The following is a 57,671-nucleotide window of genomic DNA, read 5'->3' as shown; positions in this document are numbered from 1 at the left end:
TATATTGCTCGATATCCCAGATATCCTGATATTTTTTATATTTATTCAGGGCAATGTTTAAACTGCCATTTTGTACCCGCAATTGGGTGATTTCATAATTCAATTCATCGACTTGAGTTTCATAATCTGCCAATTTGCTGCGGGAATGATCCAGGTTTTCCTGTAAAAACTGGATATTGCTGCGTAATGAAGCCTGTACCTTTAAGCTCCATAGCAATGCACATATTAAAATACTCGCGAGAACGAAGAGAGCCATACTGAGCATCGTTCTTTCCTTTAACCCCGGGCAGCGCCCTAAACCATCAAATTAAAAATTTATTATAAAGTCATGATTAATTTTGCATCACTTTAGCCAGATAATCAAAGCCGTTGATCAATACTAAGTCATTCATTCATTTTATTTTTCTACAAAATTTTTATGTGCAAGTCATATATGACTGACTACTTTCCAGCTCAAGACAAATCCATTCTGAAACAGCTTACGATATTTTTTATATCAAAGGATATAATTTGAAAGTTTAAAAATAATGAAAGGAAGGTTAAAAAATCATAAAAATAAAGGCATCAGGCCTATAGCGGGAGATAAAAGAATAAAAAATCTCTAGGCTTATCGTCAAGAGATAAACCGAACATTAAAATTTATATTCTGCAGTAACAGCCGATCAGGCAATGGATCAGTAGAAAATTTCATTTGAACATGCTTATAAAGCCACTCATTTCCACGCTGTTATCGAAATAAATTCTCACACTTTTTTATTCAGATTGCCCAGTTTAAGAGCTTGATCCTGATCATATTTATGAGATTAAAAAGCATGTGTCCGGTTGAATCTAACTATTAAGCAGAATCAAATTAGAATGGTATGTCTGCCTTTATTTCGACCGGGACACCACTCAAAGGCTGGGTAAAAGCCAAATAACTGGCATGCAAGGCCATACGATTTAAAGGACTGCGCTGGGGTTCAGGATGATAAATTTTATCGCCAGTAATGGGATGACCGATATGCAGCATATGCACTCGTAGCTGATGGGAACGGCCGGTAATGGGGGTCAACAACACCCGACTAATGTCTTGCTGGGGTAGATATTCTAAGGCCTGATACAAGGTTTTGGCGGCCTTGCCCAGTTCAAAATGCACCATCTGACGCGGACGGTTTTCCCAGTCGGTAATCAAAGGTACTTCGACGCTGCCCTCACCCTCAAGTTTGCCTTGTACCAGTGCAACATAATTTTTATGTACCGTGCGTGCCTGAAACATTTTACTCACCGCCACTTCTGCATCGCGGTGTTTGGCAAACATCAAAATACCGGAGGTGGCCATATCCAGACGATGGGTAATTTTGGCCTGCTGATACTGGTTCAGAACCCGCAAATAGGCACTGTCATGATGTTCAGGTAAACGCCCCGGAACCGACAATAATCCGGCCGGCTTTTCAATTACCACCAGATCATCATCTTCATAAACGATATGCAGTGGTTCTTGCGGTGGACAATAGACAAAGTCATGGTTGATGGGCATTTTAAGGGTACAGCATCTGGAATAATGCGCGCAAAATAACAAGCGGCTTCTAGGCTGTCAATTACCGTGCTTGACCAGCTCAGCTTAATCTGCCAGATAATAATCGACCGTCGAGACCACGCGTACTTTTTTCAAATACGGCGTATTGCTGTCGCGATCTTCAATACTAAACAGCCCCTGATTGGCGGACTTGATTTTGCCCAGACTGCTTTTTGAATCTGCAGCAAATTTTTCCGCTACACTGCGCGCATTTTCGGTGGCCTGTTCAATCATCGCAGGCTTGATGTCATTCAGCTTAGTAAATAAATATTCCGTTCTTTGTCCGGAATCATCTCCGGCAAAGGCAATGCCTTTTCGACCCAAAGCCACCAGACGACTTTGTGCCGCACGCACTGCATCTATTTTATGGGTATAGACTGTAATGGTCTGGCTGGCGGTGTAACGTAGCGCGACATTGGCATCCCCGCCATATTGCTGCGCGTATTTATCGGTGATACTCGGTGAAGCACTGGTAATTTCTTCCGTGCTAAATCCTTCATTTTTTAAGAAGGTCTGAATTTCCTGGGTATTGGTTTGCATGGTATCGTACAATTCGGCCAAATCCTGACTGCCGGCATTAAAGCGGATTGGCCATACCGCCACATCGGCTTTGACTTCGCGTTCCGACAAGCCTTTGACCGAAACTATACGTTCATACTGTTTAATTTTCAGCGCGCTATTGCCGAGAATCCATCCTGCAATAATCATTCCCAAGCCGATCAAGGCGCCTAAAATCAGGGCCGGTTTGAATTGATTCATCCTTCAACTCCTTTGAAATCTTTTTTCGTTCTTATTGATCCTGCCACGCTATCAAGTAGCGATAAAATGATACTAATTCAATCTTATTTTTATCACTCGAAGATTCAATCACAACATCGTACTTAACCTTGATTTATCAGATAGATTGCAATTAACGGCGTCAGGTTAAACAGCAGAATGCCAATTTTATACACAGCCATTCCTGAATAATGAATCACATCAAAACTGGCATCTGACAGCCGAAACCATTTTCCATGCACCTGCTTCATCCAGTTTCGAGCAAAAATAAAGACCATGAACCAGATCATGAGAATGACATAATTAATGAGTGTGCAAAACAGTAAAAAACGGCACCAGATATCGAGATTCATGAGGATTCCCCTAAGGGGCAACTGATGTTTTTAAAATAACAGATCATGCTGATAAATGAAGGATGGATTTGTATCCTGCTTGGATAAATAGTTTTCTTAAATTTATGATTTATATTTATTTTAATTTTTAATTCTACGTATATTGCTGGAGAATTTTTTAGGGTGTTGGGAAAACTCGCAATGGTTTACTTCAACTATCATTCTTTGTAAGACCTGATCTTATAGCCTATAAACTTTTGGTCTATAGCGTCCTAAGCCGAATCGAGACCTTTTGGGTTCGTACTGCACTCGCGTTTTGCGCCGCTCACAGCATGCTACTCTTTCCGATCCCATCACACCCTTGAAAGCTATATTAGGTAAAGATGGACGGGATTAATTTCCTATGTTTTTTTAATTTGCATTAAATCTGAAAATTTATTTCATTATTAACCCACATATAGAGAAATAAATTCCATTTCCAATTTTTTATGCTTTTTTATTCGCCAAAATGAGACTTTATTGCAATTTATATTCAGGACAGGATTGCTGTTTTATTGAAAGAATGTTCCCTGAATCCATTGCGCACTAAACCACCAGGCACTAATCGCGGACATCCCGCACAGAAGATTAGCCAGTACCTTATTAATTCTAGTCAACTCAGAACTATAAATTTTCAAATTAAGCAAATAAGCGATCACAGCGTAAACCGAGCCAATCGCGCCCCAAAAAGAATCAGGATCAGTGGCCATGCAGAATAGAAATGGGCTTTTTTATCTAAATTTCCTGACTCCGGTGCGTGCTGTTGAATATCCATAGGTGATAGCCCTCTTTTTAATATATGCACTTGCACTATTTCTAGGCAGATATTTATCCTTTAGAAAAATATTTGCCTTCTAGAACTTTCACTGAAGCAAGAAGCAGACCAGTTTTATCGTACAAAGAGCTGTCGGGTATGATGATTGATATAGGCATTCAGACCATCGCCATATTGAGCGAGCTGTTTCATGTTTTCGACATGCTGATAACCGGAACTGCTATAGCTATAAGTATAAACTTTCGAGTTTTTCTTAAATTGAACCCGAATAAACTCGTTACCAATCTCGTAATTGGCAACACCTGAGTCATGATTAAGATCAAGATAATGTTGCAATTGAGCTGCCCTAAACATTGTGAATCTAGAGTTTTATATGGGGTTTTATTGGTTAATTTTCAAACAATAATATTTTAAGAAAATAAAATCTATAAAAAAAATATCCCATTATTTAATGGGATATTTTTTAAATCGGAGTGAACTATTTAACAATTAGGATCCACTACAAAACTTGTCTGGCTGAATTTTTGCCATGCACCAGTAGCAGCACCATCCACAACGAGAATAGAGATAATTCCCCAATCCAAGAAAACACCTAATAAGGTTGTTGGATCAAAAGTTTTTTGTGGAATAACGATGTTGGTTTGGCAGCCTTGCTTCTCTGCTTTAATTACATAATTTTCTTTCTTTTTGAAAGTATAAACAGTATTACGCTGACCCATATATTCTTCATTGACATATAACTTAGCCAATTCATCGTTACTACGGATATTCACAGTTTGTGTTGAACCATTAAACATCGTGGCACAACCTGAAGTAAATAGGATTGCACTGCCTAATATTAAAGCTGTAAATTTTTTCATTGTTTCCCCCCCCCCGGAAATATCTAACCTTAATTTTAAGTGGTTAGCTAATTTTTAAAACAGACAACCTATACCTTTTATACTAAGAGTTCAAATAATTTTTTGAATTTATTATAATTTTTTGCTTTAAACTAAGATTCCTCCCAACATAAAACTGTTTTCTCATAATAATCTTTTATTTCTATGTATGAGATTTGGATACCACAGCAAAAAGCCCTATCGAGTAATAGGGCTTTCATTCAAAACAGAGGGTAACTGTTTGAGTTGTTTTGCTTAGGCATTCTTATTGTTAAATTGATTGCCTTGGCATTTGGTACACGGTGGTAAACGATCAGTACCAATTTCTAAGTAGGTGCGGTGTCCGCATTGAACACAAAAATAGAAGCCTGTTCCGGGTTTTTCGCCAGCAGTAACCATCTTTGTTCTCCATGGTTTTAGAAATGGTCTGACTAGTATAACCCTCTGGTGATGAATGTCTATTGTCCATTTTTGTAAATGATAGTGTCGTTTGGGCAAAGTAGTATTTCTAATTATTATTTAGTAACTCATTAATTAAGTGATAATTTATTATTTTTTTCAAGTTAACTAGTTTAATAACATTGAGATAAGTGATGCATAAGGCCAAGTATAGCGCAGTGCGTTAATACAAAATTATCACCATAGCCATATGAAATTTTATATTCCCTTAAAGTTATAGACGTCTTTAATCATTGAGGAAGCTCAATTGCTTAAGTATAAAAAGAAAAGTACCTGTTTGTATTTTCTTGATAAAGACATTAATGCTCTAAATAAAAATCCCACTTCACAGTAGGGGTCTTTTTAAACAACTTCAATAATTTTAACTTCACCCTTGCGAAGCAATGCTTCTTATCTTTCAAAAAGATGAGAACTCCCTCCTTTTAAAAAGGAGGGTTGGGGTGGATTAAAAAGAAGTAACTTAAATCAAGCCACATTCCCTTCCAAGAAATCCTGTGCAAAGCGCTGCAATACCCCACCCGCTTCATACACATGCACTTCTTCTTCAGTGTCTAAACGGCAAGTGACTGGCACTTCAATAATCTGGTTCTTACCATCATCGGTTGAACGCTCAACCACCAAAGTCAACGTCGAACGTGGCGCAATATTACCAATCACGCTATACAGCTCTGTACCATCAAGACCTAAAGTCTTACGATCTGTACCCAGCTTAAACTCAAGTGGCAATACCCCCATACCGACCAAATTGGTACGGTGAATACGCTCAAAACCTTCAGCGACAATTGCTTCTACACCTGCCAGACGTACACCTTTTGCCGCCCAGTCACGACTCGAACCCTGACCATAATCCTTACCGGCAATAATGATCAACGGCTGTTTACGGTTCATGTAGATTTCAATCGCTTCCCACATCCGCATCACTTCGCCTTCAGGTTCCACACGTGCTTTCGAACCCTGTTTGATGGTGCCGTCAGAACGCACCACCATTTCATTAAACAGTTTCGGGTTAGCAAAAGTCGCACGTTGCGTGGTCAGGTGATCACCGCGATGCGTTGCATAGGAGTTGAAATCTTCCTCAGGCACACCCATTTTTTTCAGGTATTCACCTGAAGCACTGTCGAGCACAATGGCATTCGATGGTGATAAATGATCAGTGGTGATGTTATCGCCCAAGATCGCCAGCGGACGCATATTTGACAAGGTACGCGGTGCAGCCAAAGCCCCTTCCCAATACGGCGGACGGCGAATATACGTACTTTGCGGACGCCAGTCATACAACGGACTTGTTGCTTTTTCATTCACACCCAAGTCGAACATCGGAATATAGATTTTTTTGAATTGTTCTGGTTTTACAGCAACTTTCACCAGCGCATCAATTTCTTCATCCGATGGCCAGATATCTTTTAGATAAATCGGATTGCCGTCTTTATCGTTTCCTAAAGCATCTTTTTCGATATCAAAACGAATCGTACCGGCAATCGCATACGCTACCACTAAAGGCGGTGAAGCCAAGAATGCCTGTTTCGCATAAGGATGAATACGCCCATCGAAGTTACGGTTGCCCGAAAGCACCGCTGTTGCATACAGGTCACGGTCGATGATTTCCTGCTGAATCTTTGGATCTAATGCGCCCGACATGCCGTTACAAGTCGTGCATGCATAGGCCACGATACCAAAGCCCAGTTTTTCTAAATCTTTAAGTACGCCTGCTTCTTCCAAATACAAAGCAGCCGCTTTAGAACCCGGTGCAAAAGAAGATTTCACCCAAGGTTTACGCACCAAGCCCAATTCATTGGCCTTACGTGCTAGCAAACCTGCCGCCACCGTATTACGTGGGTTAGAGGTATTGGTACAAGAGGTAATCGCCGCGATAATCACCGCGCCATCTGGCATTAAGCCTTCTGCTTCTTGCGCGCGAGCTGCTTCTAAATTACCGGCAATGCCTTTTTCTTTCAGGTCAGCAGTTGATACGCGTGCATGCGGATTTGATGGGCCAGCGATATTACGTGTCACAGTCGATAAATCGAAACGCAGCACACGTGGATATTCCGCTTGAGTCATATCCGATGCCCAAAGACCAATTTCTTTGGCATAGGTTTCCACCAGTTTGACTTGCTCAGGCTCACGACCGGTCAAAGTCAGATAATCAATCGTATTCTGGTCGATATAGAACATCGCAGCGGTAGCGCCATATTCCGGGGTCATGTTGGAAATCGTGGCACGATCCCCCACCGACATGCTGTCAGCACCTTCACCAAAAAATTCTAAATATGCACCAACCACACGTTCTTTACGCAGGAATTCGGTTAATGCCAAGACGATATCCGTTGCGGTAATGCCCGGCTTGCGCTGACCGACCAATTCCACACCGATAATATCTGGCAGACGCATCCAAGACGCACGACCAAGCATCACATTTTCAGCTTCCAAGCCACCCACACCAATCGAGATCACACCCAATGCATCTGTATGTGGCGTATGCGAATCTGTACCAACACAGGTGTCCGGGAATGCCAGACCATCACGGTTTTGAATCACCGGTGACATTTTCTCCAGATTGATCTGGTGCATGATACCGTTACCCGCAGGAATCACATCAACATTTTCAAACGCGGTTTTGGTCCATTCAATAAAATGAAAACGGTCTTCATTACGACGGTCTTCAATGGCACGGTTTTTCTCAAAGGCATCCGGATCAAAACCACCAAACTCAACCGCCAGTGAATGGTCGACGATTAACTGGGTTGGAACTACCGGATTGACTTTAGACGGGTCACCGCCCTGTTCTGCAATCGCATCACGTAAACCGGCAAGATCAACCAGTGCCGTTTGTCCCAAGATGTCATGACATACTACACGTGCCGGATACCACGGGAAATCATGTTCCTGTTTACGCTCAATCAGCTGGCGTAAAGACTGTTCCAGAATGGCAGGTTCACAACGACGCACCAACTGCTCTGCCAGGACTTTGGAAGTATAAGGAAGTTTGGCATATGCGCCTGGCTGAATATCTTCTACGGCCTGTCGCACGTCATAATATTCCAGCTGGGTGGATTGCAGCGATTTACGGTAGTTGTTGTTCATAAGCTTGCCTGCCCTCGTTTATCTCTATTTTTATTCATCAATAGATATTGATGAGTTACTTTTGTAATAGCAGCATTGTACGCTGCACAAATAGCATTTCCCAAATTTTATATTTTTCAAATACTTAATTATAAAAATCGGTATTTTCGCAAAAATTTGTTACATAGACTTTAGAATTTTTGCTTTAAAGCGGTCTTTTGCTAAAAAAATCTGAATAATTCGCCTTATTCTTTAGTCTTATGTTGCAAAATATTTCTCTATATTTTTATTTGATTATTACCCTAAACCACTAATATCATTAATAAATAATTAATTTTATTTGCATTTTTCTAAAGATAAAAAAATATAGTCTCACTGGTTTTCATAGGCCTGTCCTGCCGCCGCATTTAGCAAAATTTCAATCCCCTAATTTGGGATAGCAGATTTTCCAAAACTATCAGAAGCTCAGTGTGACGCATGTCACATTATTCGCAAACCTCACATTAAAACAATAACCATAACAGGCAGAACTGAAATGTTGAAAATCGCAATATTCGGAGCTATAGCCGCCATTTTGACGCTCTTAGCTCGCGGTTGGGATGGAACAAAAAATCCATCACCACCGTCCAATCCATCACCACCGTCCCAACCCTCTCATCCCTCACACCCAACACCTCCACCCAAACCCTCACATCCCGTTCCGACCACATCAGACAGCTTGATTAGCAACCCACCTCTGTTACCGAAAAGTGCCAAGGGCAAATATGAGCTGATCGTGGCCTATAAAACCAGCAAGCTCTATAACCCCAGAAATGGCTTATGGGATCAGGTACTGCTGAGAGGCTATTTAACCAAACCCAGTTTATTTGATAAGAAAAAAACTGGTGAATATGTTGAGGATCAATTGGTCGGGCCACAGATTCGGGTCAAACAGGGTGAAACCTTGGCACTTAACCTGAATAACCAGCTTCCACCCGAGTCAGAAACAACTTGTCCAACTCATGTTGAGAATGTAAATGAACCTCACTGCTTTAATACTACCAACCTGCATACCCATGGCTTCTGGGTCAGTCCTCAAGGCAATAGCGATAATGTTTTCCTGAAATTCAAACCTCAGGAAAAATTTGATTATCAGTTCAAAATGGAACCGAATCATCCCGCAGGGACTTACTGGTATCACGCCCATCTGCACGGTTCAACTGCTCTTCAGGTGTCGAATGGCATGGCCGGCCCATTGATTGTTGAAGGCTCAAGAACGCCAAAAGTCAAAAATGGTAAAGTCACCTCAACTGGAGATATGGATATTCTATGGAAAGAAAAAAACAGTTACCCGAACGAAAACATCCTGTTGTTCCAGCAAATCCAATATCGCTGTAGTAATCCCGATCCTAATATCACATTCGCTGTTCCCAATAACTGTGAAGGTGTAGGTATAGGCATGCTGGAAAATTATAATGACCTGTCTATTAGTGGCTTCTGGACCAACCAGAATTACTACACGTCTATCAACGGTAAAATTGTGGGAGAGATGAAGGTTGAACAGAATGTATTTAACCGCTGGCGCATGATTCATGGCGGTGTACGCGATACCATTGGTTTAATCATAAAGGAAATTCCTGACTCCAGTAAGTTTAGCGCAGAGCAAACCATTAAAGCCTGTTCAGCCTATCAGGAGGCAGACAAGAAAGCTGAATTTGAGAAGCTGAATAGCCTGAATGTGCATACCATCGCGCAAGATGGCTTAACCATGAATCATATACAGACCAGAACCCTGTCCGTGTTCCATCCTGGTTATCGTCATGATGCAATGGTTGCCTTTCCGACCACCAATAGATACTGCATTTTTGACACCAAATTGAATATCGATGATGAAATTAACGCGCCATTACCGAATGTAGGCCCTCAAATTGCTCCAAATCATCGGTTCAATGCCCAACTGCTGGGATGGGTCAATGTAAAAGCAGCCAAGACCAAGGCTCAGACTGCTGCACAGTTCCTGAAAGATCGGGCACAAAAAATTGGTTTAAGCAAAGACATCCAGACCCAGTTATCTCAGCTTAATCTTTCTGCGTTTAGTGATCATCCATCATTGATGACACCCGAAATTGATAAAGTAGTTGCTGCCCGACCAAAACAATATAGTGCTTTTTCGCTCGGCCCCGACCCTAGAACTGGCGTATTCAAATTTGGCTTCCGACATAAAAAAGATGGAGATACACTGAGTTTTGGAGATTTCTTTGATGGAGATGGTTCAGTGGATGGCGAATATGTCCGTCAGTTACAAGTTGGACAGACTGATGAATGGGAACTGACCAGCGCTGGTTTTGGTGGTCATCCGTTCCATATTCATGTTAACCCGTTCCAGATTGTTAAAATTTTGAATCCTCAAGGTAAGGATGTCAGTGAGGCAGTAGCCCCAGAAGATCCGGTGAATCCAGTTCTGGATGATGTGCAATACCGTGGCATGAAAGGACAGTTTAAGGACACGCTTTTTGTAAAACAAAACTATACCTATATTGTCCGCAGCCATTACAAGAAATTTGAAGGTGACTTTGTACAACATTGTCATATCCTCGACCATGAAGATCAGGGCATGATGGAAACCGTACGGGTCTGTGGAGGAAAATTCCCTTGTGATTCGCCATTACCGGCTAGCCATCACCACTAAAGATCTGCTCGCTAAAAGCCAATGATTTCGATTGTTGGCTTTTTTGTTTGCCTCTATTTGATGCTTGCTGCACAATAACTGCATTGATTTATAGTATTCAAAACGGGGCTTATTATGGCAGCGTCTCCTGCTTTTACATTGTTTAGTCTGAATGGTGTAGATGCACAAAAATTCCTTCAAGGTCAGGTGACTTTGAATACTGAAACTTTGGCGGAAAACCAGACACGCTATACTGCAATCTGCAGTCTGAAAGGACGCATTCAATTTGGCTTATGGCTTAAAAAAATCAGTCCGGAAAGCTTTGAAATCGTCAGCACTGAAGATCAGTCCACGGAACTGGCCAATCATATTAAAAAATTTGGCGCTTTCTCAAAAATGAAACTGGAATTGGTCGGTCCGGTTTATCCAGTCATTAATGGCATTCATACTGACTTCGTTACGACTGAAACCGATGCCACCCTTTGGGAGCAGCAAGCCATTGAATCAGGTCAGGCCTGGATCCAGGCGGCTACCGCCAATCTGTTTCAACCTCAGGAATTGCGTTTGCATCAACGCGAAGGCATTCACTATGACAAAGGCTGCTATCTGGGTCAGGAAGTGATTGCGCGCTTATGGTTTAAAGCCAAGCCAAAACACTGGTTACATCTGGTTCAAGGCACAGGTGCCGCGCCTGATATTGCGACCAAATTGAGTAATGATGTTGAAATCGTCAATAGCATCACAATTGCAGATAGTTATAAAGCACTGGTGGTGGCAAAACCTGGGGCATTGACCGAGTTAGGCCTAGAAGTGCTGGAACTTCCTGAAGCGTTGAGCGGTGATGTGGCGCGTCCGCAATAATCACTGCGTAGCCCATAAAAAAGCCAAGATGAAATTCTTGGCTTTTTTATTTTAGAAGCCATGAAACAGCTTGTTCATGTCTTTTACCACATAATCTTTGAAATGATAGGCCCGCGCATGTTTGGCATCAAACTTTGCCGTGAGTTCACCTTTTTGAAAGACATATACCCGGTCTTCCTGACTCATCAAAAACTCTGCACCAAGTTTCATCAGCAGCGCATCAATCTTGTCTTCATCGGCAATCGATTCATCGGCATTGATTCTGTCATAGTGACGTTTAATGGTTTTGACAAACATGGTGAAATCCTGGGAGTCTGATTCAAACCGAGATTTAATCAGAGAAGTCGGCTGAAGCAAAGTAATCCTTTTGATATCTGCAGGATTAATCAGAAATCTGTCGAATCATGCATCGATATAATCGGTGTATTGTGCTTCGATGATTTGTATTTAGTGACAAATTGTATATTTACAAAGCACAAAATCCTTTTATGATGTAAGTGAAAATGATTAAAACCGCACCAAGGAATAAGGTGCCAGCAATAATAAGGTTATAGGAACCATGAAAAAATTAGTACTCGCTGCAGTTCTTGCCCTTTCTGCGCAATTCGCTCTGGCAAATACCGTAAAAGATCAAGTCGATCCCCAATTCCAAAAAATTGAAGCCATGGTCAAAGCCAATAATTTTAAAGGTGCCTATGACGCTTTGAATCAATTGGCCAGTCAGGGAAATGCCCAAGCTTTATATAACTTAGGCTATTTGACCCAAACCGGCCAAGGTACAACCAAGGACGAGAAAAAAGCCATTCAGCTTTACGAGCAGGCAGCCAGCAAAGGCTATCCGGTGGCCAATTATGTACTGGGTAAAAACTATGCAGCCGGCACACTCGGCCTCAAACAGGATTTGGCCAAAGCCAAACAGCATCTGGAACGCGCTTCAGCAGCCAAATTTGATGATGCCAGCATTGATCTGGCCATATTGCTATTTTCTGAAAATACGGCAGCGTCAAATAAAGCCGGACTACAAAAGCTGCAACCGCTGATCAGCAAAGGCAATATGCAGGCCATTCATGCCAAAGCCTTATATGACATCAGCAGCGGTTTCAAAAACAAAGATGAAAAACCGATTCAGCAAGGCCTAAGCAGCATTCAGGAACTGGCAAAAAAAGGTTATATTCCAGCGCTGATGGCAGTAGGTAATATGTTTGCCAATGGCAGTATTGTTCCGCAAAACCTGCCAGAAGCGAAGAAAATCTTTGCTGCATTGGCGCAGCAAAATGTTCCGCAGGCCAAGGAATCTTTGGCAGCAGTAGATAAAATGCTGGCTGAGCAGAAAAAAGTACCTGCGAAGAAAAGTTAAGTTAATTCCACAAAATTAAAATATAAAAAGCCCCATGCAATTTGGGGCTTTTTAATAGCAGAGCATTCATCTTCTAAAAGATTATCCCCACCACAAGGCAATTAAGCCACTGGTCACGATAAAACCAACAATGGTACTCATCAACAGTGGCGTTAAGGTTCGATCATTCAGACCATATGCCTGTCCCAACATGCCAAAAATCGTCGGCATCGGCAAAGCAGCAATGAGCGTACCGGCATGGACCATTTCCTGACTTAAATCAGTTAACTGGCTCAGTCCCAGATACATCAATAACGGCATCATGATATTGCTGGAAAATACCAGATAGAAACTTTGCAGATTGACATATTTCAGACTCATTCCCACGATCCCACCGCCAATGGCAAACAGGGCCAATGGTGAGGCTGTCTGACCAATCAAGGCAAAGACCTGATCGAGATAGACTGGAATTTTAATCTGGAAAACCGCACAGCCCATGCCGAGCATTACTCCCATAAATAAGGGATTCTTCAGCAAGGTCAGCAGTACACTTTTCAGAATAGCGCCGAGATTTGCCTGATGTTGAGTACCCAGCGCCGCCATGACCAGTACCAGCGGAATCAACAGTACGCTTTCGATGATTACCACCAGAGAGGTATAGGTCATCGCCTGTTGCCCGATCAATAAACTGAGCACAGCCGTACCAATCAGGCCAGTATTCGACATTGCAGCGCCCAGCGACAGCACTGCACTTTGCGAATGAGTATTTTTAAAATGACGGCGCATGATCCAGAAACCGCTGCCATAAAGCAGTAAGGTCACGCTGCTATACACGGCAAAGTATTCAAAATACCAGATTTCATGCAGGTCTTTGGAGGCAAGGGACTGAAAGAACAGCAAGGGCAAGGCTACTTTAATCACAAAAGCACCGACCGTCCCCACCTGCTCTTTGCTTAACACTTGACTCTTTACAGTCAGATAACCCAGTGCCAACAATAAAAATATGGGCACAATGACCGCAAAAATCATAATGCAGTCTCCTCTTGCCAGTGATATTCCATTATAAGAATTTCTGAGACTAAAGCAGTGTTAAAAAGGCTCAAACAGGTGATTCAAACCATGCGGTGCACAGCGCAGATATTGTGGTGAAATCTTGATTTTTTCCTCAAGTGCTGCCGCTGCATGCCAAGGCCAATGTGGATCATAAAGAATGGCACGAGCCAGTGCGATAGCGTCGGCTTGGCCCTTTTGTAAAATATCTTCTGCCTGCTTAGCTTCAGTAATCAATCCCACGGCAATCACGGGAATATTCACGACTTTCTTGATCGCATCTGCAAAAGGTACCTGATAATTCGGCTTCACATCAATGTTCTGTTTGACATGCAGCCCGGCACTGGAGATATGAATATAGGCAGCACCCGCAGCTTCTAGTGCTTTAGACAATTCAACTGAAGAATCAATGGTCCAGCTGTCTGGCTGATCCATCCAGTCGCTGGCTGAAATACGCACTCCAATTGGATAACCTTCTGGAACCGCCGCTTTCATGGCTTGTAATACTTCCAGAGTCAGGCGCATCCGGTTCTCCAGTGAACCGCCATACTGATCATCACGTTTATTGGAAAGTGGTGACATGAACTGATGCAGTAAATAACCATGCGCTGCATGCAGCTCAATCAGGTCAAAACCAGCCTCAACTGCACGTTTGGCACTTTCTGCAAAGTCAGCAATGACCTGCTCAATTTCCAACTGGCTTAATGCCTTAGGTGGATGTTCATCGGCCTGAAAAGGAATATCACTGGCAGAAACAGTTTGCCAGCCATGTGCTTCATTCGGCTTAAACTGACCTTTACCTGCCCATGGTTTATCTGTGGAAGCTTTACGTCCGGCATGTGCGAGCTGAATGGCAAAAGGCATCGGGGAGATGGATTTGACTTTTTCTAGTAAAGTCTTGATCTGCTTTGCCTGTTCGTCATTCCATAAACCCAGATCGGCATAACTGATCCGGCCTTCTGGCTGTACCGCAGTCGCTTCGACAATACATAAACCTGCACCCGATAAGGCATAGTTAGCCCATTGCTGCTCGTGCCAATAGGTAATTTCCCCCTGCTCTGTTGCAGAGTACTGACACATCGGCGCAATTACGATTTTATTTTGAAGTTGCAGTGATCCAAATTGAATAGGTTGAAATAGTAATGCCACGCTGTATTTCCTCTTTTTATTGCACAGTTTCACTCTAGAAATAAAAACAGGCTCCCAAGAGCCTGTTTAGTTATAACGTGAACGATCAAACTTTAGAAGATGATTCGTGTAGTCAAACCGAGTACCAGTGCATCATCCACATTGTTGCTTGAACCTGGATTAATGACATATTGCAGGTTTGGACGCAGCATCAGCCACTTTGTTGTGTTATAGCTATAGTTCAGTTCAATATTGTATTCTGCATCAGCATTGAAAGCTGGCCGTGAATCAGCAAAGCGATCATTCACATGCACACGGTTGACCGCCAGACCTAAAATGTCGTTCGGTTGACTGTCCGCAAGACCGATATATTTCACACCAATTTGTTGTGAATTATCCACTTTATTGGTATCGCGGTCATGCCAGGTAAAGTTGGCAAATGAATGCAAACCCTGACGGCCCTGACCTGTAGACGTTAACTGTTGTTCTACAGCTAACCAGCCTGCAAAGGTACGGTTTTTGGCATCAGTAGGATTGGCAATATCTTTTTGGTTGGCAACATCATCGGCCGTATTGTACATCCCGCCAACCCGGTAGCTGCCTGGCAGGCCATTCACTAATGATTTCGGTGTCCAGATTACTTCTGCTGGAATTGTCACGCCATCTGCATGGTCGGTATCCAGACTCCAGCCTTGACCTTCTTTAGCGCCATTACCACTATCCGGATTAAACTCATACACACCGACTTGTACGGCAAGTTCAGGATTGAGTTGCTGCTTCACGCGCGCACCCCATTGTGCTACAGGCGTATTCATCCAGATATTGCCCTGCCATTTACCCATCTGTGCAGCACAAAATGCCGTACTGGCAAAATCACAAGCCATGACATTAAAGTCCATGCCCAGACCAAGACGACCCGCCTTAATACTGAGCCCTTGGTCTTTATAATTCTTTTCAATAGACAGCTCGCTCAGACGGCTATCCTGATTACCACGCCCAAAAGTGCCTTGTACATTGGCCAGCTGTGGTGCATTAGGATCCTGCAAGTCACGAACAGAGGTACTTTGACCCTGGCGTGCACTCATCACGGCACGTACAGTGACACCATTCCATCCCGCCAGCTTTTCCATATCCAGTTGAGTACCCAGCCATAATTGGGCAGAAGTTAATGGATCTGCGCCGTCATTACGACCACCATCAGCAAGATAAGCAGTATCGGTTAATAGATTGGCTTCAAATTTAATTCCCTGTTGGGCCAGTTCTGTACGTTGACCATTCCAGTCCCCCAGTAAATACTGACCTTGTGGATCAAATGCAGATTCCGCCTGAGCGGTTGTCATGGCAGCCATTAAAGGCAATAGAGCTAGACCTAAATATTTCATGTAAAACCTAAACATTCGGAGAGAAAAACAAGCAAGGTTTTTAAATTGCTATTAGGTGCATGAATTTACATAACTTTTCATATAAATTCCCAGCATTTTTTTTATTACTCATTAAACTTTTAGTTATGTCTTAAACGTAAAAATATAATTTTTATTTTAATAAGCTTAAATTATTTATATATTTTTCATTAGTTTATAATTGTATTGATAATTTCCATTCGATTTCCTTCTAAGAAAATTCGCTATAAAAACATAGAAACCCAGTTTATTCTTTAAACAATTCCAGCTTAAATAAATATGAAATACCCAGTCATTTTCCAGCGATTTCACCCAGATTAACGCTTGCAATCCCAGCCAATTCACCCAATATTAGCTGCATCTCCCTCGCCACTGATGTGTTATGCCTGAATTACCAGAAGTTGAAACCACCAAAACCAGTTTATTGCCTTTATTAGAGCAACGCGTAAAACGTGTTGAAGTACGTCAGTCAAGTTTGCGCTGGCCTATTCCGGAGAATATAGAAAAGCTGGTGGGGCAAAAATTACTGAAGCTCACTCGCCGTTCTAAATATATTCTGGCGGAGTTTGAACACGACACCATGCTCTGGCATTTAGGCATGTCGGGGAGTTTCCGTCTATGCGAGAGCAATGAAGAATTACGCAAACATGACCATCTAATCATTCAGTTTGAAGATATCGAACTGCGTTATCATGATCCTCGCCGTTTTGGCTGCATTCTTTGGCTGGATGCACAATCACAAAGCAAATTGATCGATACGCTGGGGCCAGAGCCCTTAAGCGAGAACTTTAATGCCAAGTATTTATTTGAAAAATTGAAGAATAAAAATGTTGGCACCAAAGTTGCAATTATGGATAACCATGTAGTGGTGGGCGTAGGCAATATTTATGCGACTGAAAGTCTGTTTAATCTGGGGATTCATCCGGCACAACCGGCCTCGACGTTAAGCTTGGTGCAGATTGAAAAGCTAGTGCTGGAAATCAAGCGTATCTTGAAACAGGCAATTGATCTGGGTGGTTCAACCTTAAGAGACTACACCAATGCCATGGGCGAAAATGGCTATTTTCAGCAAACCCTGCTGGCTTATGGCCGTGCCGGTGAAATGTGTGTGAACTGCGAGACCACACTTGAAAATATTAAATTGGGACAACGGGCTTCAGTTTTTTGTCCTGAGTGCCAACCTTTGAAAAAGATTCAGCTCCCTGTCAAAAAAGTGGCAACTGTACGAGGGAAAAAGTCATGAAAACAGCCATTGTGCGTCATATTCTGGTTAAAGATAAAGAAACCGCTGAGCAGCTTAAAAAGAAGATTTTAAGTGGTGCCGACTTTAATAAAATCGCAAAACAGTATTCAACCTGTAATTCTGCCAAACGTGGCGGTGAGCTAGGTGAAGTAAAGAAAGGCCAGCTGGTTCCAGTGATTGATAAACTGGTTTTTACTGCCGCTGAACGTGTATTACATGGCCCGGTCAAAAGCCAGTTTGGTTTTCATTTGGTCGAAATCAAGTTTCGGATGGATTTTTAATATTTATAAATCCCTCCTTACCTCCCTTTGACAAAGGGAGGAGTTCCCCCTTTATAAAAGGGGGATTTAGGAGGATTAGAAAAATTAGACTTGAGGTGGACGCTTTTTCAATTCATCACGAATTTCACGCAGCAATTCAATATCGGCTGGAGTAGTCGGAGTTTCCTCGACTGGGCCTTCTTGTTTACGTAAACGGTTCATGAATTTCACCAATAAAAATACGACCCAAGCCAAAATTAAGAAGTTAATTAAAATCGTTAAAAAGTTACCATAAGTCAGTACATTCACACCCGCCTTAGTCAAGGCATCCAAAGATTGTAAATTGTCTGGGTTTCTTCCTAAGATAAAGAATTTTTGCGTAAAATCGACGCCACCACCGGTGATCACGGTAATTAAAGGCATAATGATGTCTTTCACCAATGAATCGATGATCTTGCTAAAAGCACCACCGATGATGACACCAATCGCCAGATCCATCATATTGCCTTTGATCGCAAACTCTTTAAATTCTTGAATAATACTCATAACTGCTCCCATATTTTATTTTCAAGTTTTGGGTCAAATTATACCTGAGTAAATACTTTTAATTTTGACTTAATTTAATGCGTTTTAGTAAATTGCAATGTGAGCATCGCTTAAATATAAAAAAAACCGTAATCTTCGAAAAGATTACGGTTTTTGAAAACCCGAAATAATCTAGCGATTATTTACCTGAACGGTTACGTTTACGTTCGTTTTCAGTCAAGAAACGCTTACGGATACGGATTGACTTAGGTGTTACTTCTACTAGTTCATCATCTTCAATAAACTCAAGCGCTTGCTCAAGCGTATATTCAATCGCAGGAACCAGCGTTAACGCATCATCAGTACCAGAAGCACGTACGTTGGTTAACTGTTTTGCTTTAGTCGGGTTAACTGTCATGTCGTCTGAACGAGAGTTAATACCGATGATCATACCTTCATAAACTTCTAACTGTGGTTTCGCGAATAGACGACCACGGTCTTGAAGTGTGAACAGTGCATAGCCCAGGCAAGTACCTTGAACCATAGAAATCAGTACACCGTTTTGACGTTTCGCAACAGTACCTTGCTTCATTGGACCGTAGTGCGAGAAGCTAGACGTCATGATCCCTGTACCAGAAGTCATGGTCAGGAATTCAGAACGGAAACCAATCAGACCGCGTGAAGGAACAGTGGCTTCAATACGGATACGGCCTTTACCGTCAACTTCCATATTGGTCATTTCGCCTTTCCGGTGACCCATTTGTTCCATTACAGCGCCTTGGTGCTGTTCTTCAACGTCAAAAGTAACGTTTTCGTATGGCTCTTGTTTTTCACCATCAATTTCTTTGATGATTACTTGCGGACGCGATACGCCCATTTCGAAGCCTTCACGACGCATGTTTTCAATAAGAACTGAAAGATGAAGTTCACCACGACCAGATACTTTGAAACGGTCTGGGCTGTCAGTATCTTCAACACGTAATGCTACGTTGTGAATCAATTCACGATCTAGACGTTCACGGATATTACGTGAAGTTACGAACTTACCTTCTTTACCAGCAAACGGTGAGTTGTTTACCTGGAATGTCATCGATACTGTAGGTTCATCTACAGATAATGGAGGTAAAGCTTCAACATTTTTCGGATCACAGATGGTGTCAGAAATATTGAGTGCATCGATACCCGTTACACAAACGATATCGCCTGCAGAAGCTTCTTCAACGTCAACGCGATCTAGACCATGATAACCCATGATTTTTAAGATACGGCCGTTACGTGTTTTGCCATCTTTATCGATTACAGTTACTTGTGTGTTTAATTTCACTGAACCGCGCTGGATACGACCAATACCGATAACGCCTACGAAGCTGTTATAGTCAAGTGAAGATACTTGCATTTGGAATGGGCCATCAACATCAACTGCTGGTGGTTCAACGATGTCTACGATCGTTTGGAACAACGGAGTCATGTCTTCAGCAAGTTCTTCTGGAGAAGGACCAGCAACACCACGAAGGCCTGAAGCATAAACAACTGGGAAGTCTAACTGTTCGTCAGAAGCACCTAAGTTATCGAACAGATCGAATACTTGGTCAATTACCCAGTCTGGACGCGCGCTTGGCTTGTCGACTTTGTTAATAATCACGATTGGTTTTAAACCACGTGCGAACGCTTTTTGCGTTACGAAACGAGTTTGTGGCATCGGGCCTTCTTGTGAGTCTACAAGAAGAAGTACGCAGTCAACCATCGACATTACACGTTCAACTTCACCACCGAAGTCGGCGTGTCCCGGGGTGTCCACGATGTTAATACGGTATTCAGTATTGGTACGTTCATCTAACCATTTGATTGCAGTGTTTTTTGCAAGAATGGTAATACCACGTTCGCTTTCAATAGCGCCAGAATCCATGACACGCTCGATCTCACCCGCGCGATCACCGAGAGCACCTGATTGTTGCAAAAGTTTGTCTACAAGAGTGGTTTTACCATGATCGACGTGCGCAATAATGGCGATGTTACGGAGAGTTTTAATATCTGACATGTAAATTCAATGCGTATGTAATTTGAGGGCAAATTATACAGAAAAATACAAAACTTTTATAGTCACTGTAACCACACTCCTCAACTTTTTTTGCTCCGTTGGGGCTTTTTTGATTTTGTAAAGACGTGTAACTCGATTAGAATAGCGCCACCCAGCCTTAATTTGCATTGACACATGTCTGATTTTAATCAATCTCCTCCTTCTAAAGATCAACTCGACCTGGTATATGGTCTGGAAGATCGACCAAAACCATTAATTGCTTTTTTAGCTGCATTCCAGCACTTACTGGCGATTATTGTCCCGATTGTGACCCCTGGCCTGCTGATTTGTTTGGCACTCGGTGTTTCCAAAGAAGACACCAACATGATTTTATCCATGTCCTTGGTGATCTCGGGCATCGCGACTTTTTTACAGTCTAAAAAAGTCGGACCTTTTGGTGCCGGTCTGCTGATTGTCCAAGGAACCAGCTTTAACTTTATCGGTCCAATTATTGGTATTGGTTCAGCCATGGTGGCTGCAGGTACACCTGTAGAAGCAGTCATGGCTTCTATTTTTGGTGTGGTGATTGCAGGTGCATTTATTGAAATGGGCGTGTCACAAATTCTGCCTTGGATCAAAAAACTGATTACACCGCTGGTGACCGGGATTGTCGTGCTGCTGATTGGTTTGACCTTAATTAAAGAAGGTTTAATCAGTATGGGCGGTGGTTATCAGGCCATGAGCGATAAAACTTTTGCCAATGCTGACAACCTGATCATGTCTTGTACCGTCTTGGCGTTGATTATTATTCTGAACCGTATCCGGATTACCTGGGTAAAAAGTTCTGCCATTTTGATCGCCCTAATCTGTGGTTATGTTCTGGCGGGCTTTATGGGACATCTGGATTTCTCTGGTCTAAAAGATGCACCGTTGGTACAGATTCCAACCCCAATGCATTTCGGTTTAAGCTTCTCCTGGAGCCTGTTTATTCCGATGGCATTCATCTATCTGGTGACCTCTTTAGAAGCGATTGGTGATATCACTGCGACTTCAAAGCTTTCCAACCAGCCAGTTGATGGTCCAAAATGGATGCAGCGCATTAAAGGCGGTGTACTGGTAAATGGCGCGAATTCATTCCTTGCCGGTATTTTTAACACCTTCCCGAGTTCCGTATTTGCACAAAATAATGGCGTAATCCAGTTAACGGGCGTAGCAAGTCGTTATGTCGGTATCTGGATTGCTGCTTTGCTGGTTATTCTTGGTTTGCTGCCTGCAGTTGCTGGTATTATTCAGGCCGTTCCGCAAGCGGTACTGGGTGGTGCAGTGATGGTGATGTTTGGTGCAGTCGCAGCATCTGGTATTAACATTCTGTCTGGTGTCCATCTGGACCGTCGTGCCCTGCTGATTATTGCGATTTCACTGGCGCTGGGTTTAGGTGTTGCACAAGTTCCACAAATTCTTGAGCATCTTCCTGAGTTATTCCGTAATATCTTTAGCTCAGGCGTTGCTACTGGTGGTATCGCTGCCCTTATTCTGAATGTAGTACTTCCTGAAACAAAGAAGTAATTTCATGTCCAAAGAACACTGTCTAGGTCAGACTTAGGCAGTGTTCTTTATATTGGAGAGATACCTATGGATCCTAAAAGCGAAGTTTTATTAAGACAATATGATTTTTTGTCGGGTCGCATCCTACTGATTAATGCACCGACAGATGATCTACTCGCTGAATTCGATGCCTCTATCAATCCCGCTGTCTGGACATGGAATTTTAACGATTTTCAATATTTCCAGTCACAACAAGCAGATGTGCATTTTGGTGCAGAGATGCCTGAGGGTGAGTTTGATCAGGCGGTTATTTTTGTACCTAAGTCTAAAGAACTCTTAAATTACTTACTGCATAATGTGGCAGCGCAGCTTAAACCGGGTAGCAGTGTTTTCTTGGTCGGTGAAAAGAAAGGTGGGATAGAACGTGCAGCCAAACAGTTGCAGCCTTTTGGTAAGACACTCAAACTTGACAGCGCACGTCATTGCCAGCTGTGGCAATTGGTTCTAGACCATACGGTCGAGAAAAAAGCACTTGCAGACTGGGCGCAGCACTATACCGTATCTACACCAAATGGTGATCTGAATATTTGTGCACTTCCGGGCGTTTTTAGTCAAAACCGTTTGGATGTCGGTACTGCCACACTATTACCTTATTTGTCACAAGTCACTTCAGGTAAAATTGCTGACTTTGGCTGTGGCGCAGGCGTCATTAGTGCGTATCTGGCAAAATTAAATCCGAAAAACCGGATTTTTGCCATGGATGTCGATGCCTTTGCACTGGCTTCTACGCAAATGACCTTTGCAGAAAACCAGCTTACTCCTGAACAGATTGAAATCAAAGCGGTCACTGGCATTGAGGATACACCCTTGTTCCTACATGCTATTGTCAGTAATCCGCCTTTTCATATGGGAATCGAAACTGATTACACGGCAAGCGAAACCTTGTGTAAAACCTCACGTCGTCATTTAAAATCGGGCGGCGAGCTTTGGATCGTGGCCAACCGTTTCTTGAACTACCCGACCCTGATTGAACAAAACTTTGGTCGCTGCACAGTGAAAGCGGATCAACAAGGCTTTAAAGTGCTCTTCGCCAGCACTCAAAAAAATGTTAAGGAATCATGATGAGCGAAACGCAAAACACGATGCAGCTGCAGCGTAAGCTGGGTGCTCGTCATCTGAATATGATCGCCATTGGCGGATCAATTGGTACAGGTCTATTCCTGGCCTCAGGGGCGACCATTGCCAACGCTGGACCAGGCGGTGCACTACTTGCATATGTACTGATTGGGATCATGATTTATTTCTTGATGACCAGTCTAGGCGAGCTTGCCACACATAACCCGACCTCAGGTGCATTCTTCACTTACGGCACTAAATATGTCGAGGGTGGTTTTGGTTTCGCTCTGGGCTGGAACTACTGGTACAACTGGGCCATTACCGTAGCTTTTGAGCTGGTTGCCGTTCAGTTCATTATGAAATTCTGGTTTCCCGATATACCGGGTGTGTACTGGAGCGCCATTTTCCTTGCGATTATTTTCGGGATTAATGCCCTGACGGTAAAAGGCTTTGGCGAATCTGAATTTTTCTTTTCTCTGGTGAAAGTTCTCGCGATCATTGCCTTTATCATCATCGGAATCTGGATGATCGTGAAGATCATGCTCACCCCGGGTGCGGAAGCATTTGCCAACTGGAGCATTGGTGATGCACCCTTTGTCGGTGGTTTCCAGGCATTAATTGGCGTGGCGATGATTGCCGGATTCTCCTTCCAGGGTACCGAAATGGTCGGTGTGGCGGCAGGTGAATCGAAAGATCCAAAGAAAACCATTCCGGTAGCTATTAAACAGATTTTCTGGCGTATCCTGTTGTTTTATATTGTGTGTATTTTCATTATCGGCACCTTGATTGCCTATAATGATCCACGTTTATTACAGGCCGCTGCAACAGATAATATTGCGCTTTCGCCATTCACCTTATTGTATGAAAAAGCCGGTTTTGCCTTTGCCGCCAGTATCATGAATGCAGTGATCCTGACCGCTATTCTATCTGCGGGTAATTCTGGCATGTATTCATCTACCCGTATGCTGTTTGATATGTCGCGTAAAGGCAGTGCACCTAAAATGTTTGCGCGTCTGGACCCGCGTGGTGTGCCAATGAATGCACTCTATGCCACTACGGCGATCGCAGCTCTATGCTTCCTGACTACTTTCTTTGGTGAACAGGAAGTCTTTAACTGGCTGCTAAACATGTCAGGGATGTGTGGCTTTATTGTCTGGCTCGGGATTGCAATTTCGCATTACCGCTTCCGCAAAGGTTATTTGGCTCAAGGTTATAAACTGGAAGATCTGGCTTATCGCGCTAAATTCTTTCCTTTCGCCCCTTGGTTTGCGTTTATCCTGTGTGCGATTGTCGTCCTTGGACAGAACTATCAGGATGTTTTGGCCGGTCAATGGATGGGTGTGCTATCGACCTATATCAGTATTCCGCTATTCCTGGCCATCTGGTTCGGATACAAATGGAAGAAAAAAACCAAACTGGTCTCTTATCAAGAGATGGATGTGCAGCCGATGAAACTTGATCAGGAATAACCCAGCCAATAATGAAAAAGCAGTCTCAGGACTGCTTTTTTAATCTCTTTATTTTAGCTATTTCGCATTACAAAGTTACGGTCATCAATCACAATCGCTTGCTGGCAAATTCCGTCTACTCGACGTTGCTGCTCAAACACATGCGCCGGCATTGCCTCAAAGCTATCAAAGAAGCTGATTTCATTTTCATCGATTGCATAAACTAATGAATGATTACCCACACCTTCTAGGGTATCGTAAAATACAATCACAAAACAGCCTGCTTCTACATTTTCCTGAATTTCTGCATACGACAATGGCTGCTCTGTAACAGGAATATTTAAGCGATGAGCTTGTTGATAGAAATCGACTTCAATTGGCTGTTTATCTGCATCATGTTCAGTATAAAAATCGACATCCAGACCAAGTGTTTTTAAAGCAACCGCAAGTGCGATGCTGGAGCTTCCCATTTCAGGGTCATGTTGACAGAGCTGAGTTAAATCAGGAATATTCAAATCAATTCCATAATGATGAAAAATCATCCATATTGCAAAAACTCCACCATTGGCTTCCAGATTTTGCAAGTCTTCAGGAATTTCGACACTCATATTTTTACTCAACGACATCTTAACGAGCTAAGTGTAGTCAAAGTACAGACATAAAAAAAGCGACTCCGAAGAGCCGCTTTTTTTAACTAGCATTCAATAACGAATTATTGAGCTGGTTGTTCTACAACTGGTTGTTCAGCTAAAACAGTACGGCTACCAGTAATCGTCGCGAATACACGACGGTTCATAGCACGACCTTCTTTAGTGTTGTTGTCAGCAATCGGTTGATCCCAAGCGAAACCTTGAGTAGACAAACGAGATGCATCTACGTTGTATTCGTTCACAAGTGAAGATTTAACAGAGTTAGCACGCGCTAGAGATAAACGTTCGTTCAATGCACGTGGACCAGTGTTATCAGTGTGACCTTCGATGCGAGCAGTAGCGTTTGGATATTCAACTAACTTCTCAGCAACTTTCGCGATTTCTGGTTTGTATTGATCTTTGATGTTTGATTTGTTGGTATCAAAGAACACACGAAGTTCCATGTTCAGGTCTTCAGTCAACTCTTGTGGAGCTGGAGCAACCGGAGTTACTGGCTCAACTGGAGCAACTTCTACCACTGGAGCAGCTGGCTTCAAACGACCGCCTAGAACTACGTTAAGACCAGCAAGTGCTGTATAGTTCCAGAATTTTTCGTCAAAGTGGTAAGTACCACGTGCTTCTGTACGTAGCGCCAATGCATCGTTGATATGCCAGAATGCACCAACACCTGCGTTACCTAGAGTACCTTCTTCTTCAAGACCACGACCTGCACGACCAATAGCAGTATCTGCAGCACCATCAAATTCATATTTGTAGTGACCCGCACCCAAAAGCATGTATGGCTTCACTTTGCTGTCATAGTTACCAGTGAATACATCAGAAGTTGCATAGAAGTTACCCGCAATATTCTGACCTTTGTATTCAGCACCAGGTAGATCAGTCATATCGCCTTTAACCTGGCTATATTCAGCTTCAAAACCTAGCCATGGCGTTAATTCAACACCAATCGCCGCACCTACAAATAAATCATCTTCCATTTGACCAAAGGTGGTTAACTCTCCATCGTCACCGCCATTGTTGTGCTGAGTGTCTTGGAAGGTATAACCTAACATCAACGGAGTAACAGTTACGCCTGCATTGGCAGCAGCAAAAGGTGCAGCTACAAGCATAGCTAAAGCAATACGACTCATTTTCATGGATTTATCCTCCAGAGATAACAATTGTTGTTCAAGCTCAAGCCCGTAATAGGCCATCCTGAGATAGGCTTTTTATTACCCCAGTATTATTCTTAAGCTATTCACATGGCATCATACAAACACTTTTTTATTTTTCCAAGTGCTTGATTAATCTAATCAAGTAAATTATTGACAAAATTACTTACAATTTCCGTTGTAATTCAGTAATTTTTTACTCAATTTTTTATTCTGAATGACCTATTGTGATTGCCAATTATTTTTAACAGCTTTCTTGAAACTTAAGTAAGTACTGATTTACACGCTCAATAAAGCATAAAAAACGTATAATTAATAACATCTTTATCATAAAAATAATATATAAATCAGGTAACTCTATGTATAAAAAAATAACAAGAGCGTTCACTATTGTTGAGTTAATTATCTGTATTGCATTAATTGCAATTGTCGCCAGTATCGCCCTACCGTACTTCCATGAATATCGATCCAAACAGGAAGCCAAAAATATTCCGATCAAATTATCTCAAATTAATCGCTATGCACGCAGCCAGGCTGCAGTGTTTCATCAAAATATTGTGATTTGCCCGAGCCAAGATTCTCTCAGTTGCCAAGCCAATCAATGGAACAAGAACATGCTGGTTTTTATCGATAAAAATAAAAATAGGCAAGTGGATGTAGACGAACAAATTTTACATATTGATGTACTTAACCTCAAATACGGCAACCTGAGTTGGCGAGGAACTTTGAGTTTACCGAGTGTCACTTATCAAGCGCACACTGCCTTGCCGATTGGTTCAAATGGTAGTTTCTATTATTGTTCTACCCATCTTTCTAGCCAACAGCGTATTGTACTCAGCAAAATGGGCCATATCCGGATCGAAAGTCTCTCGTCTTGCTAACAGAACTATCCAGTTTATGCTTCGCTGCGATTAACGCTTCAATCCTGAGTTTTTTTCAATATACTGCTTAAGTTTGAAAAAATTGATTAAAACTCATACGGAGAGAGAACAATGACTGACATCCTAATTGTCAATGGTGCACGTACAGCCATGGGTGGCTTTCAGGGGAGTCTTGCCAGTGTAACTGCGCCAGAACTCGGTGCGGTCACCATTAAAGAAGCAATTGCCCGTGCGGGTCTGCAACCAGAAGATATTGAAGAAGTCATTATGGGTTGTGTCCTTCCGGCAGGTTTAAAGCAAGGCCCTGCACGTCAAGCCATGCGTCAAGCTGGTCTTCCAGATTCTACTGGCGCTGTAACCATTAATAAATTATGTGGTTCAGGCATGAAAGCCGTCATGCAAGCTGCAGATATGATTAAAGCCGGTTCTGCAAATATCGTGGTTGCAGGTGGCATGGAATCCATGACCAATGCTCCTTATGTATTGCCAAAAGCACGTGGCGGTTTCCGTATGGGTCACGGTGAAATCAAGGACCATATGTTTCTGGATGGCTTGGAAGATGCTGAAACAGGTCGCTTGATGGGTTCATTTGCCCAAGATATGGCAAATACCAAAGGTTATACCCGCGAGCAGATGGATGATTTTGCGATTCGCTCATTAAAGCGTGCGCAAACTGCGGTCAATGAAGGCTACTTTGCTGATGAAATCGTGCCTGTAACAGTTAAAACCCGTAAAGGTGATGTAGTCGTTGATAAAGACGAACAGCCGTTCAATGCCAACATCGATAAAATTCCAACTTTGCGTCCTGCTTTCGCTAAAGACGGTACGATTACGGCGGCCAATGCCAGCTCGATTTCAGATGGTGCCTCTGCCCTTGTGCTTACCTCGGGTGAAAACGCAGCAGCAAAAGGGTTGAATCCTTTGGCTAAAATTGTTGCCTATGCATCGAATTCGCAACATCCATCTGAGTTTACTATTGCTCCAGTCGGTGCAATCCAGAAAGTGCTAGATAAAACTGGATGGGCCGCTTCTGATGTCGACCTTTGGGAAATCAATGAAGCCTTTGCCATGGTGACCATGTGCCCAATGGATGAGTTCAAGCTAGATCCTGAAAAAGTCAACATCAATGGCGGTGCATGTGCTCTCGGCCATCCTGTGGGTTCAACCGGTTCACGTATTATCCTGACTTTGATTCATGCGCTGAAACGTACGGGTGGCAAGAAAGGCATCGCTGCACTCTGTATCGGTGGTGGTGAAGCGACTGCTGTAGCGATTGAATTACTTTAAAAGAAGTCTCCCTTTACTAAAGGTAAGCAGTATTACTGCGCAAGAGATAGATTGATGCATTGCTATAATTGAAAAATAATCCTCCCCTAACCCCTCCTTTATCAAAGGAGGGGGATTTTAAATCCCTTCACATGCAGGGATTTTTTATTCTTACATTTTTTTATATTTTTATTCTTAACATTTAGTTTAAGCCTGTTAAATTAGAACCATAAAAACAACAACAAAGGTGCGCTATGCAACTCAATCATTATCTTAATTTCCAGGGTGAAACCGAAGCAGCTTTTAATTTTTATAAATCTGTTTTTGGTGGTGAATTTTCAAATCTTACCCGTTATGGTGAAATGCCATCTGAATAAGGCAGTACACTTTCTGAAACCGATAAAAATCTTATTCTGCATGTATCATTACCAATTAATGCATTTATGGAGTTAATGGGATCTGATACCACTGAGCAATTTTGTGCGCAAAATAATGCTGCTCTCAATAAAGGGAATAATCACTATATTTCAATTAATTTGCATGCCCATGAACAACATAAAGCTAAACGCTTATTTGATGCTTTATCGGTGAATGGTCAAATTGAGATGCCGCTAGAAAGAACCTTTTGGGGCGCACTTTATGCCGCCTTTAGCGATCAGTTTGGAATCCACTGGATGATCAACTGTCAACTTGAAGAAAATTAAAGGTTTTTATCAAGACATAAAAAAGCCGGAATCAATCCGGCTTTTTGACAGTAACTTAATTTAAATTATGCACCTGTTTGATAATGTGCCTGTGCAACCGCAGTCGATGCCTGATACGGATTTCTGAAATCATTCAAACCAGCAGCAGCTTCCTGAATATCCTTACCTTCTTTAATCACAAAAGTATCGAAACCAGAACGCTTCATGTAATTCAGTACATCTTTGAATACATCTCCAGTAGCACGCAGTTCGCCCTGGAAACCCTGACGGCGAAGAAGTGCTGCAAATGAATAACCACGGCCATCATTAAAACCGGCAAACTCAATAAAGATTGCATCGAGCTGATCGAGCGGAAAATCATTGGTTTCAGGCGAAGCATCTACAGTTAAGTACAATGCTTTTTTGCCTGTCACATTGGTAATTTGATCTAACTGTTCAACAGTTAATACCACATCACCCTGAGGCAAAACACCATCTTCACCCATCAATTGATAGGTATTGTCTGCAATCGTGCCATCTTTAGAGAGCACTTGAAGTGCGGTATTAAGCATATGCACGCTCCTTAAATGGTTGAATGCCGACACGGCGATAAGTATCGATAAACTCTTCACCATCCTGACGCAGGTCAAGATAAGTATTCAGAATTTCTTCTACGATATCTGGTACGACTTCGGCTGCAAATGATGGACCAAGAATGTCGCCAATTGACGCATCATGATCCGCATTTCCACCAAGCGTAATCTGGTAGAATTCTGCGCCTTTCTTGTCTACACCTAAAATACCGATGTTACCCACGTGGTGATGACCACAAGCATTCATACAGCCTGAGATATTGAGGTCCAATTTACCTAAATTGTAAATCGTATCCAGATCATCAAAACGGCGGGAAATCGCTTCAGAAATCGGAATGGATTTCGCATTGGCCAATGAACAGAAGTCACCGCCCGGGCAGCAAATGATGTCGGTTAAGAAACCGATATGCGCACGTGCCAGGTTATTTTGGTCAAGGGTTTGCCATACAGCGAACAAATCTTTTTGTGGTACATCGACCAAGGAAATGTTTTGTTCATGCGTGGTACGCAGCTCACCGAAAGTGTACTGATCGGCAAGGTCTGCAATCAGGTTCATTTCTTCAGTGCTGACATCACCCGGTGCAATTCCGGCACGTTTCAGTGAAATCGTCACGATGCGATAACCTTTCACTTTATGTGCATTGGTATTAATGTTGAACCACTGTTTGAATTTTGGATATTGCGCGAACAATTCAGTGAAATCTTCATCTGCATAATCTTGATAATCGAATGGAGTAAAGTTCTCATCCATTTTCGCCAAGGTGTCTGTATCGATTTTCAGTGTTTTAATCGTATGCTCAAATTCAGCTTCAACTTTCTCGGCGAATACTGCTGGTGTTAAAGCTTTTACCAGAATCTTGATACGTGCTTTATATTTGTTGTCGCGACGGCCATGCAAGTTATACACACGAAGGACTGCTTCCAAATAAGCAATCAGGTCTTCACGCGGCAAGAACTCACGGATAAAGCTACCAATCACTGGCGTACGGCCGAGACCACCACCGACTTTGATTTTATAGCCCATTTCGCCTGCTTCATTACGCACAATATACACACCGATATCGTGGAATGCAGTTGCTGCACGGTCAGTTTCTTCAAGCGCAGAGACTGCAATCTTGAACTTACGTGGCAAGAAGGCAAATTCCGGATGGAAGGTTGACCATTGACGGATCAATTCACAAGTCGGACGTGGATCGGCAATTTCACCTGCAACCACACCGGCATACTGATCCGTCGTCGTATTACGGATACAGTTACCTGAAGTCTGAATCGCATGCATTTGCACAGTGGCCAGTTCAGCCAGCATATCCGGCACATTTTCCAGCGCAGGCCAGTTAAACTGGATGTTTTGACGGGTCGAAATATGCGCGTAGCCACGGTCATATTCTTTTGCCAAATCAGCCACTTTACGAAGTTGTTTTGAGTTCATCAAACCATATGGCACGGCAATACGTAACATTGGCGCATAACGTTGTACATAAAGGCCGTTTTGCAGACGAAGCGGACGGTATTCATCTTCCGTCAATTTACCCGCTAAATAACGTTCCGTTTGGTCACGGAACTGTGCAACACGTTCATTGATCAGTTGCTGATCGAAATCAGTATATAAATACATGGCGTACAGCTAGTAGTTTCTATTATATCGTCGGCAAGGATAACGAGATTAAAACTATCAATAAAATGCTTTTTATACATATTTCATAGCGGTTTTATTGATAAGCCTGACAAAGTTTCACGGATCTCGGTATTTACAGCACTGGATTAAATTTAAAGTAATAATGATGAAAATCTTCAATTATTATTACTTATTTTCATATAGGAAAAATTTCCTCTCATTTCATTAATAATCTAATTAACACGTTAAGAATATTACCAATTTTGACTCTCTCCCAATTGCTGTCCTACAAACTCATAGCGTATCGTGGAACGTGAAAATTTAATCGGACAAGCCAGTTGTGCTTCGGTTTGCTGACTATTGGATTTGAGTGGCACTTGTACGACCCATCCCCGCTGCTGGGCCAGATCGGAATGTAACGCTTCTTCAAGTTTGAGCACCGGTTCAACACAGACATCCAACGCGGCAAACAGCGTTTGCCATTCAGATAAAGACTTAGTCTTAATTTTATTCTGAATCGCCTGCTTCACCGCAGCATGATCTTCAGCGGCATAAGAGGCGCCTTTTTCCAGAAGAATCGGCAGCTCTAAAGCCTGTGCCAATCCCTGCATAAATTGTGGTTCCAGACTGCCAATCGATAGATAACGCCCATCCTGGGTTTCATAATAGTCGTAAAAAGTACCGCCATTCAGGTACCCTGATTCAGGCCGTTGATGCTGATTACCGGCCAGACTGGCAGAAGCCGCCAGATTATTCATCGTCACCACGCAATCGGTCATGGAAATATCAATATATTGCCCTTTTCCGCTTTGCTGACGTTCAATCACCGCGGCCAGAATCGCAATCACGGCATGCATGGAACCACCCGCAACATCAGCGACCTGAATCCCCAAGGCAGGTGGGCCATTTTCAATCCGGCCACTGTGTCCGGCAATTCCGGATAAAGCCAGATAATTAATGTCGTGCCCTGCCTTATCTTTATATGTGCCAGTTTGGCCGTAACCGGTAATGGAACAGTAAATCAATTTTGGATTAATTTCGCTTAAGGTTTGATAGTCTAGCCCAAGACGTTGCATTACACCGGGACGGAATTGCTCAATCACAATGTCATAATCTGTAATCTTGGATTTAACCAGTTCAATATTCGCAGGATCTTTCAAATCCAGTGCAACCGATTGCTTGTTTCGGTTCAAATAACTTTGTGAAGTGGCCTGTCCATTGGCAAAGGGTGGCATTAATCGCAACAGGTCCGGTCGGGTTGGTGATTCAATATGCACAACTTCTGCACCTAAATCAGCAAGATATAATGTGGCAAACGGGCCGGGTAAAAGTGTAGAAAAATCTAGGATTTTCAATCCTTTTAATACATATGACATTGGAGTATTTGCTCTACTTATATTGCTTTTTTCAGCATCTTAGGCACATAAATGCACAAAAACAATGTCATGTTCAGCCATTTACCTTGATAGTTTCGGCAATCTAATATGTAAGAAAATGGCAAAGGTATTCTTGTAAATTGCCATTGCTTTATTATTTTTCGTCATTTAGGTCAATTATTAGTGAACATTAAAGAGACTGAAGGATTAAACATGAGTCGTGATACGATCAGTATCCATTTCGTCAATGCAGCCCTATCTGGCGTTAAACGTCTGGGCATGGATGTCGATACTTTATTGTCTCACGTCGGGATTGAAGCAGAGCTGCTGCATCAGCCCAAAGCGCGTATTTCACCTGAACAATATACCCGCTTTATTAAAATGTTGTGGATGGTGACCCAGGACGAGCATGTTGGCTTTGACAAACAGCAACGCCGTCTGGGTACGTTTGCGATCATGTGCCAGCTCATTATTCATGCCAAAACTCTGGGTGATGCACTGGAACTGTCTTCCCAGTTCTACAAACTCTTTGGTGATGACTGGTCGGTGACTCTAGAACGTGACAAACACGAAGCTCGTCTGGTACCACTCATTCCAAACGCAATGGATCCGGATCATTTCATTACTGAAAGCATGCTGATGATCTGGCATGGCTTGGCGTCTTGGCTCATTGAACGTCGCCTGCCACTGGAACGCGTGCATTTTAGCTATCCTCGTCCAGACCATGCCGATGAATATGATGCTTTATTCTTTGCGCCGGTAATGCAGTTCGATATGCCACGTACCGAAATCACTTTTGCTGCAGACTATCTGGACCTACCAATTCGCCAAAATGAAGAAACCCTGGAAGAATTTTTGAAAGCAGCGCCTGCCCAACTGCTGGTGAAATTCAAAAATACCAACTCACTGACTTCACGGATTCGTGATGTGCTGAAGAGCCAGATTGGGGAAGAAATGCCGACATTAAACGATGTCGCGTCGATGTTATATCTATCACCACAAACCTTGCGCCGCCGTCTGGCAGCCGAAGGCAAAAGCTATCAAGGCGTAAAAGATGCCTTACGCCGTGATGCTGCAATTCACTTATTACTTAATCCGGATCTAACCCTTGAAGATGTTGCACAACAAGTCGGTTTCAGTGAAACTAGTACTTTCCACCGCGCCTTCAAGAAATGGACCGGTGTAACCCCGGGTCTGTATCGTCAATTGCATGGCTATCATTAATCAAATGATGTTGCGAAATAACATTTAAAAATTAAAATCAGTTCTCTCCGCCTAAGCATTAGCTTAGGCTTTTTTATAATTACAATTGGCTAAATCGCTCAATTGATCTGACCCGTTCTCGTCATTGCACTTCAAAAATTAAGGATTACACTTGAATCATTAGAATAATTTTCATTAAATCAATAAAAGGAACATGCTATGAGCGAGGCATATATTATTGACGCCATTCGTACGCCACGCGGAAAAGGCAAAAAAGATGGATCTTTACATCAAGTAAAACCCATTTCATTACTGACTGGTTTACTCAATGAACTGAAAGACCGTCACGGACTGGACACCTCAAAAGTCGATGATATTGTGCTGGGTTGTGTCACCCCGATTGGTGATCAGGGGGCCGATATTGCCAAGACCGCTGCCATTGCTGCGGGTTGGGACAATGATGTCGCTGGCGTGCAAATCAACCGTTTCTGCGCTTCCGGACTCGAAGCTGTCAATCTGGCCGCACAAAAAGTCCGTTCTGGCTGGGAAGATCTGGTCGTTGCAGGCGGCGTCGAATCCATGTCCCGCGTGCCGATGGGTTCAGACGGTGGTCCTTGGGCACTGGACCCTGAAACCAATATGGCCTGTGACTTTATTCCGCAAGGCATCGGCGCGGACTTGATTGCCACGATTGACGGTTATACGCGTTCTGATGTAGATCAGTTTGCCGAACAATCACAAAAGAAAGCAGCGGCTGCTCAAGCCAATGGTTATTTCAACGCTTCTGTTATCTCGGTAAAAGACAGAGCCGGTGTAGTGATTCTGGACAAAGATGAATTCATCAAACCGACAACGACCGCAGAAGGCCTGAGCAAACTCAATCCAAGTTTCGCCACTATGGGGCAAATGGGCTTTGATGCAATTGCCCTGCAAAAATATCCTGAAGTCGGTGCTGTTAATCATGTGCATCATGCCGGGAATTCTTCAGGCATTGTCGATGGTGCAGCGGTGGTTTTGATCGCATCGGAACAAGCAGTAAAAGAACAAGGTCTGAAGCCACGTGCCAAAGTGCTGGCCACTGCACTGGTCGGTGCAGATCAAACCATTATGCTGACTGGCCCTGCCCCGGCTGCTCGTAAGGCCTTGGCTAAAGCGGGTTTAACCATTGATGATATTGACCTGTTTGAAGTTAATGAAGCCTTTGCTGCAGTGGTGATGCGCTTTATCAATGAGATGAAGGTTGATTCTGCTAAGGTGAATGTCAACGGCGGTGCAATTGCCATGGGACATCCACTCGGTGCGACTGGAGCCATGATTTTAGGCACTTTGCTGGATGAGCTGGAACGCCAGGGGAAAAAACGTGGATTAGCCACACTTTGCGTGGGTGGTGGTATGGGCATCGCAACCATTATTGAACTGGTATAAGGAGAAAAATAATGAGCGCAATTCAATATCAAAAAAATGAAGATAATATTGTTATTTTAACGTTTGATTCTCCAAACCAGTCTGCAAATACCATGAATGCCGACTTTCGCACGGCACTGGATGAAGTCGTTGCCCAGTTACAAGCAGATGAAGATATTGCCGGGATTATTTTCCGTTCAGCGAAAAAAACTTTCTTTGCTGGCGGCGATCTGGATGAACTGATTCAAGCCACTCCTGAACATGCAACTGAATTCTTCAATATGATTGAAGAGATGAAAGCCAAACTACGCTATATCGAAACTCGCGGTATTCCTGTCGTTGCTGCACTGAATGGTACAGCGCTTGGCGGGGGCTGGGAAATTGCCTTGTGTGCCCATCATCGTATTGCCCTGAATGACCCTAAAAGCAAATTTGGCCTACCTGAAGTCACACTGGGTTTATTACCAGGTGGCGGTGGTATCGTCCGTAGCGTCCGCCTGCTCGGTCTGCAAAATGCCCTTCCTTTATTAATGGAAGGCAAACAGTTTGGAGTCGATAAAGCCAGATCTTTAGGGTTGATTCATGAGATCGCAGACAGTACAGATGAATTGCTAGAAAAGGCCATTGCCTGGATCAAAGCCAATCCAAAATCTCAGCAGCCATTCGATGTAAAAGGCTATAAAATTCCGGGTGGTAGCCCTTCGACACCAGCAGTTGCACAGATGCTGGCAATTGCTCCGGCGATGCTGCGCGATAAAACCAAAGGCTGCTACCCTGCACCTGAAGCGATCATGTCGGCTGCGGTAGAAGGTGCACAGGTCGATGTCGATACTGCCCTGACCATTGAATCGCGTTACTTTACTTATTTGGCGACCGGTCAAATTTCTAAAAATATGATTGGCACCTTCTGGCATGGTCTGAATGCAATCAAGTCCGGCGCCAGTCGCCCTCAAGGTCTTGAAAGGTGGAAAGCCACTAAAGTCGGTATTCTAGGTGCGGGTATGATGGGTGCTGGGATCGCCTATGCCACTGCCAGCAAAGGCATTCCTGTAGTATTAAAAGATATTTCAATCGAAGCAGCTGAAAAAGGCAAAGCCTATAGCCAGAAACTGCTGGATAAAAAATTCGCTCAAGGGCGTTTATCAGCCGAGAAACGAGATCAGGTTTTAAGCCTGATTCAAACAACTGCATCTAATGCAGATCTAGCCGGTTGCGACCTGATCATTGAAGCCGTATTTGAGAATCCCACGCTCAAGGCTCAAGTTACACAAGAGGCAGAACAATATCTTGCCAGCAACGGCGTAATGGCTTCGAATACCTCGACCCTGCCGATCACAGAATTAGCCCAGGCTTCAAAAAATGATCAGAACTTTATCGGCCTGCATTTCTTCAGTCCGGTCGATAAAATGCAGCTAGTGGAAATTATCAAAGGTAAAAATACCTCGCCAGAAACGCTGGCCAAAGCTTTCGATTTCGTGCAGCAAATTGGCAAATTACCGGTTGTGGTGAATGACAGCCGTGGTTTCTTTACCAGCCGCGTGTTTGGTACCTTTGTGCAGGAAGGTTTACGCCTGCTGGCAGAAGGTGTACATCCGGCGCGAATTGAAATGGCTGCACTCAAAGCCGGTATGCCGGTGGGCCCATTGGCAATTCAGGATGAAGTATCCTTGACCTTGTCTGAACATGTAGCCAATGAAAGATACAAAGCTTTAGAAGCACAAGGTCAGACCATCACTAAATCACCTGCGGATGACGTGATTCACAGCATGATTCACGAATTTAACCGTAAAGGTAAGGCTGCAGGCGCAGGTTTTTATGATTATCCGGCCGATGCAAAAAAGCAGCTCTGGTCTGGTCTCAGCCACTGGAAAAAAGACAACGATATTTCTGAACAGGAAATGATTGACCGCTTCCTGTTTGTACAGGCACTGGATACCGTACGTTGTCTGGAAGAAGGTGTCCTTGAATCTGTCGTCGATGCCAATGTGGGTTCTATTTTTGGTATTGGCTTTGCCGCCTGGACGGGCGGTGCTGTACAATTCCTGAATCAGTATGGACTGGCCAAAGCCGTGACCCGTGCCAAAGTACTTGAAAATAAATATGGTGAACGCTTCAAAGCTCCACAACTCCTCAAAGATCGCGCAGCACACGCTCAGCCGATTCAATAATTTGAGCACTTAAATAAAAAAGAGGAACGTATTTCCTCTTTTTTATGATCCAGATTGAGCTTAAGCGCTGGATACAACTGGCTAATGACAGATTCTGATCTGCTTTTTGATCAATTTATGTTATAAAGTTACATAAGTTTGGTATCCACGTGGGTAAAACCTATGACTGATCACAGTTCACCTGAAAAATCTCCTTGGGGTTGGAAAGCACTTATCATCTTCTGTATTTTAGGTGGATTATTCATGCTTATTTTTTGGCTCGCGATAAGTAATGAACCAGATTACATGCCAAGCCAGCAAAATAAACAAACTACCCAGCAACACGCTTTTAAAAATGCACCGACGATGTCTCCAGAAGCCATTGCCAAAGCGCAAGCAGATCGTGAAGCACGTGAAGCTGCCAATGGTCATCCAGGTACGACAGCCGCTGAACACAATATGTCAGCTGAAGAACATGCCAATATGGATAATGCCGAGCACAGCTCAAATGCAGCGCATGGCCACTAATTCAAATTCAGGCTATGCATCAAAAAGCGAGGTCAATGCCTCGCTTTTTTGTATTTGAAGGGCTGAAAATTAAAGTTTTAAATACATATCAATATGCGGAATACCACAATCCAGATATTCCTCACCTTGAACTTCGAATCCCAGCGCTTGATAGAAGCCAATGGCGTGCACTTGCGAAGACAGCTTGACCAACCCACGCTGCTCGGCACGCGCATAGTCAATTACAGCCTGCATCAAGCGCTGACCAACACCTAAACCACGTGCTGTGGTTAGGACTGCAACCCGACCGACACTGTGATTTGACAATAATCGTGCTGTAGCAATCGCCTGATCCTGCTGAAAAACAATGAAATGTACAGCAACCGCATCCTCAGCATCCCATTCATCTTCAGCTGCAATATGCTGTTCTTGAATAAACACGGCTTCACGAATCGCTTTGGCATGCGCTGCCAAATCCTTCCAGCTGCCGGACACTATTTTCAGTTCTGGACTATTTAGCATTTAGAACCAATTCCCTGCTGATCCCACTGATCATTGAGCAATAATTCCAGTGAATGTTTCTGGATTCCATACATCTCTTTTAAGGCCTGAATTTGTGCCAGAACCACTTGATCAGGTTGTTGATAGTCTTTGCGTTTTGTCGCCAGAATCATTTTATTTTTACTGGTATGTTCCAGCGCCACAAATTCAAATACCTTGGTTTCATAGCCATAAGCTTTGAGCAGTAAAGCACGTATGGTATCAGTCAGCATTTCGGCCTGCTGTCCCGCATGAATACCAAACTGTAACATCGGACTCAGGACTTTTGGCGCCTGCAACTGCGGACGCAATTCCTTATGACAACACGGTGCACACATGATCATCTGCGCATTCAGACGAATGCCACTATGAATCGCAAAATCTGTTGCTACATCACAGGCATGCAAGGCAATCATTACATCTAGACGTTCCGGTGCATAGGTACGCACATCCCCTTGGAAAAAGTCCAACTGATCAAAACCGGATTGTTGCGCGACATTCTGGCAGAACTCGACCATTTTTGGATTAAGCTCTACCCCGGTAACATACGGCGTTTGACCATGTTTTTGCATATAGTCATATAAAGCACAGGTCAGATAGCCTTTACCCGAACCAAAATCCACCACGCGCAGGCCTTCAGCCTGTGGCTTAATCTGTGCCAAGGCACCTGAGAAAATTTCCACAAACTTGTTAATCTGCTTCCATTTACGCGCCATACTCGGAATGATTTGCGCTTTTTGATCGGTAATACCGAGATGCTGGAGAAAGATACTGTCCTGATCGACAAAACGTTGTTTAATCCGGTCATGACCTTGTTCAGCAGGCTTCACCTGATTCATCGCGGCTTTATGTTTGCTACGCGTTAACATGGCTTTTTTCTTGTTTTTTTTCAGCTGTAATTCTTCATCTACTGTCATCAGATTGGCCTGTTTGCAACACGCCAGTAGTGAAGTAACCTGGAATAATGCTTCATCTAAAGGATAATTTTTGGTGACATCCTGGGTCTTGTAACGATACAGGCAGCTCAATACGCGCTGTTCATTTAATGGAATGACTCGCAAGGTCATTTTCTCTAAATCCTGCAGTTCACCTTTATACTGGCTTAAGATCAGGCGATCAAATTGATCCCTTTCAACAGCTTGCTGAAAGGTGTCCAAGAATTGCTGTTCCTGATCTGAGAGAGTTGTCAACGTTGACATAGATAAAACCTGAAATGAATTGCGCATCAAGTTTAAATCTTCTTAACCTAAAAGCAAAATTGAATTACTATACAAGTGTATATTTGAAGAAGAATGACAATCATGCAGAATGCTCCACTGGTTCCAGATTATGATCAAAATGAGGAACGAATTAACTATATTAGTCATGGTGTAGGTACCGGACTGTCCATTGTTGCTGGTATTCTTTTGATTATTAAAGGGTCTTACCTGAGTACTGGACAATGGATTGGACTGTGGGTTTATGCGCTGAGCATGATTCTGTTATTTTCTGCTTCTATGCTCTATCACATGGCCACTGCGGCAGACCGCCGTTATTTTTATAAAAAAGTCGATCATACTGCGATATATTATTTAATCGCCGGAACCTATACCCCTTTCCTGTCAATTGCCATTCCGACCGCCAAAGCCCAGTATTTATTGATTGCGCTGTGGGTGATTGCCCTTCTTGGCACACTTTTCAAGTTAGTTTTCATTCATCGTTTCCAGAAAATTTCTTTGGCGGCTTATCTGGCCATGGGCTGGCTGGCGCTGCTGGTGATTGATGACATGCAGCAATATTTAAGTGCTCAATCTTTAACCTTTCTCATCATTGGTGGACTCGCTTATACCGTGGGTGCATTGTTTTACGCTTTAAAAAGAGTAAGATATACCCACGCTATCTGGCACATATTTGTATTGATAGGCGCAGGATCACATTTTCTGTCTATCTATCTTTACGTGATTTAATCATCTCCTTTTTCATTTCAGTGACCCTGAGCGAGTTGAAGCGAGAAGATTGCAGTTGTTTTTTTAAAAAATTACGCCTTTTTTAAAAAGATTACGCTTTTAAAACTAAGTTTTTTTATTTTTAGTAAGTGTAAGGTTTTCCATGGCGTCGTCTAATTCTGCTGCTCAGCCAGCACAAAATTCAAAATTTCGCGTTTTAACAGCAAGCTTGGTAGGCACCACAATCGAATTCTTCGATTTTTATATTTATGCCACCGCTGCTGTCATTATTTTTCCGTATCTGTTCTTCCCTGCCAGTACAGACCCGATGACCGCAACCATTCAGTCTCTTGCGACTTTTGCCATTGCATTTATTGCCCGTCCGATTGGTGCAGCATTATTTGGTCATTTAGGTGACCGGATCGGACGAAAAGCCACCTTGGTTGCAGCTTTGCTAACTATGGGGATTTCAACCGTTGCGATTGGCCTGTTACCAACTTATGCGCAAATCGGAATTGCTGCGCCATTGTTACTTGCACTGTGCCGTTTAGGTCAGGGCTTGGGTCTAGGTGGTGAATGGTCAGGTGCTGTACTTCTTGCAACTGAAAATGCCCCGGAAGGCAAACGTGCCTGGTATGGCATGTTCCCGCAACTGGGTGCCCCGATTGGCTTTATTCTGGCAACAGGTTCTTTCCTGACCCTTGGCGCTTTCATGTCTGAAGCTGACTTTATGGCGTGGGGCTGGCGTATTCCGTTTATCTCAAGTGCCTTGTTGGTGATTGTCGGTTTATGGATTCGTCTAAAATTGCATGAAACTCCTGCTTTCCAGAAAGTGCTGGATAAACAAAAAGAAGTGAACGTTCCTTTTGTTCAGGTGTTTAAAAAGCATTCTCGTATGCTGGTTCTGGGTACGATTGCTGCAATCTGTACATTCGTTGTGTTCTATCTTACTACGGTATTTGCATTGCAATGGGGAACCAAACAACTCGGTTATTCTCGTGAAGAATTCCTGCAATTGCAGTTAGTTGCAACCCTGTGTTTTGCTGCATTTATCCCGCTTTCAGCAGTATTGGCAGAGAAATTTGGCCGTAAGACTACTTCGATTGCGGTATGTGTCATTTCTGCGATCTTCGGTATCTTCTTTGCAGATATGCTTGAATCTGGCAGCACCTTGGTGGTGTTCCTGTTCTTGTGTATTGGTCTGGCGATTATGGGCTTAACTTATGGGCCAATCGGTACTGTATTGTCTGAAATCTTCCCGACTTCAGTACGTTACACGGGTTCTGCATTGACCTTTAACTTGGCAGGCATTTTCGGCGCATCATTTGCACCGTTAATCGCAACCAAGCTGGCAACAGCCTATGGTTTGTCTGCAGTCGGTTATTACCTGACCGCAGCATCTATCCTATCGCTTGTCGCGTTTTTGCTGATTCGTGAAACCAAGAATGATGATGTAAATAATCAGATCTAAGATTTTAGATTGATTCAAAAGCCAGCACTTGATGCTGGCTTTTTTTATCATTTCACAACAAAACTCGGCTACTTATCTCGTTAAATTTGCTCAACAATCCAATGAACTCAATTTAAAAAAATGAGGCAAGGCCATGCAGGATCTTATTGAATACCTCTCGCAGGAGCAGTTGGTCAATATCATTATTTTGCTGGAAGATGATAAAAAATTAGAAGCTGTTCGCTATATCACCGAGAATACACCCTTGGACGAAGCTCAGGCGCTGCAAGTGATTGATGAAATTGTGCGGGAACATGATGTGGTCATGAAGCATGAAAGTACCGGTCCACGCTTTAGTGATGATGCCGGTGATATCGACCTGGTGACACCGCCACTGGAAATCCCCACCCATCCTAGTTTGAGCACATCCACAGAAGCTGAAATCACTGCGCAACAATTACGTGAAAATGTGCCAACCCGAAAAATTGAAAAGAAAATCTGGATGATGGCGGCCGTCGCAGTGGTCTTGCTGATTCTGGTCTGGATCATCAGTTAACGCGGTACAGAATGCCGGCTGAATTTAAATCAGTTCAATAATATCAATGGTAGGCGGCACCCGGAAACGGAAAGGTACACCGACCAAACCGGTACCGACAGTCACGAACACATCTGCATGTTCATGACGGTACATGCCCTTTTTATGTCCCAAAATTGAAACCTTTTTCATGACGTAATCGGTCAGCCAAGGCAGCTCCACCTGTCCGCCATGGGTATGCCCGGACAGCATTAAAGGACGTGTCGGCAGTTTCGGAATCATATCGACCGTATCCGGGTTATGCGAAAGAATGACCCAAGGCTTGTCCTGAGGCAAGTCTTGCAAACTGCGCATGTCGGCTTTTCCAGCCCAGAGATCACCCACGCCCAAAAGTCGGAATTCATCAAATTCGACAATTTGACCTTCAATATCCATGACCTGATTGACTTGTAGTGCATAGTGCAACAGTTCCCGAATCGGCGGTCCGGGATATTGTTCGTCATGATTGCCATTGACTGAATAGACCGGAGCGTGAATCTCTTTTAAAACTGCCAATTCCTGTGCCAGTTTATTTTCTGGCTCGTAAGTCCAGTCGCCAGCAACCACCACCAAATCAGGTTGAATATGATTTAATTTGTGTACAATTTGTCGCAACTGACGCTCATGACCCGAAAACAGACCGATATGCAAATCTGCAATCAGGGCGATTTTCACCGGCTGCTTTAAACGTTTATCTGCATTGATCTGATATTGTGTCGTTTTCACTTGAATTAAATGCGGCTCGATAAAGCGTGCATAAGTCAAAACCCCACTGAGCAAAAATACAAAAATGGCTTCATGCAGAGAATAATACCCCGTCCATCCAGCATAAATACTGAAGAAAACCAAAGGGATTAATAAATAGGCAAGATAAAACGCCAGCAAATGACCAAAAGCTTTAAAGGGATGAATGGTTTCGGTACGTGATTGGCTCGACCATGCCTGAGCCACAGCCCAGATGGCTAAAATCGCCATTCCCAGATAAAAATAAAACAGTACGGAATTCGAATCCCACATAAATTGGCCTTATTCAGTCGAGCAGCAGATTACTGGCTTTATATTTATCTTTTCATAGCTGGCAATTATACTCAATTCTAATTTTTCATTCTTCGACTTATATGGCCACTGCTCCCCGCGATCAAGTTCACCTTCAATCCTCAAGTTTTATACGCACTCATCGCTATAAAGCCGGCATTTTACTGAGCTGTAGCCTGGTTCTGGGTCTACCTGCATGTAGCACCTTACCCAAGCAAACCGAACAGCCAAGCCAGATGGCATTTGAAACGGATACCTCGCAAACCAGCCTGGCACAAATTGTTGAACCTTTACGTGATCAGAACATCGGGTTGACTGGTTATCGCGTGCTGTATGATCCGCTTGAAGCACTGGCTGCTCGGATTCAGCTGATTAATAAAGCGGAACGCAGTCTGGATCTGCAATATTACATCTGGGATAACGACCGAATCGGTGCCCTCGCTCTGCATGCGATTATTCAGGCAGCAGATCGTGGCGTAAAAGTGCGCCTGTTGATGGATGACAATAATGCCAAGAAAATGGAAGGGATTTATCTGGCCTTAAACCAGCATCAAAATATCGATGTCAAACTGTATAACCCCTATCGCTTCCGTAAATACCGTGCCATGGACATAGTGCTGGATTTAAAGCGCATTAACCGCCGCATGCATAATAAAAGCTTTATTGCCGATAACCAGATTGCCTTGATTGGCGGGCGCAATATGAGTAACCAGTATTATAATGTCAGTGAAAGCTATCAGTTCTCTGATGTCGATGTGATGCTGGTCGGTGCGGCATCGGATGAAATCATTCATTCCTTCGATGAATACTGGAATGATGATTATGCCTATCCGGTGCAAGAGGTTGTGAATCCACGGCATCATGCTTTACGTTTTCCAAGCTTAAAACAACAGCTAGAAACCCATAGTCAGGAGCCAGCGACTCAAAATTATCTGGATCTGGCTAATCGTTCCAGAGCCTTTGACCAATGGCTGGAACAAAACATTCAGCTGGATTGGGTTGAAGCCGAAGTAGTCAAAGATCCACCGAGCAAAATCAAGGCCAAAGCCAAAACCGAAGAACATCTCAATTTCCAGTTATTACAGCGTCTGGAAAAACCTGAACAAAGTGTCGATATTGTCTCTGCCTATTTTGTTCCGGAAAAAATTGGTGCAGACCGTTTAAAGAAACTGGCGAATGAGAATATCAAGGTTCGCGTCCTGACCAACTCTTTTAAGGCCAACGACGTTGCCGTGGTGCATGCCTTTTATGCCAAATATCGTCAGGATCTATTGGAAAATGGGGTGCAGCTGTATGAGTTCTTGGCAGCGCCAGAAGCTAATCACCTAAATGCCAATACTGAGGAAATTTCGAAAAAAGCTAAAGTCAGCCTGAAAGGACTGAGCCGTTCCAGCCTGCATGCCAAACTGATGGCACTGGATCAAAAACAGGTGTTTATTGGTTCTTTTAACTTTGATCCGCGTTCAGCCTATTTGAATACTGAAATTGGCGTGTTGCTGAACAGTCCGTCTTTGGCACGTGCAGTACACGACACCATGGACAAAAATTTAAGCAAATATGCGTATAAACTGGTGCTGGATGCGAATCAGAACATTAACTGGAAAATCAAGAAAGCCAATGGTGACGTTCAAACGTTTACCAAAGAACCAAAAATGAAATGGTATCAGAAAGCTGGACTTAAACTGGTGTCGTGGCTGCCTATTGAAGGCTTTATGTAAGTTTGATTCTTTGAACAGCAATCCTAAAAAGTTTCTTATGGAATAATGGCGTCAATTAACGAGTTTAGAAAAAACTCCTTAATTATTTTCAGTGAACAACAGCATCTTTTCATTTTAAATTAAACGATTATAGTCTATATGCTACTTTTGTTTCGGCAAAAGTAGCCAAAACCATTTGTCACCTGCAAAACTCGTCCACTATGATCAACGATCAGATTCATCGCAAAAACAATCATTTTTTAATATCGTCCTGCCTCAGACAGTTGCGGGTGACGTTTCCACGTATCCTCTATAATCCATGTATAAAAAAATTAAAGTCGATCAATTTACAAACTAACTCGGATTATCTTATTGAGGCTTTTTTAATACCCGTGACTGAAGTTCAACCAAACCTGTCTGCATTTTTTCCTGAACCACACGGGTCAGGCTTTCAACCGTATGCCCTTCCGTGGCAATTGCAGGTAAAGCCACTAAATGTGCAATGACTTGCGGCATTTCCAGTACTTTTTTGACATGGGCAGCAAAACTGATGTCATTGACAAACGGTGCAATCATATCCAGTTCGCCCTGCTGATTCACATAACAAATCAGACAGATTTGTACAGGACGCTGCGCTTCAATCGCGGCGCCTAAAATCCGGCCATGTACTTTTTTGATGGCTCGTCCATCAGAAGTCGTCGCTTCAGGAAAGAACAGCACCGGAATATTCTGTTTGAGAAAATCGGTAATTTGTTCACGGATCCTGACGGAATCTCCTGAACCCCGTTTAATAAATAAGGTACCCCCACCCTTGGCCAATTTGCCTAGAATCGGCCAGTTCTCGATTTCTGCTTTCGCCAGAAAAAATACGCGCGCTCCGGAACCCAGAACGGCAATATCCAGCCAAGACACATGATTACTGACCCATAAGGCGGGTTCACGTGGAATCTCGCCATGCACCTGCACTTCGATATTGAATACTTTGCATAACTGACGGCAAAAATGTTGCACATAGCGGGTATTGGTCGGGTTATTCGGATTTTTATATAAGCCATGACGAAAAACCAAGTAAAACCCTTCACTAATGGTAGCCAATGAGGCAGTAATTTTCCGGCTATACAGAAAAAACTTGGCCAAGCCTTCGATATCTGGAGTCTGGTTTTGTACAGTTGAGTTCATAAAAACGTCATTAAATCCTAAGCGAGATACAGGGAATATCCACGAATTAAACTCATTCTATACTGTTCATTCGCAACTTGCATTGATAATAAAAATCGGCCAATAACATCTATATCTTCAATTTTAATTGGATTAAAAAATCATTCAAAATAAAGCTATCGAAATATTAGATTGAAAAGGATCGTAGCTATGTCAGATAAAACCCAGCCCGCGAACGACACACTACAACCTTTACAAGTGCTCAAATATATTTTGGGCGGCACCTTCATCTATGCAGTGGTACTGGTAACACTTGCACAACTGTTTATCAGCGCACTTTAAACCAAAGCCGCGCTAATTCAGTATCTGCTCAGCCCTTTTTCAACTACACTAAAGTTTTCAAGTGGAGATTGGCCTGAGTGGAATATTTACAACAACATCGAGGGAAAGAGTGCGTCATTCTGGTGAGTGTCAGCGTACAAATGCTGGATGACCTTGATGCTGAAGAGTTTCGTTTACTGGCCCAGTCTGCAGATGCTGAAATTCTGGAACATATTTATGCTCAGCGGGTGAAACCCGATGCCAAATTTTTTATCGGCTCCGGCAAGGCAGAAGAAATCGCTGAACGTGTTGAAGAGCTGGAGGCCAATCTGGTCATTTTTGACCATGCCCTAACCCCAGCCCAAGCCCGTAATCTGGAACAGGTGATTAAATGCCGCGTGGTCGATCGTACTGAACTGATTCTGGATATTTTTGCCCAGCGTGCCCGTACCTATGAAGGTAAGCTGCAAGTCGAACTGGCACAGCTGCAACATTTATCTTCACGTTTAATTCGTAGTCGTGGCAATCTCGACAGCCAGAAAGGCGGGATTGGTTTACGTGGTCCGGGTGAAACCCTGCTGGAAACAGACCGCCGTTTGCTGCGTATCCGTATGGGACAGCTCAAGGCACGCATTGATAAAGTCCGCCAGACCCGGATGCAAGGCCGTGTTGCTCGTCAAAAAGCGGCTGTGCCGACGGTATCTTTGGTGGGTTATACCAATGCTGGTAAGTCTACCCTGTTTAATTTACTCGCCAACAGCGATGTCTATGCAGCCGATCAGCTGTTTGCCACTTTGGACCCAACCTTACGGCGTCTGGAATGGGATGGAATCGGCAATCTGGTACTGGCCGATACGGTAGGTTTTGTCCGTAATCTTTCCCATTCACTGGTAGAATCCTTTAAGGCAACGCTGGAAGAAACCGTTGAAGCCACACTGTTACTGCATGTGATTGATTCAAGTAGCCCAGAGATGCTGGAACAGATTGAAGCCGTTGACAAAGTGCTGAAAGAAATTGGGGCCGATGTTCCCATCCTTCAGGTCTACAATAAAATTGACTGTAGCGGTGAAGAAGCCAAAATTATTTATCGACGCCCGGGCGAACCGGAACGGGTCTATGTCTCGGCACATAGTGGCGAAGGTATCGACCTGCTGCGTAAAGCGGTACATGAGTCCTTGATGGGGCAACTTCAGTCCTTCGATTTAATCCTGAAACCTGCCTACGGCAAGCTGCGTAACCAGCTCTATGGTCTGAATGTGATTCAGTCTGAACATTATGATGATGAAGGCCAACTGCATCTGCACATTCGAATTGCGCCACAAAAACTGGAACAATTGATTAAACAGGCGCATTTACCCTTGGATGAAATTCTGGGCAAACAGGCGCAGCAGTTTCAACGTCCACTGGAAGCGTTTGAAATCCAGTCAAAGATCGAGTAAAACTTGATAAGTAAACTTATTAATATTAATGATTATAGCAATGAACTGGATAAAACGAATAGATTGGCCAGCATGGATCGGCACCCTGTTACTTATTATTGTCTTTCGGGAAGCTTCGGTTTGGTTAATGACCCAACTGAATCATCCTGAATTAGGCAATCTGGTCGGGTTATTGAGCCTTTTAATTGCGCTGTTTACCTGGCGCTACTTTGGCAAACTCCCCGCCCGCCTTGTGGATACCAATAACAAACTGATGAAGGAAAGCGCCTTTGCTTTCTTGCCTGTCAGTGCAGGTGCACTGATGATGCTGGTACATATGGGCCAGAAAATTCCGGCCTTTCTGTTCATTATGTTTTTCAGCACCCTGATTCCTTTATGGATTTACGCCAAAATGGCCAAGCGCTGGTTATAGGAGTTCCGCATGTTATCTATTTTTTATGGCTTTGCGGTTACGCTCAGCGCCTATCTGATTGCCAAACCCTGTAACCGGTTCATACCGCAAATTCCCGTCATCGTGTTCAGCATGTTCTTTGTACTGGTGATTTTATTTGTGCTGGGCATTCCCTATGAAAATTACATGGATGAAGTTAATCCACTCTTTAACCATTTACTCGGCTATGTGACCGTCGCCCTGGCTATCCCTCTGGCCGCGATGCGCTACGATGACTTGCCGCTCAAAGCCATTATCGGCATTTTGGTTTTTGCCAGTATCAGTGCTGTCGCCTTGCCGATGGGACTGGCTTATCTGCTGCATATGTCCTCTGCAGATATTATGGCGTTTGCTACCCGCGCAGTGACCACTCCAATTGCGATTAATATTGCCACCTTGCTGGATGCACCCATCAGCATGGTCATTCTGATCGTGATTCTTTCTGGCGTGATTGGTGCAGCTTTTTCTCCATTTATTCTGAGACATATTAATGATGAACGTGCCTCCGGATTGGCTTTAGGATTGGCCGCACATGCCATCGGCACAGCTCAGGCCTGGCAGCGCGGCAGTGTTGCAGGTCGTTATGCTGCTTTTGGCATGGCGGTAAATGCGGTCTTTACCGCGATCTGGTTGCCAACTTTTATACTTTATTTGCAAAAAATGTGACTAGTGAATCAAATTATTCATTTGTTTTATAGGGTAATCGTTCTTACTATAGAGTAAGAACACTAATCTCACCTAGGAACAGATATATGAAAAAGGTTCAATTCTTTTCAACTTTACTTTTAGCCTCTTTCAGCCATCTGGCTTTGGCCTCTGACCTTTCAGGGACATGGAGAAATATTGACGACAAAACTGGTTCACCTAAAGCATTCCTCGAAATTCGTGAGACGGCTTCCGGCGTCTATGCTGCCAAGATCACAAAAATCACCCCGCGTCCTGGATATACCCCGAAAGAAAACTGTGTGTCCTGTCCTGCACCTTATACCAATAAACCTATTCTCGGCCTGGATGTGCTCACTGGCTTAAAGCACGTTGGCAATAACAGTTTTGCTCAAGGCAAGCTGCTTGATCCATTATCAGGGAATCTTTATAACACCAAAGCAAAATTAAGTGCCAATGGGAAACGTCTTATTCTACGTGGTTATATCGGGGTATCAGCGCTTGGCCGTAGTCAAACCTGGATTAAGCAGGATTAATTCCTGCTTAATTAAAAAAATGTGATGGAGTTATGCTTTAGTAGATAGAAACTTGCATTTTAATGCATTAGGTTGTATGAATATTAAACATATGCTTTTTTCATGCAATATAGATTATGAAAGTGTATTAACGTAGTTTGCATCATCGTTCACCACATGGAATTAGGTGAATGTTCATAAAAAATAAGGATAAGGATATCGCATGTATAAAATCGCAATTTTAACTCTTTTTTCAGCTTCTTTATTCACAGGCTCTATGGCTTTTGCTCAGGAGTTATCTGGTCTCTGGCAACAGATTGATGATAAAACCGGTTCACCTAAAGCATTGATTGAAATGAAAACTCAGGCTGATGGCTCGTATACCGGAACGATTACTAAAGTCACACCTCGCCCAGGTTATACACCACGAGAAAAATGTGTCAAATGTCCATCACCTTATACTGATAAACCGATTTTGGGATTAGACGTCATTAAAGGACTAAAACCTACCACCAAAAATAACTATGCACATGGCCGGGTACTCGATCCACTCACCGGCAAAATTTATGATTTAAAAGGCCGGATTTCTGCCAATGGGAAACGACTGACTTTACGTGGATATATCGGGATATCTGCAATTGGTCGCACACAAACCTGGATTCGCCAGGATTAATAAAAACAGCACTTTTGTGTTGGGGATATTTTATTCATCTATAAAAAAGGGATAAATATAATGAAACAAACTAAATTAGGATTAATGTTCATCGCTGCACTGATGACTGGGACTGCTTATGCACAGGATCTGACTGGCATCTGGCAGCAAATTGATGATAAAACCGGCTCACCAAAAGCGATTATTGAAATTCGTCAAAATGATAATGGGACTTTTGCCGGAAAAATTATCAAAGTGACTCCACGTCCAGGCTATACTCCACAAAAGACCTGCAATAAATGTCCCGCGCCTTATACCAATCAGCCGATCATGGGCATGGATGTATTGACTGGTTTAAAACATGTGGAAGGCACCAACAATTATGAAAAAGGTAAAGTGATTGATCCATTGGCAGGTAAAGTTTATGACGCTCGAGTGCGTCTAAATGCCAATGGTAAACGTTTAACCTTGCGTGGTTATGTGGGTGTGTCCGCTTTAGGCCGTAGCCAGACCTGGATTCGCCAAGATTAATACCTAATTCTCATTATTCAAAAAAGCTGCCAAATTGGCAGCTTTTTTTAGTGTATCAACTCTATAGTATTCAGATAAGTGTTGACTATTTTAGTAAGATTTCTAACATGAGCGGGCGATGATAAAAATTCTTTGGAATGACTCTCTATGTTTAAAAAAATATTACTTGCCGCGCTTACAGCAGGATGTATGACGAATTTGTGGGCAGACGATATTACCGGGACCTGGCAACAAATTGATGATAAAACGGGGGCGGCTAAAGCGATTATCGTCATTAGCAAAGAAGCAAATAATACCTATTCAGGCAAAATTGTAAAAATCACGCCTCGCCCAGACTATAATCCACGTGAAAAATGCAATAACTGCCCTGCACCTTATACCAATCAGCCTATTTTAGGCATGACCATTTTAAAAGGCCTAAAACTGGTTGAAGGCACCAAAAATTATGACAAAGGTCGTATTATCGATCCATTGGCAGGTAAAATTTATGATGCAAAAATGCGTTTAAACAATACCGGTAAACGTTTAACCTTACGTGCCAGCATAGGCGTTTCAGTTCTAGGCCGTAACCAGACCTGGATTCGAGCAGACTAAATTTTAAAACTAAAAAAGCCACGTAATCACGTGGCTTTTTTAATAGCTTTACTTACATCACCGGATTATCCACTGCAAACATCTGCTGATCTTCTAGGCGGAATGCCATGAGTTGATTACCCCAGACACAACCGCCATCTACATTCTGAATCTTGTTCGAAATGGTTTTACCGTTCAAGGCGGCCCAGTGACCAAACAGGATCTGATGAGTTTGTGCGGCCTGTGATTCAAACTCAAACCAAGGTTTAAATCCTTCCGGCATCGGATCATCCAGCGCATCTTTAAAGCTGTATTCCAGACGTCCCTCAGCGTCAGTTAAACGCATTCGGGTGAGGTAGTTCACGATACAGCGAATACGTTCATGGCCTTGTAGCTGATCCGACCAAAGTGCGGGTTCTTTCCCGAACATTTCTTTCAGAAAATCATCCAGCACCTCGAAGTCATCATGAGCAATGATCGCTTCGACTTCTTGTGCCAATTGAGCAGTTTTTTCTGCACTCCAGATATTCGGAATCCCAGCATGCGTCAGGATAGTCTGCTCATTTGGAAATAGACACATTGGCTGTTTGCGCAGCCAGTCAATCAAGTCATCACTGTCGATCGCATCAATCACATCACGAACATTGTCTTTTTCTTTCACTGGTTTGATGCCGCGGGCATAAGCCAGCAAAGTCAAATCATGATTTCCCAAGACCGTCGCAGCCGCACCTTGCTCAGCCAGCTTTTTGATAAACCGCAATGCTGCAATTGAGTTTTCACCACGTGCAACCAAATCTCCAGCAAACCAGATAAAATCTCGTTCTGCATCAAACTGGATTTCTTTAAGCAAAGCTTTCAAGGCCTCAAAACAGCCTTGAACATCACCAATCACATAATTATATCGAGCAGTACGGTTCATCGTAATTTATGCCACCATTTGATCTGAAAGTGCAACAAACTGTTCAAGGGTCAGGGTTTCTGGACGTGCCATCGGGTCAACACCCGCTTTTTCAAAACCCTCTTCAACCAGCATACCCTTCAAGCTGTTACGCAGAGTTTTACGACGCTGGGTAAATACATGCGATACCAGTCGTGTCAGCGCTTTTTCATTCTTCGCCACAATCGGTTTAACTTTATAAGGCTCTAAACGGAATACCGCTGAGGTCACTTTTGGTGGCGGATTAAAAGATCCAGGTGGCACTTCGAACAGGAAAGTCGGTTTACAGAAATATTGAATCATCACCGACAGACGGCCATATTCTTTGGTATTGGGTGATGCAGTAATGCGATCCACTACTTCTTTTTGCAGCATGAAATGCATGTCTTGCACTTTGTCACCAAATTCCAAGAGATGGAATAATAGTGGCGTTGAAATATTATAGGGCAAGTTACCGACGACACGTAATGGACGATCTTCCTGAAACAATTGAGAATAATCATACCTCAAGGCATCGGCTTCAATAATGGTTAAACGTTCCGGATGCGGCACACGACCCGGCAGGCCAGCAGCCAGATCACGATCCAGCTCAAGTACGGTTAAGGCATCACATTCACCAATTAAAGGTGAAGTCAAAGCGGCCAGACCCGGGCCAATTTCCAGAATGTTCTGACCTGGACGCGGATTGACTGAGCGTACAATTTTGGCAATGACACGCTGGTCATGTAAAAAGTTTTGACCAAATCTTTTTCGAGCCTGATGCCCTTCATCTTTTGGGTTTAAGGCATTAATTTGATACATAAAAACATTTCCAACGTGAGTGATGAACAATAATCAGTGGCGCGCCAGATCGAGGGCTAAATCGACAGCAACGTGCAGGCTGGAACTTTTCGCAAGTCCCGTTCCCGCAAGGGAGAGTGCTGTGCCATGATCAACAGAAGTTCGAATAAACGGTAAGCCGAGGGTAATATTAATGGCTTCACCAAAACCCTGTGATTTTAACACAGGTAAACCCTGATCGTGATACATCGCCAGAACAGCATCAGCATCTTTTAGGTTTTCTGGGGTAAATAAAGTATCAGCAGGTAGGCTTAAACTCATGTTGATACCTTGGGCACGATAGCTTTCGAGTACCGGATTAATCACTTCAATTTCTTCCATCCCCAAATAACCACCCTCACCGGCATGCGGATTTAAACCGCAAACCAGTATTTTTGGCTGTTCAATCTTGAATTTGGACTTCAGGTCGTGAATCAGAATATCAATCACCTGATGTAAGCGTTCAGGCGTAATCGCATCTGCCACGGCACGAAGCGGAAGATGTGTGGTGGCCAAGGCTACGCGTAAAGTTTTGGTGGCCAGCATCATGACCACACGCGGGACACCAGCAAATTCCTGGTAATACTCGGTATGTCCACTAAAAAAAATGCCTGCTTCATTAATTACAGATTTTTGTACAGGTGCAGTGGCGACGCCGACACTTTTTCCAGACATGGCATAGTCTGCAGATCGACGCAGTTGCTCCAGTACATAAGCCGCATTGTTCGGATTCAGCTCACCCAATACGACGTCTTGCTGCACGGGAACATGCTCTACAAATAGCTGACCGATGCCTGAAGATGACTCCTGTCCTTGATATTCAATCAGCTCAACCGATAATTTGAGTATCTGAGCACGTTGCTCGAGCATATGAATATCCGCCAATACCACAATTGGGCGCTCATCAACACGATCTGCAAGACTCAAGCAAATATCAGGACCAATTCCGGCAGGTTCCCCACTGGTGACATATAAAGGCAGCATCATCTTCTCAATTTGGCAAAGCTGAGAAATATTATAACCCGATCACGCCTACGCTGTAGTAATCATTGCAAAGAGTACTTATAAATCAATATTTTGATACCATTGAAACTATGGTTACAAATATAGTTGCAGTTTTTGTAGCATATAAAGGCTTAGGTCTTTCTTTCACCAGGGAGATTAGATAAAATACAGCGCTTGAAATTTTAATTTTCATTTGTGATTCTTCACGTATTCGTTTAGAATCGCGTCTCCTTTAGTTTGGACAGATTCCATAGTCCAAACCAACTATAATAGGTAGTGGTTTAATGAAAACTCTCAGCGCTAAGCCAGCTGAAGTTCAACACGACTGGTACGTTGTTGATGCTTCTGGCAAAACTTTAGGTCGCCTTGCGACTGAAATCGCTCGTCGTTTACGCGGTAAGCATAAAACTTCTTATACTCCTCACGTTGACACTGGCGACTACATCGTTGTTATCAATGCTGAAGAAATCACTGTGACTGGTAAAAAGTCACAAGATAAGAAATACTATCGCCACACTGGTTTCCCTGGTGGTATCCGTGAGACTAACTTTGAAAAGTTAATCGCTCACAAACCAGAAGCAGTTCTAGAAAAAGCTGTTAAAGGTATGTTACCTAAAGGTCCTCTTGGTTATGCAATGATCAAGAAAATGAAAGTGTATGCAGGTACTGAGCATCCACACGCTGCTCAACAGCCACAAGTTTTGGACATCTAAGGGATAACAGCACATGGCTACTAATTATGGTACAGGTCGCCGTAAGACCGCAACTGCACGTGTTTTCCTATCAGCTGGTACTGGTAAACTCGTAATTAACAACCGTACTCTTGAACAGTATTTCGGTCGTGAAACTGCTCGTATGGTTGTTAACCAACCACTTGAGCTTCTTGAAGCTACTGACAAATATGACCTTTACATCACTGTTGCTGGTGGTGGTATTGGTGGTCAAGCAGGCGCTATCCGTCACGGTATTACTCGTGCATTGATCGCTTCTGACGAAACTTTAAAACCTGCTCTTCGTCAAGCTGGTTTCGTTACTCGTGATGCTCGTGAAGTTGAACGTAAGAAACTTGGTTTACGTAAAGCTCGTAAACGTCCTCAGTTCTCTAAACGTTAATTCGTTTACCGAATCGGACAAAAAACCCTGGATTTTCCAGGGTTTTTTTATGGGTATCAGCTGAATATATGGAAAGATTTTCTTGTTATTGTTCATGCGCATCCTTACCCCATACCCCTTCATGACACCAGAATGACTTCATCAAATAATAATTTGCGATTCCAATACAGATAAACAGCAAAATGACAGGAAGCTTGATCAGCATCTTATTTTCCTCCAGTTGTTTTGCTTATAATCTACCTCGGCTCAAGCCGATTGATCTTTGATGCTTGGTGCTTTTTAGGTTGAATTTTAGTATCCTAGTCTATTCATTAGAAGCTCATCAGGATTTATGTCAGTCGAAAGCGCGCCTCTTCAAGGAATCACTCTCTATAGTCATGCCGATGACTTTCGTTCCCATTGGATTCGCTATGTGCTTACCGAAAAACAGATTAAATATAACCTGATTTTGGTGGATGCCGATGATGAGGATCTGGCCAGTCTCAATCCTTATAATCAATTGCCGATGCTGATCGAAAATGAACTCAAATTATTTAATACTTCAATTATCTCTGAATATGTAGATGATCGTTATCGTCAGAACAAACTGTATGCGGATGCTCCGATGCCCCGGGCAGAGCAACGACAATACATCTGGCGCTTTGAAAATGACTGGCTGAAGCTGGCTGATATCATGTTACGCCATCCTGATACGCTGGATAAGAAAGCCAAAGCTCAGGCACAAAAAAAGTTACAGGATATCCTGATTTCACTGATGCCACTATTCCAACATTTTCCCTATTTTATGTCTGAACAATTTAGTATCCTGGATTGTATGCTGGCACCAATTTTTATCCGTCTGAAACAGATGGGCGTAGAATTACCACAGCAGCAATGCCGTCCGTTTTATTTATATTGCCAACGAATTTTTAGTCGTCCTGCCTTTGTAAAATCCATGACATTGCAGGAAAAGAACCGTTATTCAGTGCAACTCAAACATCCGTAGAGAAACATCATGTCCGAACAAGAATTCAGCCTTAGCCCTACCCGTCCCTATATGGCACGTGCAATCTATGAGTGGGTTTGCGATAACAATATGACGCCTTACCTGCTGGTGGATGCCACACGCCCAAATACCATGGTTCCTGAGCAGTTTATTAAAGATGGACAGATTGTTCTGAATATTGTGCCACATGCCGTGCATGCGCTGCATATGAGCAATGATGCCATTAGCTTCTCGGCTCGCTTTGGTGGCGTTTCTCGTGATATTTATGTGCCTATGGCAGCAGTACTCGGTATTTATGCACGTGAAAATGGTCAAGGTTTATTCTTTGATCCAGGTGAATATGAGCATACACAAAATGATGAAGATGCTTTAAAATCAAGCACTGAAGAACAAACTGAACAACCAAAGAAAAAACCGACTTTAAGACTATTAGATTAAAAATAATGGAGCAAGTGAATGGCTTTTGATTTAGTACAATATTTTGTTGAACAGATAGAGACTCAAAAGCCTGAGCTTCTAAAAGAATATACAAAAGAAGAAAGACGAAAATATATATCAGAAATCAATGCCTTAACTTTAGGAAAACTTATTACTGAATGGCGTCATAACCCACAAAAAATTTATAATGAAATCAATCATCCTGATGAATTATATATCCTGGAAATCGTGCGTCATCTCGCTACCAGTCCGGAAAATCAATCCACTCTGGATCGAGCCCAGCTTGAGCACAGCACTTCAGAAATTTTTCATTTACAGCTTATTGAATTAAAACAACTGCATGATACCGGCAACCATAATATCCATAGCATTCAGGAATTACTGACCGGGCAAATTGAACATTTATCTGGTCAAGCAGATGATTGGGTTTGGACAACAAACAAGCTAACAGAACTCAAAGGCTCTAAACCAATTGTGCAAGAAGAGCTATCATTGGAAGCATCAATGAAGGAGTTTAATCAAATGGTAAGCCAGAATCAGCAGCATCAAGATATCGAAGAAGTCATTGTTGTAGACACCCCAACATGGGCAAAGATTGTTGAACCTATCGTAGCGATTGCCATTCTTTGGGTATTAATCGCAGCCGTAATGCGTGTGTTTGGCTAAAATGATCTGCAATAAAAAAACCAGCGATTCGCTGGTTTTTTATGTGCCAAAATTTACAAGATCAGCTTATAAACTCTTTTAGAGCCAGCCTTACAGAGATCCTACTAGGTCAAACAAATTGACAGAAATCATCTGCCTCAGAAGAATCTGATCAGCTTTGAGATAGATATGTTAAATATCTTATCTAAATTCCCGCGCATAAAAAAAACACCCCCTGCGTTAGCAGAGGGTGTTTCGAATAATGAGCTGGCGATGACTTACTCTCACATGGGTAA

57 protein-coding genes and 2 pseudogenes (1 of these 59 running past the window's edge) are annotated in these 57,671 nt (G+C 43.1%); 32 read left to right on the top strand and 27 right to left on the bottom strand.

Features of this window, described 5'->3' with window-relative positions; genetic code table 11:
- From MWG72_RS00290 to acnD, 9 genes and pseudogenes are all read right to left on the bottom strand, one after another.
- Positions 1-265: the start of an SNIPE associated domain-containing protein gene (locus MWG72_RS00290; protein ID WP_247142997.1), read on the bottom strand. The gene continues 668 nt to the left of window position 1, outside the view; 265 of the gene's 933 nt are visible here — the first part of the coding sequence; the start codon lies at positions 263-265; its stop codon lies off the left edge, out of view.
- Positions 266-850: 585 nt separating this feature from the next.
- Positions 851-1,516 carry a pseudouridine synthase gene (locus MWG72_RS00285; RefSeq protein ID WP_247142996.1) on the bottom strand — a complete coding sequence of 222 codons (666 nt, stop codon included), beginning with the start codon at positions 1,514-1,516 and terminating at the stop codon, positions 851-853.
- A gap of 84 nt (positions 1,517-1,600) precedes the next feature.
- Positions 1,601-2,314: an SIMPL domain-containing protein gene (locus tag MWG72_RS00280; protein WP_005104124.1), complete on the bottom strand. Its 714-nt coding sequence runs from the start codon at positions 2,312-2,314 to the stop codon at positions 1,601-1,603.
- A 122-nt stretch (positions 2,315-2,436) separates the two neighbouring features.
- Positions 2,437-2,685, bottom strand: coding sequence for a DUF6868 family protein (locus MWG72_RS00275; RefSeq protein WP_044111121.1), 249 nt, complete (start codon positions 2,683-2,685; stop codon positions 2,437-2,439).
- A 530-nt stretch (positions 2,686-3,215) separates the two neighbouring features.
- Positions 3,216-3,478 (bottom strand): annotated as a pseudogene (locus MWG72_RS00270) (hypothetical protein).
- 114 nt (positions 3,479-3,592) lie between these two features.
- Positions 3,593-3,814 carry a hypothetical protein gene (locus MWG72_RS00265; protein WP_180039000.1) on the bottom strand — a complete coding sequence of 74 codons (222 nt, stop codon included), beginning with the start codon at positions 3,812-3,814 and terminating at the stop codon, positions 3,593-3,595.
- Positions 3,815-3,960: 146 nt separating this feature from the next.
- Positions 3,961-4,338, bottom strand: a complete 378-nt coding sequence (locus MWG72_RS00260) for a hypothetical protein (RefSeq protein ID WP_180038987.1) — start codon at positions 4,336-4,338, stop codon at positions 3,961-3,963.
- Positions 4,339-4,611: 273 nt separating this feature from the next.
- Complete coding sequence (locus MWG72_RS00255) at positions 4,612-4,755, bottom strand: zinc ribbon-containing protein (RefSeq protein WP_004645925.1); 144 nt, start codon at positions 4,753-4,755, stop codon at positions 4,612-4,614.
- A 525-nt stretch (positions 4,756-5,280) separates the two neighbouring features.
- Positions 5,281-7,899: a Fe/S-dependent 2-methylisocitrate dehydratase AcnD gene (gene acnD / locus MWG72_RS00250; protein WP_247142995.1), complete on the bottom strand. Its 2,619-nt coding sequence runs from the start codon at positions 7,897-7,899 to the stop codon at positions 5,281-5,283.
- A 514-nt stretch (positions 7,900-8,413) separates the two neighbouring features.
- Between acnD and MWG72_RS00245 the strand changes: the two genes are divergently transcribed.
- Complete coding sequence (locus MWG72_RS00245; protein WP_247142994.1) at positions 8,414-10,546, top strand: multicopper oxidase family protein; 2,133 nt, start codon at positions 8,414-8,416, stop codon at positions 10,544-10,546.
- A 114-nt stretch (positions 10,547-10,660) separates the two neighbouring features.
- Positions 10,661-11,386 (top strand): CAF17-like 4Fe-4S cluster assembly/insertion protein YgfZ, encoded by a 726-nt coding sequence (gene ygfZ, locus MWG72_RS00240; RefSeq protein WP_191112626.1) that lies wholly within the window; start codon positions 10,661-10,663, stop codon positions 11,384-11,386.
- Positions 11,387-11,437: 51 nt separating this feature from the next.
- On the opposite strand, the gene MWG72_RS00235 is transcribed toward ygfZ, so the two are convergent.
- A complete protein-coding gene (locus MWG72_RS00235; protein WP_004645929.1) occupies positions 11,438-11,683 on the bottom strand; it encodes a hypothetical protein in 246 nt (81 codons plus the stop codon).
- Between the two features lie 262 nt (positions 11,684-11,945).
- Here MWG72_RS00235 and MWG72_RS00230 point away from each other — a divergent pair, with 262 nt between their 5' ends.
- Complete coding sequence (locus MWG72_RS00230; protein ID WP_191112627.1) at positions 11,946-12,743, top strand: tetratricopeptide repeat protein; 798 nt, start codon at positions 11,946-11,948, stop codon at positions 12,741-12,743.
- A gap of 81 nt (positions 12,744-12,824) precedes the next feature.
- Here the strand turns inward: MWG72_RS00230 and MWG72_RS00225 are convergent, their stop codons facing one another.
- From MWG72_RS00225 to MWG72_RS00215, 3 genes are all read right to left on the bottom strand, one after another.
- Complete coding sequence (locus MWG72_RS00225) at positions 12,825-13,751, bottom strand: AEC family transporter (RefSeq protein WP_191112628.1); 927 nt, start codon at positions 13,749-13,751, stop codon at positions 12,825-12,827.
- A 60-nt stretch (positions 13,752-13,811) separates the two neighbouring features.
- Complete coding sequence (locus tag MWG72_RS00220; protein WP_247142993.1) at positions 13,812-14,921, bottom strand: NADH:flavin oxidoreductase/NADH oxidase; 1,110 nt, start codon at positions 14,919-14,921, stop codon at positions 13,812-13,814.
- 92 nt (positions 14,922-15,013) lie between these two features.
- Positions 15,014-16,282, bottom strand: a complete 1,269-nt coding sequence (locus MWG72_RS00215; protein WP_247142992.1) for a carbohydrate porin — start codon at positions 16,280-16,282, stop codon at positions 15,014-15,016.
- Positions 16,283-16,682: 400 nt separating this feature from the next.
- On the opposite strand from MWG72_RS00215, the gene mutM reads away from it, so the two are divergent.
- Complete coding sequence (mutM, locus tag MWG72_RS00210; protein WP_247142991.1) at positions 16,683-17,543, top strand: bifunctional DNA-formamidopyrimidine glycosylase/DNA-(apurinic or apyrimidinic site) lyase; 861 nt, start codon at positions 16,683-16,685, stop codon at positions 17,541-17,543.
- A complete protein-coding gene (locus MWG72_RS00205) occupies positions 17,540-17,824 on the top strand; it encodes a peptidylprolyl isomerase (protein ID WP_004281718.1) in 285 nt (94 codons plus the stop codon). The genes mutM and MWG72_RS00205 overlap by 4 nt, the downstream gene beginning before the upstream one ends.
- Before the next feature lie 84 nt (positions 17,825-17,908).
- On the opposite strand, the gene mscL is transcribed toward MWG72_RS00205, so the two are convergent.
- Together mscL and typA are read right to left on the bottom strand one after the other, a co-directional pair.
- Positions 17,909-18,349: a large conductance mechanosensitive channel protein MscL gene (gene mscL / locus MWG72_RS00200; protein WP_004281717.1), complete on the bottom strand. Its 441-nt coding sequence runs from the start codon at positions 18,347-18,349 to the stop codon at positions 17,909-17,911.
- 178 nt (positions 18,350-18,527) lie between these two features.
- Positions 18,528-20,366, bottom strand: a complete 1,839-nt coding sequence (gene typA / locus MWG72_RS00195; protein WP_004281716.1) for a translational GTPase TypA — start codon at positions 20,364-20,366, stop codon at positions 18,528-18,530.
- 174 nt (positions 20,367-20,540) lie between these two features.
- Between typA and MWG72_RS00190 the strand changes: the two genes are divergently transcribed.
- The 3 genes from MWG72_RS00190 (at position 20,541) to MWG72_RS00180 (ending at position 24,475) form a co-directional block, all read left to right on the top strand.
- A complete protein-coding gene (locus MWG72_RS00190; RefSeq protein ID WP_004281715.1) occupies positions 20,541-21,911 on the top strand; it encodes a uracil-xanthine permease family protein in 1,371 nt (456 codons plus the stop codon).
- Between the two features lie 66 nt (positions 21,912-21,977).
- Positions 21,978-23,012 carry a methyltransferase gene (locus tag MWG72_RS00185; RefSeq protein WP_247142990.1) on the top strand — a complete coding sequence of 345 codons (1,035 nt, stop codon included), beginning with the start codon at positions 21,978-21,980 and terminating at the stop codon, positions 23,010-23,012.
- A complete protein-coding gene (locus MWG72_RS00180; RefSeq protein ID WP_004645936.1) occupies positions 23,012-24,475 on the top strand; it encodes an amino acid permease in 1,464 nt (487 codons plus the stop codon). The genes MWG72_RS00185 and MWG72_RS00180 overlap by 1 nt, the downstream gene beginning before the upstream one ends.
- A gap of 53 nt (positions 24,476-24,528) precedes the next feature.
- On the opposite strand, the gene MWG72_RS00175 is transcribed toward MWG72_RS00180, so the two are convergent.
- Together MWG72_RS00175 and omp38 are read right to left on the bottom strand one after the other, a co-directional pair.
- The gene (locus tag MWG72_RS00175) at positions 24,529-25,062 is read right to left on the bottom strand and encodes a cysteine peptidase family C39 domain-containing protein (protein WP_005247974.1); all 534 of its coding nucleotides are present in this window, start codon (positions 25,060-25,062) and stop codon (positions 24,529-24,531) included.
- Positions 25,063-25,166: 104 nt separating this feature from the next.
- Positions 25,167-26,240 (bottom strand): outer membrane protein Omp38, encoded by a 1,074-nt coding sequence (gene omp38 / locus MWG72_RS00170; protein WP_005247976.1) that lies wholly within the window; start codon positions 26,238-26,240, stop codon positions 25,167-25,169.
- Between the two features lie 374 nt (positions 26,241-26,614).
- Here omp38 and MWG72_RS00165 point away from each other — a divergent pair, with 374 nt between their 5' ends.
- From MWG72_RS00165 to MWG72_RS00155, 3 genes and pseudogenes are all read left to right on the top strand, one after another.
- On the top strand, positions 26,615-27,136 hold the full coding sequence (locus MWG72_RS00165) for a GspH/FimT family protein (RefSeq protein WP_005252739.1): 522 nt from the start codon (positions 26,615-26,617) through the stop codon (positions 27,134-27,136).
- A gap of 111 nt (positions 27,137-27,247) precedes the next feature.
- Positions 27,248-28,423 carry a thiolase family protein gene (locus tag MWG72_RS00160; protein ID WP_247142989.1) on the top strand — a complete coding sequence of 392 codons (1,176 nt, stop codon included), beginning with the start codon at positions 27,248-27,250 and terminating at the stop codon, positions 28,421-28,423.
- A 233-nt stretch (positions 28,424-28,656) separates the two neighbouring features.
- Positions 28,657-29,106: pseudogene (locus tag MWG72_RS00155) on the top strand (VOC family protein).
- A gap of 65 nt (positions 29,107-29,171) precedes the next feature.
- Here the strand turns inward: MWG72_RS00155 and MWG72_RS00150 are convergent.
- From MWG72_RS00150 to MWG72_RS00140, 3 genes are all read right to left on the bottom strand, one after another.
- Entirely contained in the window at positions 29,172-29,657 is a 486-nt protein-coding gene (locus tag MWG72_RS00150; protein ID WP_005106136.1) for a DUF934 domain-containing protein, read from the bottom strand.
- Complete coding sequence (locus MWG72_RS00145; RefSeq protein WP_222110713.1) at positions 29,650-31,293, bottom strand: nitrite/sulfite reductase; 1,644 nt, start codon at positions 31,291-31,293, stop codon at positions 29,650-29,652. The genes MWG72_RS00150 and MWG72_RS00145 overlap by 8 nt, the downstream gene beginning before the upstream one ends.
- A 254-nt stretch (positions 31,294-31,547) precedes the next feature.
- On the bottom strand, positions 31,548-32,669 hold the full coding sequence (locus tag MWG72_RS00140) for a CaiB/BaiF CoA transferase family protein (RefSeq protein WP_247142988.1): 1,122 nt from the start codon (positions 32,667-32,669) through the stop codon (positions 31,548-31,550).
- 213 nt (positions 32,670-32,882) lie between these two features.
- Between MWG72_RS00140 and MWG72_RS00135 the strand changes: the two genes are divergently transcribed.
- The 4 genes from MWG72_RS00135 (at position 32,883) to MWG72_RS00120 (ending at position 37,951) form a co-directional block, all read left to right on the top strand.
- Positions 32,883-33,893: an AraC family transcriptional regulator gene (locus MWG72_RS00135; RefSeq protein WP_004645946.1), complete on the top strand. Its 1,011-nt coding sequence runs from the start codon at positions 32,883-32,885 to the stop codon at positions 33,891-33,893.
- A 198-nt stretch (positions 33,894-34,091) separates the two neighbouring features.
- Positions 34,092-35,297: an acetyl-CoA C-acetyltransferase gene (locus MWG72_RS00130; protein WP_247142987.1), complete on the top strand. Its 1,206-nt coding sequence runs from the start codon at positions 34,092-34,094 to the stop codon at positions 35,295-35,297.
- 11 nt (positions 35,298-35,308) lie between these two features.
- Positions 35,309-37,444, top strand: a complete 2,136-nt coding sequence (locus tag MWG72_RS00125) for a 3-hydroxyacyl-CoA dehydrogenase NAD-binding domain-containing protein (RefSeq protein WP_247142986.1) — start codon at positions 35,309-35,311, stop codon at positions 37,442-37,444.
- A 162-nt stretch (positions 37,445-37,606) separates the two neighbouring features.
- The gene (locus MWG72_RS00120; protein ID WP_005266035.1) at positions 37,607-37,951 is read left to right on the top strand and encodes a hypothetical protein; all 345 of its coding nucleotides are present in this window, start codon (positions 37,607-37,609) and stop codon (positions 37,949-37,951) included.
- 69 nt (positions 37,952-38,020) lie between these two features.
- Here the strand turns inward: MWG72_RS00120 and MWG72_RS00115 are convergent, their stop codons facing one another.
- Positions 38,021-38,452 carry a GNAT family N-acetyltransferase gene (locus tag MWG72_RS00115; RefSeq protein ID WP_247142985.1) on the bottom strand — a complete coding sequence of 144 codons (432 nt, stop codon included), beginning with the start codon at positions 38,450-38,452 and terminating at the stop codon, positions 38,021-38,023.
- Positions 38,446-39,669 (bottom strand): class I SAM-dependent methyltransferase, encoded by a 1,224-nt coding sequence (locus tag MWG72_RS00110; protein ID WP_247142984.1) that lies wholly within the window; start codon positions 39,667-39,669, stop codon positions 38,446-38,448. Before MWG72_RS00110 ends, MWG72_RS00115 begins: the two co-directional genes overlap by 7 nt.
- A 102-nt stretch (positions 39,670-39,771) precedes the next feature.
- Here MWG72_RS00110 and trhA point away from each other — a divergent pair, with 102 nt between their 5' ends.
- The 3 genes from trhA (at position 39,772) to MWG72_RS00095 (ending at position 42,401) form a co-directional block, all read left to right on the top strand.
- The gene (trhA, locus tag MWG72_RS00105; protein ID WP_247142983.1) at positions 39,772-40,416 is read left to right on the top strand and encodes a PAQR family membrane homeostasis protein TrhA; all 645 of its coding nucleotides are present in this window, start codon (positions 39,772-39,774) and stop codon (positions 40,414-40,416) included.
- A 142-nt stretch (positions 40,417-40,558) separates the two neighbouring features.
- Complete coding sequence (locus tag MWG72_RS00100) at positions 40,559-41,866, top strand: MFS transporter (protein WP_219308548.1); 1,308 nt, start codon at positions 40,559-40,561, stop codon at positions 41,864-41,866.
- Between the two features lie 133 nt (positions 41,867-41,999).
- Positions 42,000-42,401, top strand: a complete 402-nt coding sequence (locus tag MWG72_RS00095; protein ID WP_004732173.1) for a hypothetical protein — start codon at positions 42,000-42,002, stop codon at positions 42,399-42,401.
- A 24-nt stretch (positions 42,402-42,425) separates the two neighbouring features.
- Here MWG72_RS00095 and MWG72_RS00090 read toward each other — a convergent pair whose 3' ends face one another.
- Positions 42,426-43,436, bottom strand: a complete 1,011-nt coding sequence (locus MWG72_RS00090) for a metallophosphoesterase (protein WP_247142982.1) — start codon at positions 43,434-43,436, stop codon at positions 42,426-42,428.
- Between the two features lie 101 nt (positions 43,437-43,537).
- On the opposite strand from MWG72_RS00090, the gene MWG72_RS00085 reads away from it, so the two are divergent.
- A complete protein-coding gene (locus MWG72_RS00085) occupies positions 43,538-45,172 on the top strand; it encodes a phospholipase D family protein (RefSeq protein WP_005248000.1) in 1,635 nt (544 codons plus the stop codon).
- A gap of 348 nt (positions 45,173-45,520) precedes the next feature.
- Here the strand turns inward: MWG72_RS00085 and MWG72_RS00080 are convergent, their stop codons facing one another.
- Positions 45,521-46,330: a lysophospholipid acyltransferase family protein gene (locus MWG72_RS00080; RefSeq protein ID WP_247142981.1), complete on the bottom strand. Its 810-nt coding sequence runs from the start codon at positions 46,328-46,330 to the stop codon at positions 45,521-45,523.
- Positions 46,331-46,519: 189 nt separating this feature from the next.
- Here MWG72_RS00080 and MWG72_RS15490 point away from each other — a divergent pair, with 189 nt between their 5' ends.
- The 8 genes from MWG72_RS15490 to MWG72_RS00045 all read left to right on the top strand — a co-directional run bounded on the left by MWG72_RS15490 (position 46,520) and on the right by MWG72_RS00045 (position 51,454).
- Complete coding sequence (locus tag MWG72_RS15490) at positions 46,520-46,651, top strand: hypothetical protein (RefSeq protein WP_257221141.1); 132 nt, start codon at positions 46,520-46,522, stop codon at positions 46,649-46,651.
- Between the two features lie 77 nt (positions 46,652-46,728).
- Positions 46,729-48,069, top strand: coding sequence for a ribosome rescue GTPase HflX (gene hflX / locus MWG72_RS00075; RefSeq protein ID WP_180086480.1), 1,341 nt, complete (start codon positions 46,729-46,731; stop codon positions 48,067-48,069).
- Positions 48,070-48,109: 40 nt separating this feature from the next.
- Positions 48,110-48,481, top strand: coding sequence for a hypothetical protein (locus MWG72_RS00070; RefSeq protein WP_004281691.1), 372 nt, complete (start codon positions 48,110-48,112; stop codon positions 48,479-48,481).
- Between the two features lie 9 nt (positions 48,482-48,490).
- A complete protein-coding gene (locus MWG72_RS00065) occupies positions 48,491-49,165 on the top strand; it encodes an LrgB family protein (RefSeq protein WP_247142980.1) in 675 nt (224 codons plus the stop codon).
- A gap of 86 nt (positions 49,166-49,251) precedes the next feature.
- Positions 49,252-49,698 (top strand): DUF2147 domain-containing protein, encoded by a 447-nt coding sequence (locus MWG72_RS00060; RefSeq protein ID WP_005106118.1) that lies wholly within the window; start codon positions 49,252-49,254, stop codon positions 49,696-49,698.
- Positions 49,699-49,900: 202 nt separating this feature from the next.
- Positions 49,901-50,350, top strand: coding sequence for a DUF2147 domain-containing protein (locus MWG72_RS00055; RefSeq protein WP_114541062.1), 450 nt, complete (start codon positions 49,901-49,903; stop codon positions 50,348-50,350).
- Between the two features lie 60 nt (positions 50,351-50,410).
- On the top strand, positions 50,411-50,860 hold the full coding sequence (locus tag MWG72_RS00050; protein ID WP_004645963.1) for a DUF2147 domain-containing protein: 450 nt from the start codon (positions 50,411-50,413) through the stop codon (positions 50,858-50,860).
- Between the two features lie 147 nt (positions 50,861-51,007).
- Entirely contained in the window at positions 51,008-51,454 is a 447-nt protein-coding gene (locus tag MWG72_RS00045; RefSeq protein ID WP_004281686.1) for a DUF2147 domain-containing protein, read from the top strand.
- Between the two features lie 52 nt (positions 51,455-51,506).
- On the opposite strand, the gene MWG72_RS00040 is transcribed toward MWG72_RS00045, so the two are convergent.
- Genes MWG72_RS00040 through pdxA form a run of 3 tightly spaced genes read right to left on the bottom strand, consistent with a single transcriptional unit; the run spans position 51,507 to position 54,173 of the window.
- Positions 51,507-52,352, bottom strand: a complete 846-nt coding sequence (locus tag MWG72_RS00040) for a symmetrical bis(5'-nucleosyl)-tetraphosphatase (RefSeq protein ID WP_247142979.1) — start codon at positions 52,350-52,352, stop codon at positions 51,507-51,509.
- 6 nt (positions 52,353-52,358) lie between these two features.
- Complete coding sequence (gene rsmA, locus MWG72_RS00035) at positions 52,359-53,171, bottom strand: 16S rRNA (adenine(1518)-N(6)/adenine(1519)-N(6))-dimethyltransferase RsmA (protein ID WP_129717887.1); 813 nt, start codon at positions 53,169-53,171, stop codon at positions 52,359-52,361.
- Positions 53,172-53,204: 33 nt separating this feature from the next.
- A complete protein-coding gene (gene pdxA / locus MWG72_RS00030; protein WP_420908497.1) occupies positions 53,205-54,173 on the bottom strand; it encodes a 4-hydroxythreonine-4-phosphate dehydrogenase PdxA in 969 nt (322 codons plus the stop codon).
- 305 nt (positions 54,174-54,478) lie between these two features.
- Between pdxA and rplM the strand changes: the two genes are divergently transcribed.
- From rplM to MWG72_RS00005, 5 genes are all read left to right on the top strand, one after another.
- Positions 54,479-54,907: a 50S ribosomal protein L13 gene (gene rplM / locus MWG72_RS00025; protein WP_004281682.1), complete on the top strand. Its 429-nt coding sequence runs from the start codon at positions 54,479-54,481 to the stop codon at positions 54,905-54,907.
- A 13-nt stretch (positions 54,908-54,920) separates the two neighbouring features.
- Positions 54,921-55,307 carry a 30S ribosomal protein S9 gene (gene rpsI, locus MWG72_RS00020; RefSeq protein ID WP_004281681.1) on the top strand — a complete coding sequence of 129 codons (387 nt, stop codon included), beginning with the start codon at positions 54,921-54,923 and terminating at the stop codon, positions 55,305-55,307.
- A 331-nt stretch (positions 55,308-55,638) separates the two neighbouring features.
- Complete coding sequence (locus MWG72_RS00015) at positions 55,639-56,292, top strand: glutathione S-transferase N-terminal domain-containing protein (RefSeq protein ID WP_247142977.1); 654 nt, start codon at positions 55,639-55,641, stop codon at positions 56,290-56,292.
- 9 nt (positions 56,293-56,301) lie between these two features.
- Positions 56,302-56,730, top strand: a complete 429-nt coding sequence (locus tag MWG72_RS00010) for a ClpXP protease specificity-enhancing factor (RefSeq protein ID WP_044111678.1) — start codon at positions 56,302-56,304, stop codon at positions 56,728-56,730.
- A gap of 18 nt (positions 56,731-56,748) precedes the next feature.
- Positions 56,749-57,396 (top strand): hypothetical protein, encoded by a 648-nt coding sequence (locus MWG72_RS00005; RefSeq protein ID WP_247142976.1) that lies wholly within the window; start codon positions 56,749-56,751, stop codon positions 57,394-57,396.
- The last annotated feature ends 275 nt before the right edge of the window (positions 57,397-57,671 follow it).

Source organism: Acinetobacter lwoffii (assembly GCF_022967985.1).
Classification (GTDB): domain Bacteria; phylum Pseudomonadota; class Gammaproteobacteria; order Pseudomonadales; family Moraxellaceae; genus Acinetobacter.
The sequence above is the reverse complement of the archived record's forward strand: the minus strand, read 5'-3'. Positions and strand labels throughout refer to the sequence as shown.

What these genes read in the sequence shown, in the direction of transcription:
- MWG72_RS00065 (WP_247142980.1), top strand. Translation starts at nt 48,491, where the DNA reads ATGTTATCTATTTTTTATGGCTTTGCGGTTACGCTCAGCGCCTATCTG.
- MWG72_RS00135 (WP_004645946.1), top strand. Translation starts at nt 32,883, where the DNA reads ATGAGTCGTGATACGATCAGTATCCATTTCGTCAATGCAGCCCTATCT.
- MWG72_RS00100 (WP_219308548.1), top strand. Translation starts at nt 40,559, where the DNA reads ATGGCGTCGTCTAATTCTGCTGCTCAGCCAGCACAAAATTCAAAATTT.
- MWG72_RS00070 (WP_004281691.1), top strand. Translation starts at nt 48,110, where the DNA reads ATGAACTGGATAAAACGAATAGATTGGCCAGCATGGATCGGCACCCTG.
- MWG72_RS00230 (WP_191112627.1), top strand. Translation starts at nt 11,946, where the DNA reads ATGAAAAAATTAGTACTCGCTGCAGTTCTTGCCCTTTCTGCGCAATTC.
- ygfZ (WP_191112626.1), top strand. Translation starts at nt 10,661, where the DNA reads ATGGCAGCGTCTCCTGCTTTTACATTGTTTAGTCTGAATGGTGTAGAT.
- MWG72_RS00085 (WP_005248000.1), top strand. Translation starts at nt 43,538, where the DNA reads ATGGCCACTGCTCCCCGCGATCAAGTTCACCTTCAATCCTCAAGTTTT.
- mutM (WP_247142991.1), top strand. Translation starts at nt 16,683, where the DNA reads ATGCCTGAATTACCAGAAGTTGAAACCACCAAAACCAGTTTATTGCCT.
- MWG72_RS00110 (WP_247142984.1), bottom strand. Translation starts at nt 39,669, where the DNA reads ATGTCAACGTTGACAACTCTCTCAGATCAGGAACAGCAATTCTTGGAC.
- MWG72_RS00235 (WP_004645929.1), bottom strand. Translation starts at nt 11,683, where the DNA reads ATGTTTGTCAAAACCATTAAACGTCACTATGACAGAATCAATGCCGAT.
- MWG72_RS00055 (WP_114541062.1), top strand. Translation starts at nt 49,901, where the DNA reads ATGTATAAAATCGCAATTTTAACTCTTTTTTCAGCTTCTTTATTCACA.
- MWG72_RS00010 (WP_044111678.1), top strand. Translation starts at nt 56,302, where the DNA reads ATGTCCGAACAAGAATTCAGCCTTAGCCCTACCCGTCCCTATATGGCA.
- rsmA (WP_129717887.1), bottom strand. Translation starts at nt 53,171, where the DNA reads ATGTATCAAATTAATGCCTTAAACCCAAAAGATGAAGGGCATCAGGCT.
- MWG72_RS00165 (WP_005252739.1), top strand. Translation starts at nt 26,615, where the DNA reads ATGTATAAAAAAATAACAAGAGCGTTCACTATTGTTGAGTTAATTATC.
- MWG72_RS00140 (WP_247142988.1), bottom strand. Translation starts at nt 32,669, where the DNA reads ATGTCATATGTATTAAAAGGATTGAAAATCCTAGATTTTTCTACACTT.
- MWG72_RS00225 (WP_191112628.1), bottom strand. Translation starts at nt 13,751, where the DNA reads ATGATTTTTGCGGTCATTGTGCCCATATTTTTATTGTTGGCACTGGGT.
- MWG72_RS00040 (WP_247142979.1), bottom strand. Translation starts at nt 52,352, where the DNA reads ATGAACCGTACTGCTCGATATAATTATGTGATTGGTGATGTTCAAGGC.
- MWG72_RS00115 (WP_247142985.1), bottom strand. Translation starts at nt 38,452, where the DNA reads ATGCTAAATAGTCCAGAACTGAAAATAGTGTCCGGCAGCTGGAAGGAT.
- omp38 (WP_005247976.1), bottom strand. Translation starts at nt 26,240, where the DNA reads ATGAAAATGAGTCGTATTGCTTTAGCTATGCTTGTAGCTGCACCTTTT.
- MWG72_RS00045 (WP_004281686.1), top strand. Translation starts at nt 51,008, where the DNA reads ATGTTTAAAAAAATATTACTTGCCGCGCTTACAGCAGGATGTATGACG.
- typA (WP_004281716.1), bottom strand. Translation starts at nt 20,366, where the DNA reads ATGTCAGATATTAAAACTCTCCGTAACATCGCCATTATTGCGCACGTC.
- rplM (WP_004281682.1), top strand. Translation starts at nt 54,479, where the DNA reads ATGAAAACTCTCAGCGCTAAGCCAGCTGAAGTTCAACACGACTGGTAC.
- MWG72_RS00215 (WP_247142992.1), bottom strand. Translation starts at nt 16,282, where the DNA reads ATGAAATATTTAGGTCTAGCTCTATTGCCTTTAATGGCTGCCATGACA.
- pdxA (WP_420908497.1), bottom strand. Translation starts at nt 54,173, where the DNA reads ATGCTGCCTTTATATGTCACCAGTGGGGAACCTGCCGGAATTGGTCCT.
- MWG72_RS00095 (WP_004732173.1), top strand. Translation starts at nt 42,000, where the DNA reads ATGCAGGATCTTATTGAATACCTCTCGCAGGAGCAGTTGGTCAATATC.
- acnD (WP_247142995.1), bottom strand. Translation starts at nt 7,899, where the DNA reads ATGAACAACAACTACCGTAAATCGCTGCAATCCACCCAGCTGGAATAT.
- rpsI (WP_004281681.1), top strand. Translation starts at nt 54,921, where the DNA reads ATGGCTACTAATTATGGTACAGGTCGCCGTAAGACCGCAACTGCACGT.
- MWG72_RS00190 (WP_004281715.1), top strand. Translation starts at nt 20,541, where the DNA reads ATGTCTGATTTTAATCAATCTCCTCCTTCTAAAGATCAACTCGACCTG.
- MWG72_RS00255 (WP_004645925.1), bottom strand. Translation starts at nt 4,755, where the DNA reads ATGGTTACTGCTGGCGAAAAACCCGGAACAGGCTTCTATTTTTGTGTT.
- MWG72_RS00175 (WP_005247974.1), bottom strand. Translation starts at nt 25,062, where the DNA reads ATGAGTGTCGAAATTCCTGAAGACTTGCAAAATCTGGAAGCCAATGGT.
- trhA (WP_247142983.1), top strand. Translation starts at nt 39,772, where the DNA reads ATGCAGAATGCTCCACTGGTTCCAGATTATGATCAAAATGAGGAACGA.
- mscL (WP_004281717.1), bottom strand. Translation starts at nt 18,349, where the DNA reads ATGAGTATTATTCAAGAATTTAAAGAGTTTGCGATCAAAGGCAATATG.
- MWG72_RS00205 (WP_004281718.1), top strand. Translation starts at nt 17,540, where the DNA reads ATGAAAACAGCCATTGTGCGTCATATTCTGGTTAAAGATAAAGAAACC.
- MWG72_RS00260 (WP_180038987.1), bottom strand. Translation starts at nt 4,338, where the DNA reads ATGAAAAAATTTACAGCTTTAATATTAGGCAGTGCAATCCTATTTACT.
- MWG72_RS00015 (WP_247142977.1), top strand. Translation starts at nt 55,639, where the DNA reads ATGTCAGTCGAAAGCGCGCCTCTTCAAGGAATCACTCTCTATAGTCAT.
- MWG72_RS00130 (WP_247142987.1), top strand. Translation starts at nt 34,092, where the DNA reads ATGAGCGAGGCATATATTATTGACGCCATTCGTACGCCACGCGGAAAA.
- MWG72_RS00280 (WP_005104124.1), bottom strand. Translation starts at nt 2,314, where the DNA reads ATGAATCAATTCAAACCGGCCCTGATTTTAGGCGCCTTGATCGGCTTG.
- MWG72_RS00005 (WP_247142976.1), top strand. Translation starts at nt 56,749, where the DNA reads ATGGCTTTTGATTTAGTACAATATTTTGTTGAACAGATAGAGACTCAA.
- MWG72_RS00090 (WP_247142982.1), bottom strand. Translation starts at nt 43,436, where the DNA reads ATGTGGGATTCGAATTCCGTACTGTTTTATTTTTATCTGGGAATGGCG.
- MWG72_RS00245 (WP_247142994.1), top strand. Translation starts at nt 8,414, where the DNA reads ATGTTGAAAATCGCAATATTCGGAGCTATAGCCGCCATTTTGACGCTC.
- MWG72_RS00050 (WP_004645963.1), top strand. Translation starts at nt 50,411, where the DNA reads ATGAAACAAACTAAATTAGGATTAATGTTCATCGCTGCACTGATGACT.
- MWG72_RS00145 (WP_222110713.1), bottom strand. Translation starts at nt 31,293, where the DNA reads ATGTATTTATATACTGATTTCGATCAGCAACTGATCAATGAACGTGTT.
- MWG72_RS00060 (WP_005106118.1), top strand. Translation starts at nt 49,252, where the DNA reads ATGAAAAAGGTTCAATTCTTTTCAACTTTACTTTTAGCCTCTTTCAGC.
- MWG72_RS00160 (WP_247142989.1), top strand. Translation starts at nt 27,248, where the DNA reads ATGACTGACATCCTAATTGTCAATGGTGCACGTACAGCCATGGGTGGC.
- MWG72_RS00275 (WP_044111121.1), bottom strand. Translation starts at nt 2,685, where the DNA reads ATGAATCTCGATATCTGGTGCCGTTTTTTACTGTTTTGCACACTCATT.
- MWG72_RS15490 (WP_257221141.1), top strand. Translation starts at nt 46,520, where the DNA reads ATGTCAGATAAAACCCAGCCCGCGAACGACACACTACAACCTTTACAA.
- MWG72_RS00120 (WP_005266035.1), top strand. Translation starts at nt 37,607, where the DNA reads ATGACTGATCACAGTTCACCTGAAAAATCTCCTTGGGGTTGGAAAGCA.
- MWG72_RS00150 (WP_005106136.1), bottom strand. Translation starts at nt 29,657, where the DNA reads ATGCTTAATACCGCACTTCAAGTGCTCTCTAAAGATGGCACGATTGCA.
- MWG72_RS00125 (WP_247142986.1), top strand. Translation starts at nt 35,309, where the DNA reads ATGAGCGCAATTCAATATCAAAAAAATGAAGATAATATTGTTATTTTA.
- MWG72_RS00285 (WP_247142996.1), bottom strand. Translation starts at nt 1,516, where the DNA reads ATGCCCATCAACCATGACTTTGTCTATTGTCCACCGCAAGAACCACTG.
- MWG72_RS00080 (WP_247142981.1), bottom strand. Translation starts at nt 46,330, where the DNA reads ATGAACTCAACTGTACAAAACCAGACTCCAGATATCGAAGGCTTGGCC.
- MWG72_RS00180 (WP_004645936.1), top strand. Translation starts at nt 23,012, where the DNA reads ATGAGCGAAACGCAAAACACGATGCAGCTGCAGCGTAAGCTGGGTGCT.
- MWG72_RS00185 (WP_247142990.1), top strand. Translation starts at nt 21,978, where the DNA reads ATGGATCCTAAAAGCGAAGTTTTATTAAGACAATATGATTTTTTGTCG.